The sequence below is a fragment of the Sphingomonas sp. IC-11 genome (assembly GCF_021043365.1).
Taxonomy (GTDB): domain Bacteria; phylum Pseudomonadota; class Alphaproteobacteria; order Sphingomonadales; family Sphingomonadaceae; genus Sphingomonas.
This window is the reverse complement of sequence record NZ_JAJNDU010000007.1, coordinates 1-57211: the sequence shown is the minus strand read 5'-3', so window position 1 is coordinate 57211 and position 57211 is coordinate 1. Positions and strand designations below refer to the sequence as shown.

Annotated in this window: 55 protein-coding genes; 32 read left to right on the top strand and 23 right to left on the bottom strand. The window is 62.0% G+C overall.

The features are described 5' to 3' along the window. Nucleotides 1-51: 51 nt before the first annotated feature. The gene (locus LQ954_RS15780) at nucleotides 52-219 is read left to right on the top strand and encodes a hypothetical protein (RefSeq protein ID WP_231024023.1); all 168 of its coding nucleotides are present in this window, start codon (nucleotides 52-54) and stop codon (nucleotides 217-219) included. 95 nt (nucleotides 220-314) lie between these two features. Then, on the top strand, nucleotides 315-1364 hold the full coding sequence (locus LQ954_RS15775) for a hypothetical protein (RefSeq protein ID WP_231024022.1): 1050 nt from the start codon (nucleotides 315-317) through the stop codon (nucleotides 1362-1364). A gap of 60 nt (nucleotides 1365-1424) precedes the next feature. On the opposite strand, the gene LQ954_RS15770 is transcribed toward LQ954_RS15775, so the two are convergent. Further along, nucleotides 1425-2435 (bottom strand): tyrosine-type recombinase/integrase, encoded by a 1011-nt coding sequence (locus LQ954_RS15770; RefSeq protein ID WP_231024021.1) that lies wholly within the window; start codon nucleotides 2433-2435, stop codon nucleotides 1425-1427. A 293-nt stretch (nucleotides 2436-2728) separates the two neighbouring features. Here LQ954_RS15770 and LQ954_RS15765 point away from each other — a divergent pair, with 293 nt between their 5' ends. Beyond that, nucleotides 2729-2992, top strand: a complete 264-nt coding sequence (locus LQ954_RS15765; RefSeq protein WP_231024018.1) for a hypothetical protein — start codon at nucleotides 2729-2731, stop codon at nucleotides 2990-2992. Nucleotides 2993-3319: 327 nt separating this feature from the next. On the opposite strand, the gene LQ954_RS15760 is transcribed toward LQ954_RS15765, so the two are convergent. Beyond that, nucleotides 3320-3820 (bottom strand): hypothetical protein, encoded by a 501-nt coding sequence (locus LQ954_RS15760; RefSeq protein ID WP_231024017.1) that lies wholly within the window; start codon nucleotides 3818-3820, stop codon nucleotides 3320-3322. A gap of 133 nt (nucleotides 3821-3953) precedes the next feature. Continuing rightward, complete coding sequence (locus tag LQ954_RS15755) at nucleotides 3954-4646, bottom strand: hypothetical protein (RefSeq protein WP_231024016.1); 693 nt, start codon at nucleotides 4644-4646, stop codon at nucleotides 3954-3956. A gap of 655 nt (nucleotides 4647-5301) precedes the next feature. On the opposite strand from LQ954_RS15755, the gene LQ954_RS15750 reads away from it, so the two are divergent. Beyond that, nucleotides 5302-5865: a recombinase family protein gene (locus LQ954_RS15750; RefSeq protein ID WP_231024014.1), complete on the top strand. Its 564-nt coding sequence runs from the start codon at nucleotides 5302-5304 to the stop codon at nucleotides 5863-5865. A gap of 595 nt (nucleotides 5866-6460) precedes the next feature. On the opposite strand, the gene LQ954_RS15745 is transcribed toward LQ954_RS15750, so the two are convergent. From LQ954_RS15745 to LQ954_RS15730, 4 genes are all read right to left on the bottom strand, one after another. Next, nucleotides 6461-7423 carry an Abi family protein gene (locus LQ954_RS15745; protein ID WP_231024012.1) on the bottom strand — a complete coding sequence of 321 codons (963 nt, stop codon included), beginning with the start codon at nucleotides 7421-7423 and terminating at the stop codon, nucleotides 6461-6463. 318 nt (nucleotides 7424-7741) lie between these two features. Beyond that, on the bottom strand, nucleotides 7742-10855 hold the full coding sequence (locus LQ954_RS15740) for a S41 family peptidase (RefSeq protein ID WP_231024009.1): 3114 nt from the start codon (nucleotides 10853-10855) through the stop codon (nucleotides 7742-7744). A gap of 97 nt (nucleotides 10856-10952) precedes the next feature. Next, nucleotides 10953-11204, bottom strand: a complete 252-nt coding sequence (locus tag LQ954_RS15735) for an Atu4866 domain-containing protein (RefSeq protein WP_231024008.1) — start codon at nucleotides 11202-11204, stop codon at nucleotides 10953-10955. Further along, a complete protein-coding gene (locus LQ954_RS15730) occupies nucleotides 11201-11923 on the bottom strand; it encodes an SDR family oxidoreductase (RefSeq protein ID WP_231024007.1) in 723 nt (240 codons plus the stop codon). The genes LQ954_RS15735 and LQ954_RS15730 overlap by 4 nt, the downstream gene beginning before the upstream one ends. A 126-nt stretch (nucleotides 11924-12049) precedes the next feature. On the opposite strand from LQ954_RS15730, the gene LQ954_RS15725 reads away from it, so the two are divergent. Continuing rightward, a complete protein-coding gene (locus LQ954_RS15725) occupies nucleotides 12050-12946 on the top strand; it encodes a LysR family transcriptional regulator (protein ID WP_231024006.1) in 897 nt (298 codons plus the stop codon). 154 nt (nucleotides 12947-13100) lie between these two features. Here LQ954_RS15725 and LQ954_RS15720 read toward each other — a convergent pair whose 3' ends face one another. Continuing rightward, nucleotides 13101-13469: a lysozyme inhibitor LprI family protein gene (locus LQ954_RS15720; protein ID WP_231024005.1), complete on the bottom strand. Its 369-nt coding sequence runs from the start codon at nucleotides 13467-13469 to the stop codon at nucleotides 13101-13103. Between the two features lie 349 nt (nucleotides 13470-13818). Further along, on the bottom strand, nucleotides 13819-14232 hold the full coding sequence (locus LQ954_RS15715) for a hypothetical protein (protein WP_231024004.1): 414 nt from the start codon (nucleotides 14230-14232) through the stop codon (nucleotides 13819-13821). A 380-nt stretch (nucleotides 14233-14612) separates the two neighbouring features. Between LQ954_RS15715 and LQ954_RS15710 the strand changes: the two genes are divergently transcribed. Together LQ954_RS15710 and LQ954_RS15705 are read left to right on the top strand one after the other, a co-directional pair. Beyond that, on the top strand, nucleotides 14613-16004 hold the full coding sequence (locus LQ954_RS15710; protein WP_231024003.1) for a DUF2254 domain-containing protein: 1392 nt from the start codon (nucleotides 14613-14615) through the stop codon (nucleotides 16002-16004). A gap of 87 nt (nucleotides 16005-16091) precedes the next feature. After that, a complete protein-coding gene (locus LQ954_RS15705) occupies nucleotides 16092-16586 on the top strand; it encodes a DUF421 domain-containing protein (RefSeq protein WP_231024000.1) in 495 nt (164 codons plus the stop codon). Between the two features lie 20 nt (nucleotides 16587-16606). Here LQ954_RS15705 and LQ954_RS15700 read toward each other — a convergent pair whose 3' ends face one another. Then, nucleotides 16607-17137 carry an MgtC/SapB family protein gene (locus tag LQ954_RS15700; RefSeq protein WP_231023998.1) on the bottom strand — a complete coding sequence of 177 codons (531 nt, stop codon included), beginning with the start codon at nucleotides 17135-17137 and terminating at the stop codon, nucleotides 16607-16609. 286 nt (nucleotides 17138-17423) lie between these two features. Here LQ954_RS15700 and LQ954_RS15695 point away from each other — a divergent pair, with 286 nt between their 5' ends. The 4 genes from LQ954_RS15695 (at nucleotide 17424) to LQ954_RS15680 (ending at nucleotide 20274) form a co-directional block, all read left to right on the top strand. After that, a complete protein-coding gene (locus LQ954_RS15695) occupies nucleotides 17424-18353 on the top strand; it encodes an NYN domain-containing protein (RefSeq protein ID WP_231023997.1) in 930 nt (309 codons plus the stop codon). A 124-nt stretch (nucleotides 18354-18477) separates the two neighbouring features. Beyond that, nucleotides 18478-19560: a ParA family protein gene (locus LQ954_RS15690; protein ID WP_231023995.1), complete on the top strand. Its 1083-nt coding sequence runs from the start codon at nucleotides 18478-18480 to the stop codon at nucleotides 19558-19560. Continuing rightward, nucleotides 19557-20027 (top strand): hypothetical protein, encoded by a 471-nt coding sequence (locus LQ954_RS15685; protein WP_231023993.1) that lies wholly within the window; start codon nucleotides 19557-19559, stop codon nucleotides 20025-20027. Before LQ954_RS15690 ends, LQ954_RS15685 begins: the two co-directional genes overlap by 4 nt. 34 nt (nucleotides 20028-20061) lie before the next feature. Then, on the top strand, nucleotides 20062-20274 hold the full coding sequence (locus LQ954_RS15680) for a hypothetical protein (RefSeq protein WP_231023992.1): 213 nt from the start codon (nucleotides 20062-20064) through the stop codon (nucleotides 20272-20274). A gap of 46 nt (nucleotides 20275-20320) precedes the next feature. On the opposite strand, the gene LQ954_RS15675 is transcribed toward LQ954_RS15680, so the two are convergent. Next, a complete protein-coding gene (locus LQ954_RS15675) occupies nucleotides 20321-20527 on the bottom strand; it encodes a hypothetical protein (RefSeq protein ID WP_231023991.1) in 207 nt (68 codons plus the stop codon). An 18-nt stretch (nucleotides 20528-20545) separates the two neighbouring features. Continuing rightward, on the bottom strand, nucleotides 20546-20860 hold the full coding sequence (locus LQ954_RS15670; protein ID WP_046407046.1) for a hypothetical protein: 315 nt from the start codon (nucleotides 20858-20860) through the stop codon (nucleotides 20546-20548). 445 nt (nucleotides 20861-21305) lie between these two features. Here LQ954_RS15670 and LQ954_RS15665 point away from each other — a divergent pair, with 445 nt between their 5' ends. Next, nucleotides 21306-23186, top strand: a complete 1881-nt coding sequence (locus tag LQ954_RS15665) for a CHASE3 domain-containing protein (RefSeq protein WP_231023990.1) — start codon at nucleotides 21306-21308, stop codon at nucleotides 23184-23186. A gap of 40 nt (nucleotides 23187-23226) precedes the next feature. On the opposite strand, the gene LQ954_RS15660 is transcribed toward LQ954_RS15665, so the two are convergent. The 3 genes from LQ954_RS15660 to traA form a co-directional block, all read right to left on the bottom strand. Next, nucleotides 23227-24231, bottom strand: coding sequence for a sensor domain-containing diguanylate cyclase (locus LQ954_RS15660; RefSeq protein WP_231023989.1), 1005 nt, complete (start codon nucleotides 24229-24231; stop codon nucleotides 23227-23229). 578 nt (nucleotides 24232-24809) lie between these two features. Next, on the bottom strand, nucleotides 24810-25508 hold the full coding sequence (locus LQ954_RS15655) for a DUF6118 family protein (RefSeq protein WP_231023988.1): 699 nt from the start codon (nucleotides 25506-25508) through the stop codon (nucleotides 24810-24812). Nucleotides 25509-25541: 33 nt separating this feature from the next. After that, nucleotides 25542-28457, bottom strand: coding sequence for a Ti-type conjugative transfer relaxase TraA (gene traA / locus LQ954_RS15650; protein ID WP_231024032.1), 2916 nt, complete (start codon nucleotides 28455-28457; stop codon nucleotides 25542-25544). Between the two features lie 170 nt (nucleotides 28458-28627). On the opposite strand from traA, the gene LQ954_RS15645 reads away from it, so the two are divergent. From LQ954_RS15645 to LQ954_RS15635, 3 genes are read left to right on the top strand one after another with little or no spacing between them, the layout of a single operon-like run. Beyond that, nucleotides 28628-28954: a conjugal transfer protein TraD gene (locus LQ954_RS15645; RefSeq protein WP_231023987.1), complete on the top strand. Its 327-nt coding sequence runs from the start codon at nucleotides 28628-28630 to the stop codon at nucleotides 28952-28954. A gap of 16 nt (nucleotides 28955-28970) precedes the next feature. Beyond that, nucleotides 28971-29213, top strand: coding sequence for a conjugal transfer protein TraD (locus LQ954_RS15640; protein WP_231023986.1), 243 nt, complete (start codon nucleotides 28971-28973; stop codon nucleotides 29211-29213). Continuing rightward, nucleotides 29194-29478: a hypothetical protein gene (locus LQ954_RS15635; RefSeq protein WP_231023984.1), complete on the top strand. Its 285-nt coding sequence runs from the start codon at nucleotides 29194-29196 to the stop codon at nucleotides 29476-29478. The genes LQ954_RS15640 and LQ954_RS15635 overlap by 20 nt, the downstream gene beginning before the upstream one ends. Before the next feature lie 847 nt (nucleotides 29479-30325). Here LQ954_RS15635 and LQ954_RS15630 read toward each other — a convergent pair. The 4 genes from LQ954_RS15630 to LQ954_RS15615 all read right to left on the bottom strand — a co-directional run bounded on the left by LQ954_RS15630 (nucleotide 30326) and on the right by LQ954_RS15615 (nucleotide 35959). After that, nucleotides 30326-31555: a hypothetical protein gene (locus LQ954_RS15630; RefSeq protein WP_231023983.1), complete on the bottom strand. Its 1230-nt coding sequence runs from the start codon at nucleotides 31553-31555 to the stop codon at nucleotides 30326-30328. A 5-nt stretch (nucleotides 31556-31560) separates the two neighbouring features. Further along, a complete protein-coding gene (locus LQ954_RS15625) occupies nucleotides 31561-33771 on the bottom strand; it encodes a GumC family protein (protein ID WP_231023982.1) in 2211 nt (736 codons plus the stop codon). A 15-nt stretch (nucleotides 33772-33786) separates the two neighbouring features. Next, on the bottom strand, nucleotides 33787-34407 hold the full coding sequence (locus LQ954_RS15620; protein ID WP_231023981.1) for a polysaccharide biosynthesis/export family protein: 621 nt from the start codon (nucleotides 34405-34407) through the stop codon (nucleotides 33787-33789). Nucleotides 34408-34543: 136 nt separating this feature from the next. After that, nucleotides 34544-35959, bottom strand: a complete 1416-nt coding sequence (locus LQ954_RS15615; protein WP_231023980.1) for an O-antigen ligase family protein — start codon at nucleotides 35957-35959, stop codon at nucleotides 34544-34546. Between the two features lie 210 nt (nucleotides 35960-36169). Here LQ954_RS15615 and LQ954_RS15610 point away from each other — a divergent pair, with 210 nt between their 5' ends. Genes LQ954_RS15610 through LQ954_RS15565 form a run of 10 tightly spaced genes read left to right on the top strand, consistent with a single transcriptional unit; the run spans nucleotide 36170 to nucleotide 46004 of the window. Further along, the gene (locus tag LQ954_RS15610) at nucleotides 36170-37438 is read left to right on the top strand and encodes a sugar transferase (protein WP_227772981.1); all 1269 of its coding nucleotides are present in this window, start codon (nucleotides 36170-36172) and stop codon (nucleotides 37436-37438) included. Next, nucleotides 37435-37932, top strand: coding sequence for an N-acetyltransferase (locus tag LQ954_RS16290; RefSeq protein ID WP_321576575.1), 498 nt, complete (start codon nucleotides 37435-37437; stop codon nucleotides 37930-37932). The genes LQ954_RS15610 and LQ954_RS16290 overlap by 4 nt, the downstream gene beginning before the upstream one ends. Beyond that, the gene (locus tag LQ954_RS15600; protein WP_227772980.1) at nucleotides 37929-38363 is read left to right on the top strand and encodes a sugar 3,4-ketoisomerase; all 435 of its coding nucleotides are present in this window, start codon (nucleotides 37929-37931) and stop codon (nucleotides 38361-38363) included. The genes LQ954_RS16290 and LQ954_RS15600 overlap by 4 nt, the downstream gene beginning before the upstream one ends. After that, nucleotides 38360-39457, top strand: a complete 1098-nt coding sequence (locus tag LQ954_RS15595; protein ID WP_231023979.1) for a DegT/DnrJ/EryC1/StrS family aminotransferase — start codon at nucleotides 38360-38362, stop codon at nucleotides 39455-39457. Before LQ954_RS15600 ends, LQ954_RS15595 begins: the two co-directional genes overlap by 4 nt. 10 nt (nucleotides 39458-39467) lie before the next feature. Further along, on the top strand, nucleotides 39468-40739 hold the full coding sequence (locus LQ954_RS15590; protein WP_231023977.1) for an O-antigen translocase: 1272 nt from the start codon (nucleotides 39468-39470) through the stop codon (nucleotides 40737-40739). Further along, complete coding sequence (locus LQ954_RS15585) at nucleotides 40739-41764, top strand: glycosyltransferase family 2 protein (protein ID WP_231023976.1); 1026 nt, start codon at nucleotides 40739-40741, stop codon at nucleotides 41762-41764. Before LQ954_RS15590 ends, LQ954_RS15585 begins: the two co-directional genes overlap by 1 nt. Then, nucleotides 41761-42774, top strand: coding sequence for an EpsG family protein (locus LQ954_RS15580; RefSeq protein WP_231023975.1), 1014 nt, complete (start codon nucleotides 41761-41763; stop codon nucleotides 42772-42774). The genes LQ954_RS15585 and LQ954_RS15580 overlap by 4 nt, the downstream gene beginning before the upstream one ends. Continuing rightward, nucleotides 42774-43706, top strand: coding sequence for a glycosyltransferase family 2 protein (locus LQ954_RS15575; protein WP_231023974.1), 933 nt, complete (start codon nucleotides 42774-42776; stop codon nucleotides 43704-43706). The genes LQ954_RS15580 and LQ954_RS15575 overlap by 1 nt, the downstream gene beginning before the upstream one ends. Nucleotides 43707-43752: 46 nt before the next feature. Next, nucleotides 43753-44838, top strand: a complete 1086-nt coding sequence (locus LQ954_RS15570; RefSeq protein ID WP_231023972.1) for a glycosyltransferase family 4 protein — start codon at nucleotides 43753-43755, stop codon at nucleotides 44836-44838. Further along, complete coding sequence (locus LQ954_RS15565; protein ID WP_231023970.1) at nucleotides 44835-46004, top strand: glycosyltransferase family 4 protein; 1170 nt, start codon at nucleotides 44835-44837, stop codon at nucleotides 46002-46004. Before LQ954_RS15570 ends, LQ954_RS15565 begins: the two co-directional genes overlap by 4 nt. A 22-nt stretch (nucleotides 46005-46026) precedes the next feature. Here the strand turns inward: LQ954_RS15565 and asnB are convergent, their stop codons facing one another. Continuing rightward, nucleotides 46027-47967, bottom strand: a complete 1941-nt coding sequence (gene asnB, locus LQ954_RS15560) for an asparagine synthase (glutamine-hydrolyzing) (protein WP_227772972.1) — start codon at nucleotides 47965-47967, stop codon at nucleotides 46027-46029. A gap of 106 nt (nucleotides 47968-48073) precedes the next feature. Here asnB and LQ954_RS15555 point away from each other — a divergent pair, with 106 nt between their 5' ends. From LQ954_RS15555 to rfbA, 7 genes are all read left to right on the top strand, one after another. Beyond that, nucleotides 48074-49456 (top strand): right-handed parallel beta-helix repeat-containing protein, encoded by a 1383-nt coding sequence (locus tag LQ954_RS15555; protein ID WP_231023968.1) that lies wholly within the window; start codon nucleotides 48074-48076, stop codon nucleotides 49454-49456. Nucleotides 49457-49534: 78 nt separating this feature from the next. Continuing rightward, entirely contained in the window at nucleotides 49535-50575 is a 1041-nt protein-coding gene (locus tag LQ954_RS15550; RefSeq protein ID WP_269142359.1) for an SDR family oxidoreductase, read from the top strand. Nucleotides 50576-50590: 15 nt separating this feature from the next. After that, entirely contained in the window at nucleotides 50591-51862 is a 1272-nt protein-coding gene (locus LQ954_RS15545) for a nucleotide sugar dehydrogenase (RefSeq protein WP_231023967.1), read from the top strand. A 32-nt stretch (nucleotides 51863-51894) separates the two neighbouring features. Beyond that, nucleotides 51895-52491, top strand: coding sequence for a dTDP-4-dehydrorhamnose 3,5-epimerase (gene rfbC / locus LQ954_RS15540; RefSeq protein ID WP_231023966.1), 597 nt, complete (start codon nucleotides 51895-51897; stop codon nucleotides 52489-52491). A 14-nt stretch (nucleotides 52492-52505) separates the two neighbouring features. Beyond that, entirely contained in the window at nucleotides 52506-53558 is a 1053-nt protein-coding gene (gene rfbB / locus LQ954_RS15535) for a dTDP-glucose 4,6-dehydratase (RefSeq protein ID WP_231023965.1), read from the top strand. Nucleotides 53559-53598: 40 nt separating this feature from the next. Beyond that, a complete protein-coding gene (gene rfbD / locus LQ954_RS15530; protein WP_231023964.1) occupies nucleotides 53599-54492 on the top strand; it encodes a dTDP-4-dehydrorhamnose reductase in 894 nt (297 codons plus the stop codon). Then, nucleotides 54489-55358: a glucose-1-phosphate thymidylyltransferase RfbA gene (gene rfbA / locus LQ954_RS15525; protein ID WP_231023963.1), complete on the top strand. Its 870-nt coding sequence runs from the start codon at nucleotides 54489-54491 to the stop codon at nucleotides 55356-55358. The genes rfbD and rfbA overlap by 4 nt, the downstream gene beginning before the upstream one ends. 350 nt (nucleotides 55359-55708) lie before the next feature. On the opposite strand, the gene LQ954_RS16175 is transcribed toward rfbA, so the two are convergent. The 3 genes from LQ954_RS16175 to parA are packed head-to-tail and all read right to left on the bottom strand — an operon-like array spanning nucleotide 55709 to nucleotide 56858. Beyond that, nucleotides 55709-55843 (bottom strand): hypothetical protein, encoded by a 135-nt coding sequence (locus LQ954_RS16175; RefSeq protein ID WP_265334295.1) that lies wholly within the window; start codon nucleotides 55841-55843, stop codon nucleotides 55709-55711. 56 nt (nucleotides 55844-55899) lie between these two features. Next, nucleotides 55900-56208 carry a ribbon-helix-helix domain-containing protein gene (locus LQ954_RS15520; RefSeq protein WP_125946482.1) on the bottom strand — a complete coding sequence of 103 codons (309 nt, stop codon included), beginning with the start codon at nucleotides 56206-56208 and terminating at the stop codon, nucleotides 55900-55902. Next, a complete protein-coding gene (parA, locus tag LQ954_RS15515; RefSeq protein ID WP_125946483.1) occupies nucleotides 56208-56858 on the bottom strand; it encodes a ParA family partition ATPase in 651 nt (216 codons plus the stop codon). The genes LQ954_RS15520 and parA overlap by 1 nt, the downstream gene beginning before the upstream one ends. Between the last annotated feature and the right edge of the window lie 353 nt (nucleotides 56859-57211).

Below are 57211 nucleotides of genomic sequence, written 5' to 3'. Positions count from 1 at the left end.
GATTTGTTCTTCCCGGTTCCTGGTGCTGGCGCTGCCGGATGGCCGTGCGCGGTGATTGATGGACTGCTTGCCCCCGGGCTGCGCCATACAACCGCCGCCCGCCACGACCTGCGCGACACCGCGCCCGTCAATGTCAGCCGCACTGCACCGGAGTTGCGCAATACGGCGATCAGACCCGAACTGGCGGCGCGGGTGCGCGCCCGCGAGTGGCCGCTGTAGGACGAATTCTACGCCGATCACGCCCGATCCGTCGATAATGCTTGATGCGGGCGCGAGGCACCGGAAGATACCGCGCATCATGTTGCGTTACTTCCATGGATGATCCCGGGCCCGCGCCGGGGGTGCGCCGACGAACGGCGATCCTGCACATCGGCATGGAAAAGACCGGCACCACGACGCTGCAACAGGCGCTCGCCCGCTCGACCGACGCGCTGACGCAGGGTGGCTTTCGCTATCCGCTGCTTGGCGCGGGGAACGCACATGCCGCACTGGTCGCGCGGGCCAAGACACGCGGGGACGAGGCGGATCTGCCGGCGCTTGCCGGCCGGCGTGCCGATGAAAACCGCCCGGCCTTCGATGCCCGGATCGACGCGGAACTGGCCCGCGAGGTCGCCGCCCATCCCGATGCCACGTTCATCCTTTCGTCCGAACACGCCTCGTCACGGCTGAACCATGCGCCCTGCATTCGCCAGCTGAAGGCTGTGCTGGACCGGCATTTCGACGACATCCGCATCTGCGTCTATCTGCGCCGCTGGGATCGCATGGCGCTCAGCGCCTATTCCACCTTCGTCCAGAACGGCCTCGCCAGTCTGGCGCCGTTCCAGCATTTCCGGGGCACCTCCTATCTCGATTATGCCGGCATGCTGGCGCGCTGGGCGGCGGTGTTCGGGCCCACACGGATGCATGTCGCGATCTTTGAACGCAGCGAGCTTGCCGGCGGCTCGATCCTGCCCGATTTCGCGGCGCGCTTCGGCCTGCCCACGCTCGACGAGCGGCGGGACGCGAATGCGTCGCTCGATTTCGACGATCTGCGCGCGCTGGCGCTGATCAACCGCTTGCTGGAAAACCGCAACCTGCCGAACGCGTCGGCCATCCGGGCCCACATCATCGCCGGCCTTCGCAAGAGCAGCGGACCGATCCCGATCGCACCGGACAAGGCACGGCATTTCAACGGGTATTATGCCGATCAGGCCGAGACGATCCGCGCGCTGTATTTCCCCGAACGCCCCTCGCTCTTCGACGATGATTATAGCGGATATCAGGTGTCCGACGGGCCCCCGGTGAACTGGCAGACGGCTGCCGGAAAGCTGGCCGAGGCATTGGATGGCGTGCTTGGCGGATCGCCGAGCCTGGATCCGAACTGATCATCACGCCCATACGACGCAAGGATTGTCGAAACGGAGACATGTCGACACACCGACACGTCAGATCATGACGCGCTCCACCTCGTCCAGCGTCACGTCGTCCGAACGACGGTCATAAAGCTGCGTCGTGCGGGTGGAGGCGTGGTTGGCCATCGCCGCGGCGCGTTCCAACGTACCGCCATTCTTCAGATAAGCGGTGATCCCGGTCGCACGGAACGAATGGTTGCCGATCGCCGTGTCGATCCCCGCCGCGGCCGCGCGCCGGCGCACCATCTGATAGGCGCTGGCCTGGGGCAGGGGGGTCTGGCTGAGCTGCCCGGTGCCGCGCCCGATGGTGCGGAACAGCGGCGCGCGCCGGTCAGCGGGGCGATCCCCCGCCAGCCCGCAGCCATCGATATAGGCGTGGAGATAGTCTTCGAGATTATGGTGGCAGGGCATTTCGTGCCGCTTGCCGCCCTTCTCATGCAGCCGCACCCACAGACGCCGGTTCTGCACAAAGACATCGTCCACCCGCATGGCCAGCGCCGCGCCGATCCGCGCAAAGGAATAGACCATGAGGCCGATCAGCGCGCGGTCGCGCAGCCCGATGGGGGTGGACACGTCGATCGCGTCGATCAGCTGGCGCGCCTCGGCAGGATCGAGCACCGGCGTCTTGCCGCGCCGCACGCTATACGCCGGGCCACGCACCGACACGGCCGGGTTCTGCGCCACCACCTGCGCGCGCACCAGCCAGTCGAACAGATGGCGGATCCCGGCGAGCCGCTGCTTCACCGTCGGCACCGAGACATGGCGGCCGAGCTCCTCGATCCAGGCAGCGACATGCAGCGGCTGGATCTGGGGAAGGGTGGTGCCCCCGCGCTGGGCGCACCAGCCGAGGAAATCGGCCACGCCGCGGGCATAAGCGCGGCGGGTGTGCGGATTGCGGATCGTGGCGGCGAAAAACTCCAGGAAGTGGCGCTGCGCCTCCGGCCCCGTCGCCACCACGATCGGCGGGAGCGCCAGGCCCGGAAGAAGCGAGGGGGCGGGGGAGCGTGCGCCAAGGGACGCGGCGGGAGAAAGGCTCGCGGGCATGATAGCGATCCTAGCAGGGCGGAACGGCACGTGAATCCCCCCGGATCAATAACAGGAGCAATTAACCCAGTAGGTTCGGGTTCGGATATGTCGATCTGTGCATGTGTCGACGTGCCGACATAATGGCAGCGGTCCCGAGAGAGCCGCGCAGGACCCGGCAGGCGCGCCGACCTGCTTGGCGCCAGCCGGAGGGTCAGCCCCGACCATGCAACCAACTCAGCAGTACGTGGTTGATGCCCTGCGCGTTTCGCTTGATGGCGAAGGATGCCGTGCGCCTGATGAGGAGGACATACATGATCACCAAGTTTCTGACAGCTGCTGCCGCAACTGCCATGGTCGCCGCCCCCGTGGCTGCGTCGGCAGCCCCCGCTGCGCCTACCAGCGCTGCCTCCAGCCTGTCGCTCGGCAACTCGACCCGCGCGTCCGCTCCGACGACCGGCGCCAACAAGGCAGCAGGCGGCAGCGGCATCGCAATCGCACTGGGCGCCCTGCTGGCCGGCGGTATCATCTATGCCATCGTTGACGGCGCCGACGACAACGATTCCGACAGCAACTAAGCTGTCTCCGGCGCTCCTGCAAAGGGGCGCCGGACCGATACAGCGACCGCGGTCGTCCGAGACAACTTCCACTTCGAATACGGGATCTCCGTTGGTCAGCTTGGTCGGGAGCGGTCCTTCCTCTTAGTTGAGGCGGATGCGAAAACCCGGTTGCTTCCCGATACGGCATCGTCGCTGAGCAAACTGAGCGTGTAAGGCCACCTCGTCTACAACGATCTCGATAACTCGACCCCTGCTGCAGCCTTCGTTTTGAAGCGGGCATGCACATGCGCTCGAAGTTCTCGCGTGCGCTGAGGATGGCCACGACATGATAGAATGTCGCCTACTTCAAGGTACCGACTCACCTTGCTGCCTAATTGCTTTATCCCCACCCTTCAAACGCCTAATCACGGTGATCTTCCCATCTACCAGATCATAGGCAACGGCATCGTGTGACCAGCAGCAGTGAGCAGGTATGCGCCCGCCCCAGCTTGCAGTCGAGTTGACATATTCGACAAACAGAAGTCGACCCGACGATGAAAAAGCGGGGCCGACTTTGAAAAAGACTCCTTCGGCCGCGAGCTTAGGGCCATAGGTGGTAAGCCACTCGGTCTTACTGCCTGCGACTTCTTTTCCATCCTCAAAAACCCGGAGGCCATCCGAAAGAAGTGCCGCATAGGCCGGCACATTCTTAGCTTCTATTGCGCCCACCAGCCGCTCGGCCAGCGCATCTTGGCCAGGAAGCGATGGCGGAGGGGGAACTTGCGCTCCACCGGCCCGCGGCAATAGTGAGAAGGCCACCAATGCGACTAAAATTCTAACTTTCATGGACTCGGCCTTCTCATCCAACAATTTGCGTTATGAAAACATAGCATATAATGTCCGCCGCAACACGTGCGGCGGACGCTTTAGGTTTGACGCCTACCGGGTCAGCCGCGACAGGTCGATTGGCGTCAGCATTGGTCGGTTTAGCAAAGCAGCATTAGCAGGTACCGTAACCGTTTGTTGGCGTGAAACCGTAATCCTTGCCGTCCGATAGCTTGTTGTAGATCGCCCGCGCGATCGTGTTGGCTCTTGCTTCCACCTCGATGAAGCCCGGGGTGTTGGCAAATGCGGCCTTCGCCTCGTCAAGACTTAGCCCTGCACCAGCGCCACTTCGAAATTCTGAGAACTTAGCAGCGTTGAAGTCGCGCATAGACTTGAAGGTATGCGCCATTTCATGAGTGATCAGGTAGCCTGCCCCGCCTTCACCGTAGGCCATGTAACTCTTGAAATCTGCGGCGTTGATGTCCACCGGGCTCGTACTTCCCCCTGAGGCATAATTGGCTCCCGCCCGACCAGGTCCGAACGTCTTGTTCGTTAGGTTGAAGCGCAACGCCAGCATTGGTCCACGCAGGTAGATGTTATCACCTAGGCAGGGAACTGAAATTCCGGAGTTTCTCACAAATGTTGTTGCAGTGGCTAATTTGAGCGCAGTGTCAATAAACCGCTTACCAACAACAACGATGTCGTCGCCAGTTACATCGCTTTCACTCTTCAGAACCTGCTGAATGAACTGAGCGTTCTGCCTTACGGCAGCGGTCGCAGGGTCGCCGGGGCCGGGATTAGGAACAGGTATCTCTGTCGCCGGGGGCGACTGCGGGTTAGCGATAACGACGATATCTCCGTCTGCCATAATGCGATCCTCTGTAATGATTTGGTGCGCGGAGGAATGAGCTGGTCTGACAAGCAGATTTGCAACTCTCCACTGAGCAACCCGTCTCAACACGAGAGCGGAACATAATGGGAACACATGATTTCCAACATCGCAAGAGCGATCTACCGAAGTTGAGTGTTTCTTGGAGCTCAGACATTGTCCAACTCCCCAAATCACCAATGATATCTTCAAACCTGCATTTGAGCAGGAGCTACCATCCAATGGCGGGAGAAGGGGAGAAGGCGTGATCAGCCACAGAATTAGCTTGTCTGAAAGCGATGCCACGACCGTTCGGAAGCAAGGTTGGCGGCGTCCTCTTCGCCGACGCGACCCTTTAATGACAGTGTGAAGCTAAAATGCGGACGGTCCGCTTATAGGAACCTGTAGCTCATGCGCGAACGACGGGTGTTTGGCGCTTATTAACAGTCCGCTTCGGAACGACCGATCACAGCTTTGTCCGGAGCAGAAGTTTCTGTTGGCTGACGTGAGCGACTGGGCCTGGTCGTAAGCGGCCACAATCTTGTCGCGAAAGTGCTAAGTTTCGCGACAGCAGCTGCGACGCTCTCGTTCTCTCCTACGCACGTGTCGCAAAAATCGGTTGCAGAACTCTTCCATTCTGATACAATTTTGCGACATGCTGATTGGCTACGCCCGTGTGTCCACCGATGACCAAGACCTTCGGCTGCAACGTGCCGCGCTAAAGGACGCTGGATGCAAGCGGATCTTCGAGGAGAAGGTCTCGGGCGCACGCCGCGACCGGCTCGAACTGGCAAAGATGATCGAGCAGCTGCGCGACGATGACACGGTGGTGGTGACCCGGCTCGACCGACTGGCGCGCTCCACCCGCGACCTTCTCGACATTGCCGAAAAGCTGGAAGATGCTGGCGCCGGCCTGCGTTCATTGGCGGAGCCTTGGGCGGATACGACCTCGCCAGCAGGTCGCATGGTGCTGACCGTGTTTGCCGGCATCGCCGAGTTTGAGCGCGAGTTGATCCATCAGCGCACCAGCAGCGGGCGGGTAGCGGCCAAGGCGCGAGGAGTGCGCTTCGGCCGTCCCCCCAAGCTTACCCCTGAGCAGGTTGCGCTAGGTGAGCGGTTGGTGAGCGAGGGCACATCGGTGCGCGAAGCCGCCAAGCTGCTCAAATGCCACCATGCTACGCTTTATCGCGCGCTGACCGCAGCGGCGACTATTGCATGATGCACGGCGTTCGCAAATCCGTCGCACTGGAAGGGGAGGCCTGATGCCGATCCGTCCCGAACACAGATACCTGTATCCGATCGACTGGCCGCAGCTCTCGTACCATGTGCGTTTCGTGCGGGCAGGGGGCTGCTGCGAACATTGCGGACGCCCCCATGGGCAAAAGGTATTCCATCTGCGGGATGGACGGTGGTGGGACCGGAAGCGGCGTTGCTGGCGTAACGGCCAAGGCCGGCGCGTACGGCGGCCCACGGAGAACATCCTGTTGCAAGGTGCTTGGACGCCAGTGGTGCTGGCCTGCGCGCACCTCAACCATGATCCCAGCGACAGCACGCTCCACCAGCTGGCGGCGTTGTGCCAGCGCTGCCACATGATCCACGACGCTCCCGAACATCGGCGTCGGCGGTGGATGAACGCGCATCACCGGCGTGCACTCGGTGACCTGTTCTACGGCCCATATCCTCTGCTGGGGGCTGAATGGATCACGCCCACCCCGCTTAGCATGCTCGATAGCGGCTCAGCATTCTCTGCTTCTCTTCGGTGAAGAGCGGTTAGATCATAGCCGCAGCCAGATTCACGTCCGCTTTTCTTCAGATCAGTTCCAGATAGCTTCGGCCTCCCACCCGGGTAGAAATCCCCCTTGGACGGGACCGGCGAACGGCATGCCGGGAAAGGCGTGCCAATGCGCCTTCATGCGGGCGGGCCAGGACGAGCCGGGATTGATCCGACGGACGAAATAGCTTGCGACGGCCGCAGCGCCATAGACGCGCGTCCGGCGCTCTAGGTCGCTCCCGATATGAACGAGGCTAGGGGCCTCGAAAGGCTTAGGCACGAGGGGCTGGTTGACGATGCCCGCGTTCCAAAGACGGGAATGGTGGGCACTGGTGTTGCGCACGAACGCGAGCGTCTTGATCCAGCTCACCAGCGTGTTGGGGAGAAGGCTGTAGCGCTTCGCGATGGCGGCACGGTCATTGGGATGCGCGATCTCGAGCAGCCAGGACAATGTGCCGAAATCCCATGCCTCGACCGCCATCCAGATCGGCACGGGTGGGCTGTAGGTGGCGTGGAACTCCTTGACCCAATCCTCCTTGGACCGGGCGAGCGCACGATCGGCGTTGGTGAGCCAATCGGCGTGACGGGTACCGCCACCCCGCTGCACCTGGTTCGCGCGGTGAGCGTCGAGGAACGCGGGCGAACGGTGCGCAAAGGGGTCACGCTTACCGAGCGCATGCGCGAGATCCACGCGCAGCGCGACTTCGACCCGCTCGACCGCATCGAGGAAAAGGAGACGAAGCTGCTTGTCGAATAGGTAGAGATCGACCGCGTGGCGGAACTCGGCGCCGGCCTGAAACTGCTCGGTGCGGATAGTCCGCGTCGCGTTATTGGGATCGGGGACGAGCTGCTGGAACGGCTGCCAATAGGGGGTAAGGCGCCCATAGCCGATGCGCTCGAGATGGAGAACCGCCTTGGCTTGATCTGTCACCACCAAGCCGCGCGCCATCAGAAGGGCAAGCTGGTCGGTGAAACTGAGGTGGGGCTTGGTATAAGGCGGAAGCATCCGGCCCAGATATGAAGAAGGCCGCCCCTTGATGCCAGCGGCAACAGAGGGGACGGCCATGTTGCAACCGATATATGCGTGGGCGCATGAGGATTCAATTAAAAGTTGAACGCTGGTCAACCGCGGCCTGACATCTGCCCGTTCGCGATCCGTACCAGCAGATCGCTGGCACTCGAGGGTCGCGGCTGCGGTGGGCTGTAGGGCGGCAGGACGTGCCAAAACCGTCCGGTTATGACACCAGTGGCTGCATGGTAGGTGACCCGAGCTGGTGTTGCTGGTCCCAAAGGTATTCGGCTTTCGTTCCTGCTCTTCCGCTCGTCAGTTGCCGGCAACAATCGCAACTGCCTGCTCCAGCTGACGGTCGCGGTCTGCCAAAATATCAGCTGGCGTATCGTCCACCAGGAGATCGGGCTCAGCGCCCCGGTTTTCGAGGATCTCCTCGCCGACCTGTGTCAGCAACGAGTCCTTGGGCACAGTCACGTAGGTGCCGTCGATGAGGTGCCACGGCCCCTTGATGCCACGCACACCGCCCCAAGTACGCTGGCCAACCACCGGCCCCATCTTCCATTGCCGGAAGAAGTAGGGGAACTGGTCGCCATCGGATGCCGAGAAAATGCTCGTCAGTGTCACCATTCGGGGCGGTGCCACGGCGCCGGGAAGCGTGATCACGCCGCCCTCGCGGTTACGAAAAACGCCAGCTTGGGGACGACGTAGGACATCAAGCACCCACTGGCTGGTGAAGCCGCCACGATTGTCACGAACGTCGATCACCAGTGCCGTCTTGTTCGTCTGCGAGTAATACTGCCGCAGGAAATCCTGCGAGCCCAGATCGTTGAAATCGGACAGGTAGAGGTACCCGGTCTTTCCGCCGCTCAACCGGTTCACCGTCGCGCGGTTGCGTTCGATCCAGGCGAGCTTCCTGATTTCGCCTTCGTTTGCGATAGCCTTGACGGTGATCACACGGCCGGGATCATCAGGATTGTGCGCAATCGTCAGTCGGACGGTGCCCTGGCGGCCCAAGAGCAGACGATAGGGGTCATCGGGGGCAAGCAACGGCTCTCCGTCAACGGCGAGCAGCAGGTCGCCGTCTCGAACACCGAGCGCAGGGTCGCCAAGCGGCGCACGAAACCGCTCGCGGCTGTTATCACCTCGGTAGATGTTCGCCATCCGGTAACGGCTCGAAGCCGCATCCAGCGCGAAGTCCACCCCGAGCAATGCGATCGTCTCGGTGCGCGGGTCGCCGGCGTCACCCCCGCCCAGGAACATGTGGCTGGTAGACAATTCGCCTTGCAGCTCACCGAGGACATAGATCATGTCCTCGTGCGAACGCGCCCGAGCGACCAACGGTGAGTAACGGTCGTGCATCGCCTGCCAGTCGACCCCGTTCATGGCAGGATCCCAGAACAGATCGCGGTCGAGGCGCCATGCTTGCTCGAACATCTCCCGGCGTTCCAGTGCCGGAGCAACGGTGACGCGTAGAGCGTTAAGCGACAGTGCTCGCCCCCCATGCGGCGGACGGGCGGCAATCACCTTGAAAGAACCCTGCTGCACGATCAGCGCGGAAGCCGAGTCCGGGGCGAGGGTGTAGCTGGTCGCGGCCTCACCGATGAGCGTGTCCTCCCCCGTAGCAAGGTCCACCGCGCGCAGGCCGCCCGTCTGGCCCGGCAGGTCGCCGTCGATCCCGGCAAGCGGGGTCTCACGATAGAACAGCGTCTGGCCACGGACGGCCAGGCCGGTGAAGCCACTAGTGCCGGATACGTCGAGCGGTCGCGTCGACGCATGAAACAGAGCAGGGTCACCATCGTCCGACAGTGTGGCGCGATAGACGCCATCGGAGCCGATCGTTGCGATCGTACCTTCGCGATCGCGATCCGAGACGAACGGATGTTCACGGCGGGCGGAGACGAAGAGCAGTTCCTTGTCGTCGGCCGTGAAGGCAGGGTCGTGGTCGCTCTCGTCCGGCGCGGTCAGTTCCACGTCGCGTCCGTTGGAGATGCTCCGCACGTGGAGAGCGCGCGTTTGATCGGCTCGGGTGACGCTGTAGGCGAGGCGGCGCCCGTCGTGCGAGAAAACCGCATCCTGGATTTCCGCGAACGGATCGGCGGCGATCCGCTCGACGCGACTGCCATCCGCTGCAATCAGCCACAGCTGCTTGTTGGCGTCAGCCACCGTTAGGTGTCGCCCGTCCGGAGACCAGCGGGGTGTATAGAGCACGCCGGACTTGAAGCGCGTGAGTTCGCGTGGCGCGCTGGTGCGGCCGAGCACGCGCACCGCCACCTGCTGCTCGCCACTCGCGTCGGTTACATAGGCGAGGCGTCCGCCGTCAGGCGACACGGCAGGGTGATCCTCCGCGCGCCCGGGCGTTTTGGTCAGATTCTCCCAGCCTCCATCGGAGCCGAGTGCGAACAAGTCACCGCGCGCAACAAGAAAGGCGGTCCCATCCGAACCCAGCGCATAATCGGCCTGGTTGACGATGTCCTCACGCGCAACGAAGCGCGCCGCAGGGAGGTCACGCGACTGCTCGTCTGGTTCGGCAGGCAGACGTACGGTCAGATCTCGTATCTGGCCGCTGACGGGATCGAGCAAGTGCAGCCGCCCCTGCTGGGCGAATGCGATGCCACCCGGTCCCGCGGAAGGCATATCGACATCGTAATCCGCGTAGTGGGTGAGCTGTCGCGCCCTCTTGGTGGCGAGATCGAGCACCCATAGGTTGAGCCGCTTTTCCGGCCCACGGTCCGACAGGAAGAACAGCCGGTCACCGGCCCACATCGGCGCGGTATCGATGCCCTCCCATGTGGTCAGGCGCTCCGTCTGCTGGGTCGCCATGTTCCAGGTGAACAGTTCTCCCGCCTGTCCTCCACGATAACGCTTCCAGTGGTTCCCGAGCGTGCGATAGCTCCGGTCGAAGGCGATCCGCGTGCCATCAGGCGACACGCTCGCCAGCCCTGCGTGCCCGAGCCCGAGCGCAGTGGCGAGACCGCCGCGCGCCGGGACCGAATAGATGTCGTAGCGGCCGAGCGGAGAGGCCCGGCGGGAAACGAACAGCACCGCCTTGCCATCGGGAGTCCATCCGGTGACCAGGTTATCATAGGGTGCGAGGCTCGGGCCATGGGTCAGGCGAACAGGCGTGCCGCCCGAAACGGGAAGGATGTAGACATCGTTCTTACCTGCACGACGCCAGGTGAAGGCGATTGCCTGGCCATCCGGCGAGAAATGGGGGGCGAGCACCTGCCCCGGGTCCTGGGTCAGCCTCCTTGCCGTGCCACCGGATCGCGGCATGATCCAGAGGTCGCCTGCCGCGACGAAAGCAATCTGTTCCGCGCTCGCTGTGGGAAAGCGCGCCAGCGGCTCGGTGCTGCGCACTGGACGCGCCCAGAGCGGTCCCGCCGCGAGAGCGAAGGAGGCGAGCAGAAACAGCGTGCGATAGATCATCAGGTCCCCTGCCAAAACCGGTCGGCTGATTCCAGTTGAGCGAAGACTTTAGCCACACGGCTGTCGCCGATCTGCGCGCATGACATGTTAAAAACCCTCATATCCGCTCGCGGTAGAAGATCATGCCAGCGTGGTGCAGCGTATCCCCTTGGAAGTCGCCATCCGCGGTGAAGCCGGTGTCGTCGACGTAGTCGATATGATCGCCAGTGATCCGGTATCGCCCCTGATAGGCGTGCGCCTTGCCGCTTCGCGCCTCATCGTAGCGGCCGTTTGGCAGAAGTTCGTGGCGGATGCGCCCATCGGCCGTCACCCACATGCCCCGGAATGAATGGTTTGCCGTGCCGCTCATGCCGGGTTCCCCACGGGACGGATGACGATTTCAGTCGTGTCGACATCTGCCGGCTGCGTGATGGCGTGAAGGATTGCCCGACCGATTGCATCGGGCTGAAGAGCAACCGCCCGGAACGCCGCCATTTCCTTGCGAGCGGCTTCATCCGAGATGCTGTCGGCCAGCTCCGACTCCACGACGCCCGGGCACACGCTGGTTACGCGGACCCGGTCATTCTCCTGGCGCAGGCCGTCCGAGATCGCCCGCACCGCGAACTTGGTGGCGCAGTAGACCGCGGCGGTAGGCGTCACGTGCAAGCCGCCGATCGACGCGATATTGATGATGTGCCCGGACCCTTGCGCGTTCATCGCCGGCAGCACCGCCGCGATGCCCCACAGCACGCCCTTCACGTTCACGTCGACCATGCGCTCCCATTCGTCGACCTTAAGTGACGCCATAGGTGACAGCGGCATGACGCCCGCATTGTTGACCAACACGTCGATGCGGCCGAACTCATCCAGCGCCGCCTGCGCAAAGGCGGCGACCTGAACGCGGTCGGTGACGTCCAGCGCGGCGACACGCGCCCGTCCCCCATCCTCCGCGATCTGCGCGGCTAGGCGTTCGAGCCGGTCGGTGCGACGCGCACCCAAGACGACAGTCATGCCGGCGGCGGCGAGGATACGCGCCGTCGCTTCCCCGATGCCGCTGCTGGCGCCGGTGACGAGAACGATCTTGCTCATGGTGTTCCTTTTCGAAGCCGCTTGTTTGCGGCTTCGTAGGTAAGCAAAAGGGATTAGATCGACTATTCCGTCGATTATGTACTCAATGGTAAGCGCTGCTTCACAATGCAGCTTGACCTCAACACCATGTCCATCTTCGTCGCCGTCGCGCAGGCGCGCAGCTTCCGGGCGGCGGCCGACCAACTCGGCATCACGCGTTCGGCGGTCAGCCAGGCAGTGCGCCGACTGGAAGATGCGCTCGGCACCGCGCTGCTGCACAGGACAACCCGCAGCGTGGGGCTGACCGAAGCCGGAGAGGCATTTCTCGCCCGCGTCAGTCCGGCGCTCGACGATCTCGACAGTGCAGCGCAAGCGGTGATCGATAGCCATGCACGGCCAAGCGGTCTCCTCCGCCTGGCAGTCTCTTCGATCGCCGAAAGCGTGCTGTCTGGCGACATGCTAACGACCTTTGCCGATGCCTATCCCGAGGTGCGGCTCGACATCCTGGTCACGGACGAGGAGTTCGATATCATCGCTCATGGCTTCGATGCCGGGGTCCGATTGGGCGAGGTCATCGAACAGGACATGATCGCTGTTCCGGTGTCAGGGCGGCAACGTCAGATGGTTGTAGCGGCACCGTCCTACCTGGAGCGCTGCGGCAGGCCGGCCCACCCGCGTGACCTTCCCGCCCATCGCTGCATCGGATGGCGACCCGCTCCGGGCATTTCCCCCTATCGCTGGGAGTTTGCCGAAGCAGGGCGCGAGTTCGCCGTCGCGGTCGATCCGGAAGTCACCACCAACGACATGTCCTTGATGATCCGCATGGCATGCGCCGGGGCGGGGCTCACTTTCGGCATGGCCGAAAGCTTTCGGTCGTGGATCGCGAAAGGGGAACTGCTCTCGGTGCTCGATGACTATTGCCCGGCGTTCCCCGGCTTCTTCCTCTTCTATCCGAGCCGGCGGAACCTTGCACCGAAACTGCATGCCCTGGTGGATCACGTTCGGACGTGGCGGCAGCTTGGTAATGTCAGCAGTTCACACTGAACCCACCATCTGATCGAGGACACCAGCTAACTGGCTGAAGGTGCGATCTATCGACAATAGGACGGTAATTGGTTGCGCCTCTCGGCGGATCGCTAGGCCGGCGCCACCGGTCGGGAGCATAAACAACCGATGGAAAGGGAGCTCATCTACGAACTTAGCCAGCCATCGGCTGCAACGCGATCCGACGCCGGATCGTCTCGTTCAGCAGGCAGCTTGGAATCTCGACAATGTCGATCGTCCCGCCCGTCCTGTGCTTCTCGCACTCGCCGTCTCGTCGCTTGATCCAGGCACGCTCCTCAACGCGCAGCTTTGCCTGCTCGGCCGGGCCTCGCTTGGCCATGGCGGACTTGTAGGCTCCGTTCAGCCGGTCGTCCTGCGCCCTCAACTCAGCCTGGACGCAGGCACCCATTGCCACCGACACGCCCTTGGCGGCGTCGCCCGAGTTCAAGCACGCCTTATAGTCCGGTGAATACTGCGCCTCGATCGTCTCCTGTGACGGTTCCGCACCCGTTGGCCGCGTCATGACCGGCAAAGTTTGAATGGACGGTCCGGCCATCGGGCTAGCTTGGACCTCCGGCGGTGCACTCGCGATCGCTGAGCGAGAAGGCTCCGACACGACGTTCTGCGAACCGGCCGATGCACCGTCACCACCCCCGTCGCAGCCGGCTGCCGTTAGGACCAGCGCCAGTCCGAGTAGGCGCGTTGCAGGGGGAACAAGAGCTTTCATCAACCTTCCTAACCAAAGCACGCCTGACACGCGAATGAACGATGTGATTCACAAACGCGGGATAGTGCCAATGCTGCGCCACAGAGACGATCAAGGCTTCCCACCGGGGCGCCATGCTGCAGCCTCATGTCTTGTTTCGTATCTGTCAGAGCCCGCCCATGAAGCGGAAGCCGAACCGGTAATCGGCGGGCGAGATCGGCCGCGCGTTCTCTCCGGCGATGCGGTCGGGCAAAACTTCCACCAGTTCCAGAGTTCCGTCGGCGAACGACGCCGGCTCTCCTTGCGTGAGCTCGCGAGTCTGACTGCCGCTTCCCAGGTCGATGCGGGCACGCACACGGACGCGACCGGCCCAGACGCAGCGCGCGTTCATCGGACAGCGGCTGTCCTCCAGAACCTCCAAGACTGTGACCTTGGGGCCGCCGACCGTGACGGTCTCACCGATCCGGGCGCGGGACAGGTCATCGTTTGGTACGGCGATCGTGGCAACGGCGCTGGGTTGGGCGGCGCATCCGGCGCAAGCTACAATCAAGGCAAAAGCAATTGGTCTCATGCGCGGCATAGAGGACGTTTCCATATGAACCGTTGCCGAACACCCGGCGAGCAGCTGTCACGCCGTTAAAGCGCCAATGGCGCACTGATGATAAGGCGGCCATGCGAAGAGTTGCGCTTATTCCATAGAAAGCCACTGCCAGTCTTTTGTGTCATGGCCCAGCATTCTGACACAACCTCGCCACCGCCCACCAATCCAAGGAAAGTAGACCTCTTTTCCTCGGATCGGATTCGAAGTGTCAAAATCGACCGGTTGTGACACTCAGCCGGAATGGCGGCCAGATTGCCGTCACGGCGTTGCCTCTCAAGGAGGCAAGGACCGCCCAGATTTACCGGTTCTGCGGCTGTCGACAGTTTTTCGGTGTGGAACCGGAAGGTGGATAGCCTGCTTTGCTGGTCGATGGTAAGCTGTGGCATTCTCTGATGGAAAGTCCCCGGATCACCTGGGACCGCCTGCGGACGAGCTTCTGGTTCGTGCCGAGCCTGATGGCGCTTGCGAGCGTCGGTCTTGTCACAGGCACTTTCGCGCTTGAGAGGCGGCTTACGCTAGCCGGCGCCAACTCTCCCTGGTTTCTGTACGTCGGCGATCCCGCCGACGCACAAAGCGTCCTCTCGACCCTCCTTGCGTCGATGATCACAATGGCGAGCCTGGTGTTTTCCATCACCATGGTCGTGCTCACCCTGGCAGCCAGCCAGTTCGGACCACGGCTGATCCGGAGCTTCATGGCGAACCTCCAGACGCAGGTCGTGCTGGGCGCTTTCGTGATGACGATCGTCTACTGCCTGCTCGCATTGCCCGCCATCGAGGCAAGGGAGGAAGCGGGGCGGCTTCCCTATGTCAGCGTGAGCGTCGCGCTTGCCTTGACCGTTATCAGCGTGGGACTGCTCGTGCTGTTTCTCGACACCTTAGCGAGGTCCATCGTCTCGGAGACGGTAATCGAACGGGTCGGGCACGACCTGGACCTGCTGCTGGACGAGTTCGTCCCCCTGGATATCGGATCACAAGAGGAGGCGCCGGCTCAGCAGGCGCCCGCCGATCTGGAGCACCGCGCAGCCTTCTTCGGACCGAAAACCGCAGGTTACGTGCAGGCGATCGAGTATGGCGAGCTCACTGCTCTAGCCACGAAGGCCGATGTCGTTGTCATCTTCTATTTCAGAGCCGGCCACTATGTCGTTCCCGGGGCCCCTGAGATCGCAGTCTACCCGAAAGAGCGCTTGACCGAAGAGCTTGCTAGCCAGGTTCGGAATACTATCCTCGTCGGAGTTCACCGGACGCCGATCCAGGATGCCGATTTCTCGATCCGTCACCTGGACGAAATCGCAGTTCGGGCCCTCTCGGCTGCCGTTAACGACCCTTATACGGCCGTCGCCGTGATCGATCGCCTTTCGGCGTCACTTTCAAAGCTGATGAGCCGGGCACTCCCGCCCGGGGTTTTTCGCGATGAGAGCGGCACCGTGCGGGTCCTCTCCACGGAGGCCAGCTATGAAGGGCTGATCGGGGCGGCGTTCAACCAAATCCGGCAACACGGCGCAGGAATCCCGATCATCGCCCTGCACCTTCTGGAAGCCATTGAGCGCATCGCCCAGCATGTCCTCCTTCCATCGCAGCACGCGGTCCTGTGCGCCCACGCCGCCGCGATCCACCAGATGGCTCACCGGCGCATCGAAGACGATTTGGACCGGCAAAGCATCGACGGTCGATATGCGGCCGTTCAGCGGACCCTTGCGGCTGCTACGACAAGGTGGACGGGGGACCTCGGCGGCAGCCCACCACCGCAGTGATTTACACTCTGGTCAGATCGCGCGAATAGCCAGGCCTTGTCAGAGTGTTAGTGTCTTGGCCCATCTTCTCGTAGCGAAAGGGTAACCGTGGAGTTGTTCCCTGCCGACTGGTTGGACGTATTCGGACCTGAAACGCCGCTATTCGAACTGCTCGCGCGAGGCTCGGCCCTCTATTTTGGCGTTCTAGCTCTCGTCCGTCTGATGCCAAGGCGGACCGGCGGCGAACTGGCCACCATGGATCTCATCTTCGTCCTGCTGATCGCTGAAGCCGCCGCTCATGCGCTCGGAGATTACAGCTCCGTGGCCGATGGTCTGGTTACTATCGCCACCCTGATGGCATGGAACTATGTCATCAACCTGCTCAGCTTCCGTTTTCCAGCGGTCGAGCGGTTGGTCTCATCGCCTCCGATACAGATCATACGGGACGGCGAGTTGCTCCGGCGCAACATGCGGCGCGAATACGTGACCGAAGAAGAGCTTACGGCCCATCTCCGAGAGGAAGGGCTTGAACGCTTCGATGAGGTCAAGTCGGCGCACGTCGAAGGGGACGGCAAGATCACTTTCATACCCAAGAAGAAGTGAACGGAGGATCCCGCGCCCGCTCATTCCTTGTCCGGTGGCTTCTCTTCTATCCGAATGGTGTATTGGTCGGTGAACGGGCGGCTCAGGACCAGGAGAGCCAGCAGCCCCATGGTCAGGAGACCAGATAGCCACAAAAAACCGAAGCCGCTGACGATGCCGATCGCGCCCGCTCCCCATAAGGAGGCAGCCGATCCGGCACCGTAGACCGTATGCTCCTCTCTGAACAACGCGCCAGCACCGATGAAACCGATGCCGGTCATGATGCCGCTCACCACCTTGGCCGGATCGATCGAAAACAAGCTCTCGTCCGCGCGATAGGCGAGCTCGCTGATTCCAAGAACGAGAGTGCAGGACGAGAGCGAAATGATGACGAAAGGCCTGAAGTCGATCGGCTTTTCTCGCAAGAAGCGCTCGAGCCCGAGGGCGAACGCGAACAACAGCGCGGCACCCATCCTCATAAGGGCGTCAAGCCAACTGACATGAACGGGACCGAAGGTGCCGGCTTCCATCATCGGCAAACTCCCACGAACACCAACGGTTTCGTCGGTCATTCGAAAGGCTTAGCTATGCCTCATCTACTGGCTGTGAGGACTGCATTGCCAGCCTCGGCGTAAGCGCCACCTTCTCCAGCATCGCCAGCTTGCCGGCACAGCGCGCGCCACAGCGTCAGCAAAACGGCAGCCACAGGATTATTCTAAGGACGTTGGTGTCAAAACCGTCCGGTTGTGACACCAACACCAGCTGGGCACGTCAAGCATATTCAAAAGGCTCGGAGCTTCGTCAGAATGCGCGTAATTTCTCGGCGGAAATTACGTCGCAGCTTAGGCATCACCTTCGATGCCGGCGATCAACACTGCCAAGGGGAAAAGCATGTATACCGGAAGCGCCATTTTCGTCGATTTCGACAACGTGTTCACGACGCTGTGGAGTATCGATGAGGGGATGGCGATCCGGTTCGCTTCCAGTCCAGCTGACTGGCTCGCTGGCTTGGCGGCGCTTAATACCGATAGGCCTTGCCGCTGGCTCGTGGCGCGCTGCTACCTCAATCCCATGGGCAAGGTGCACGCGCCCGGCGAAAGGAATGACCGTCTCTGGTTCTCCAGGTTCCGCGCTAACTTCGTGCAGGCGGGTTTCGAGGTAATCGACTGTCCTCCGCTGACGTGGGGAGCCAAGAATGCCGCTGATATCCGCATGGTCATCGACGTGCTCGATCTGCTGGGTCATCGCACCCGCTTTGAGGAGTTCGTGTTCGTCTCGGGCGATTCCGACTTCACTCCCCTGCTGCACCGATTGAGGACTGAGGACCGCCGGACCGCAATCGTGTCACCTGGCCATCTGGCAACAGCATACGCATCGGTCGCGGAACGCGTGCTGGGGTTTGACGCCCTCGAAACGCTGCTCGCTCCCGCCATTACTGCGGCACCCGATCAAGCGACAAAGGATGCGGCAGCAACCGACGCATCAGAAGACGAGCGAGCTTTTGAGCAGCTCATCCGACAACGCTACGAAAGCGCCGTTAAGCCATTAAACCTCTCAACCTTGTCTCATGAGGTGCTGCGCACCCTCCCTGATGCAAAGTCGGGGGACTGGTTTGGCAAGGGCACCTTCCGAAGGGCTCTCGATGGCTTGGCGCTGCCCAACGTCCGCTTCTCGAACCATCACCTATGGAACGCGGAGAAGCATGACCCGCCGGCGGCCTCGCAAACTGCTGCGACCGCACTTTGCGACGAAGATGACCTATCGCCCGATCTTGAAGAACAAAATTAACGGCGACAGGCTCGCAGGCGCGCCGCCCTTCTCAGATCGCCGACGGTACACCTTATTTACCGGCAAAAGGAAAAAGCACATTGGCCCTCTTGAATCACAGATGTGAACGCCGTACACAGTTATTGTGACCGTTGTTCACGAGGAAAGTTTGTCTAAAGATAGTGGTCACGAGCTGGTAGGGATCAACGAGGTCGCACAGATGGCCGGCGTGTCGAGGCAGGCCGTCGCCAACTGGCGGGTCCGTGCATCCGACTTTCCCCAACCAGTCACCGAGTTGGCTTCGGGGCCAATCTTCCTCCGAGCTAACATCCGCGCTTGGCTGCGCCGAAATAAGCGAAGTGGACCCCCAATGACCCATGTAATCTCGACCATTAATCTAAAGGGCGGCGTCGGTAAGACGACCACCACTGTCGCGCTCGCCGAGACGTTCTCGGCCTCAATGGGCAAGCGCGTCCTCGTTATCGACCTCGATCCGCAGACTAACGCCACGCTGATGCTTATCGGCGAAGATCGCTGGTTCGACCTCAACACCAAAGGACATACCCTTGCGCGCCTGTTCCAGGACGCGATGGACCCGGACAACCGGAAGTTTGACATCAATGCCACTCTTCAAAAGGGCGTGTCAGATGTTCGGGCTGCAACCACGATCGATCTGCTGCCTTCCAGTCTCGACCTGATTGACGTGCAGGACAAGCTGGCCTCTGCTCCCGCCGGCAAGTTCTTTTCGGCTAATCCCATCGAGCTTCTAAATCGCGCGGTGAAGTCGCGCATCGATGAATACGATATCGTGATCGTGGATTGCCCCCCCAACCTAGGGATCATCACCCTTAACGGGCTGCGAATTTCCCACCATTATATCATCCCGACCATTCCGGACTATATGTCCACCTACGGTATTCCTCAGATTGTCGGTCGAGTAGCTGGATTCTCGGAAGCGATCGGTGAGGATATTGAGCCTCTCGGCATCGTCGCGACGAAGTTCCAGGCGAACTCGACGGTCCACAACAACGTCATAAAGCAGCTGAAGAGCGACAAAAATCTGCCAGTCGTCATGGACACTGTTATCCGGCAGGGTAACGCAGTCGCTGCTGCAGCGGAGTTTCAGGCGCACTCCCGCACGATCAAGCAAAAATATCCCGGCGATCTCGGCGACGACTTCTATAACTTGGCGCAGGAAATATGGTCTGATCTGGAGAGCGGGCTGTGACGGTCAAGAGAAAGCTGAACGCGCTGCTACGCGAGGTAATCGCCGAAGCGGAAGCCAACCCTGCCTTTCAGGAACGTCTCGCAAAGGCTCTCGCCGCTGACGAGAAGCCGGTTAAAGCTCCCGTCGAGCGGAAGCGGCAGACCAAGCCGGCCGAACACAAGCGTCCGAGCAACCGGCGGACCCCTGCCGTGCTCGATCCAGTGCAACTCGCCCGAAACGGCGAGTCCGAACTGCGCGAGGCGCTAGCGAAATTGGATATCGAGCAGTTGCGCGATGTGGTGGCGGACTACGGTATGGACCCAGGCAAGCTGGTGATGAAGTGGCGCGATGCAGACCGCATTGTCGATCGCATAGTCGAGGTGGCACGCGGTCGTGCGCAGAAGGGCAGCGCGTTCCTGCCGCCGTCCGAAACCATAGAGACCAAAGCCAGCGAACCTACTCTCCCGTTGGAAGACGGGAACGAGTAGACGCCCTTTTTAACTGCCGGTTTTCGAACATGTCATGCTCAACGACCTAGAAGCACTCGCTGCCGATATTGCGAACCTGTCCAAGGCTTGCGCCGAGATGGAAGGTACGGAAGCCGCTATGCTACTGAGCCAGGTGATTGCGCACCTTGAGGTGGCATTGTCCGAGTTAGCGGAGCGCCCCGGTATGCTCGTCGGCGACATGCCGTGGTGGATCAGCCGCCAGAGTGAACGCAATAGCCTCCGCTAGAGCTTACCAAGGCACCTGCCACAAGGGCTCGAACGCTCTACCTAGGCTATTCGCCGCGTAGGGAAATCAGCGCGTTCTCGATGAGACGCAGTGCATCTGATCGACTAGGACCCTGCATGCCCTCCCCAGCAGCGCGCATGTAGGCTTCCTTGTCGTCTCGCCACGATTCAAGCAGTTCGATCTTCTCGCCGGTGCTCAGGTCCTTGTTAGCGAGAAGATCGGCCGGTGTGTCGTATTTGCCGAAATACCCCATCACATCCTCCTCCGGACCTTAACGCTGCATCTTGCGTCTGATCCAACGTCCAAACCGTCTCAGGGCCGAGACGATGATAAACCAGAAACTCAGCGTGGCGATGAACGAACCCGCGCGAAAATTGTCCTCAACTCCGACATTATGAATAACCGAGGTGTTCGGATTGTCAGCCAGATAGGGGGCAGGCCAGCCTGCCACTTCGCGAGGCAGCCAATTTTGCTCCACCGGGCCTTCATGGCCGTACATCGTTCGCTCGTCCGTGGGCGGATTGATCCAGGCGGTTGCGATCGTGATCGCCAGCGCCAGCAGTAGCGACAGAATACTTCTCAGCACTGCGGACTCCACTCACTGCCGATCAGCCGCTTCTCCAACTCCTCCAAGACACTTTCCGCGCATTTCATTGCCATCCCCGCAGAAGAGGCCGAACCCGAACTTGAATCCTGGTGATCCGAATGGGACACTCTCCACGTCCAGCGCCAATAGCCGCTATGCCGTACATCCAACTGCCAAATTCCACCTTCGGTTGCGGCGACGGTTCCCTGATGAGGCAGTTCCAAACACCATTGTACGGCAGGCATATTTTCTCCCGAGAGCCCGATATGAAGGCTGGAGAATCAACCTGCATCGAAATGGCTCCCGGATTCTCCGATGGAACGCCCAATTTGTGCGATTGCGCGAACTGATTTGTTCGTTCAACGCCGGAGGGATTTGGCCCTGAGAAGGGTCGGAACTAAACGCAAACATTGCAGCGCCTATCAGATTCGCCCATGAGCGAAAGATGCGCCTTGATCGTCCTTATCGCTCTCTTTTACCGTTAATTTTCGGGTTCTTCCTGCTTTCTCTCACTGTGCTTGGCACGCTGTGGTTGGTGGATCGCCAGGAGCGCTCGTTCGGAGCGGTTCGTCATACCCTTGAGGTTCAGAACCGGCTCAGCATGATCCTGTCCCGCTTGCAGGATGCAGAGACCGGACAGCGCGGATATATGCTGACCGGACGCACGGAGTACCTAGAGCCTTATGCCAAGGCCTTGAGCGGGCTCGGCACTGAGTTCGTGGCCCTTTCCGAAGCTGTGGCGGACAATCCGCGCCAGCTGACACGCGTCAAGGCTTTGAAACGCCTCTCCGATCAGCGTCAGGATCTCATCCGGCTCACCCTTGAACGGTTTCGTTCGGGAGAGACCGGCAGCGCGATCGAGCTTGTTCGGGAAGGCAGCGGCAAGCGCTTGATGGACCGGCTACGGGACGTAATCGAGGAGATGCGCGCCGAGGAACAGCGATTGCTCGCCTCCCGGGAGGCGATGGCGCAACGCCAAGCATTGCTGGTCAAACTGGGCTTGCTGGCCAGCGGCGGCGCCATCATCCTGCTCGCGCTGTTCGCCATTCACGATGCCCGTAAACGGCTTGCACAAGCACTCGCGGCAGCAGTTGACCTGGGGGAGACCAACGAAAAGCTGAAAAAGGAGATCGGCGAACGGCAGGCGGTCGAAGGCCAAGTGCGGCAGATGCAGAAGATGGAGAGCATCGGCCATCTCACTGGCGGCATCGCACACGATTTCAACAATATGCTGGCCATCGTCATAGGGTCATTGGACCTGGCGCAGCGCCGGTTCGAGACCGACCCGGACAAGGCGAAGGCTTGCATCGACAATGCCTCGGAAGGGGCCCATCGTGCAGCGCAGCTTACTGCCAGGCTGCTTGCATTTTCAAGGCAGCAACCTCTTGAACCGCGCCCGGTGGATGCCAACAAACTTGTCGGCGGCATGTCGGAATTGCTGCGCCGGACCCTTGGCGAACATATTTCTGTCGAAACGGTTTTGGCCGGTGGCCTGTGGCCGACGTACATCGACGCAGGACAGCTCGAAAATGCGATCCTCAATCTTTGCGTAAACGCACGCGATGCCATGCCCGATGGCGGCAAGCTGACGATCGAGACCAACAACACCCACCTCGATGAGCGTTATGCGGCTGAGCATGAGGAAGTGACGCCTGGACAATATGTGGTGCTGTGCGTGACTGATACGGGAACCGGCATGCCACCCCATGTGATCGAGCGCGCGTTCGACCCTTTCTACACCACGAAGGGCGTGGGCCGCGGCACGGGCCTGGGCCTCAGTCAGGTCTTCGGCTTCGTCAAACAATCAGGCGGACACATCAAGATCTACTCCGAGCCCGATCATGGCACGACGGTAAAGCTCTACCTCCCGCGTCATTTCGGGTCGGTGAGCATTCCGGCAAGCACGGATGCGCCAGGCCACCCTGTACCTCATGCCCAGGATGGGGAGATCATTCTCGTCGTTGAGGACGAGGAACGGGTCCGGCACATGTCTGTCGATGCGCTAAGAAGCTTGGGATATACCGTCGTTCAGGCAAGCGACGGCGAACAGGCATTGGCCGTGCTTGCGATACAGCCTCGTGTCGATCTGCTGTTCACCGATATCGTGATGCCAGGCATGAACGGCCGCCAGCTTGCCGATGCCGCGCGCGAGCAGCGCCCTGACCTGAAGGTCCTGTTTACGACCGGCTACACTCGCAATGCCGTGGTTCACAATGGCGTGCTTGATCCGGGCGTGGCGTTCATCTCCAAGCCTTTCGGTGTCGATCAGCTTGCATTGAAAGTACGCCAGGTTCTCGATGGCATGGGAGACAATCGAGCGGCTTGATTGCCTCCGCTTCCGCGCTTCAAGCTTCGCGACGAGACCGTCAGATCTGTTTGCGAAGCTCAGAGAAGGAAGCTGGCCAATAGCGGTTCCTGCCGTTCTTCTTCGCGCAATAAAGCCATGCGTCCGCAGCAGCGAGCCAGGCATCGACACTGGAGATGGACTGATCGAGCGGCGCCACGCCCAAACTGACAGTCACCCGCAAATTCCTTCCATCCGGAAGGTTGAACATATGCCCCGCAATAGCGGAGCGAAAGCGCTCAGCGGCAGCCAGCGCTTCGACAGGCTCAGTCTCAGGAAGCAGCAGCGCGAACTCCTCGCCCCCGAGCCGGCCGAAGGTATCGCTTGGCCGCATTGACGCGGTGCACAGCTGCGCGGTTTGCCGCAGGACCTCATCTCCCGCAGGATGCCCATATCCATCATTCACCGTCTTGAACCGATCAACATCGAACATGATGAGGCAACTGGGCCGGCCATGCCGGGTGAAGCGGGAGAGTTCCTTCTTCGCCTGCTCAATGAAGCCGCGCCGATTGAGTGCACCGGTCAGATGATCGTGCTGCGCGATCAGTCGCAGCTCCAGCTCGTTGCTGACAATGTGCGCAAAGTTTGTCAGGATCGCTATGTCGGCGGCGCTGAAGGTACGCGGTTCTGTATCGATGGCGCACAGCGCGCCGACATTGTAACCATCCGGCGTCTGTAACGGGATGCCCGCATAGCTGCGGATGTAAGGCGACTCCTGCACCAGTGGGCTACCGGCAAAACGGGGATCGAGATGGGCATCGGCAACGATGAGCGGCTCCCGCTGCTTAACCGTATGGGTGCAGAAGGAGATAGAACGCGGCGTCTCTTTGGCGTCAAGGCCGCTACGCGCCTTGAACCATTGTCGCTCCCGATCCACCAGCGTGACGGTAGCGATTGGAACCCCGAGCACAGTGCGAACGAGGCTGACGATCTTTTCGAACGGTTCTTCGGGCGCTGTGTCGAGTACATCCAACCGGTTGAGGGCAGCGATGCGGCCTTCCTCATCTCGCAGCATCGCATCAGACATGGGACTCTCCTCGCACGAGAGCCTGCATAGCGGCAGTCAACTCTATGCCATAGCTTTCAACGAGTTGCCGCACACTCGTCTCGACGACGGCTTCATCGACGCCCGCGGCCCGGAGGCTGGCGACCAGAGCGGCCAAATGGTTCTGGTGTCGCCTCACGCTCGCTTGCAGTTCAGGCGGCAGTTCGGATTCATCCGGTACTAAAGGGAAAGGAGTTGCATCAGCCTGATCCGTCACACTCAACTCCAAACTCGACACTTCGGACCTTCTTGCAAACGCCTGCTCTGACCCGATTCACTTCTCCTGCACCTTTACGGATGTTGGTTAATTAAATGCTGCCAATACGCCAAGCTCGCGTAGGCTGCTGCGCGAAGAGCGGATTGCGGGCGGGAATGAATATGGATCGCATAGGTATCCCCCAACCCGATTTGTTTGCCTTCCGGATCTCGGGAATGCCATCACAAGCCGTCAATAGAGCGAAGGAGAGTAGTAGCAGGGTTCTCATGCTCCTTCACCGTAGGAGCAATTTCGATGGATTGTCGAACAACTCTAATATGATGGGCGATAGCTGCTATCGCTCTTACCTTCGATCCGCTTCCACGTTGACGGTACATCGCACCTCCTCATGGGTCCGGTTTGCGCGCTTTCGGCACGCCTCCAGCGCCTCTCGATTGGCGGCAACGATCCGATCCCCCGCCGCCAGCGCAGCGAACGCGCCAGGCGAGGCGGCCTGCATCATGCGCTGTCCGCCTCCCCACATGGGCATGTCGAGCGCGCGCGCCGCCATCTTCTCCGGCCATCGCCAGCTATCGGGGGTCGCGCGCACGATCATGCCGCCAAGCGCCGCCCACAGGATCATGCCGGCGACCGTCCCGCCGATCGCCGTCCGCATCAACCAGCGGTTCTGCTCGTCGGCGCGCCGCGCCGATACAGCAACGCCCTGAAGCACCCGGGTCGCATCCTTCAGCTCGGCGGCGGCCGTCGCGATCGTCCGCCGGTCCTCGGCGCGGGCATCGCCCCCCGCCGCCACGATCCGGTCAACGACATGGCGCGGGGTCGCCCCATCGCGGGCCGCCGCCACCAGCGCGTCGGCGCGCTGCAAGGTGGCGTCGATCTTCTGCACCATGCCCGCCAGCGTCTCGCTGTAATCGGGCTGCTCGGGGAGTTCGGCGCGCTCGACCGCCATCCGCTCGACGGCGCGGCGCAGCAGCGCCAGTTCGCCCTCCACCCGCGCAAAGGCTTCATGGGCTGTCTCGGGTTCGTGCTCGTCCTCGTTCATCCTGTCTCCCTCACGCACCCGAAAGCACGCACTCTATCGGCTCAGTCCCCGGTCACGCTCGCGATCCGGTCCCAGCGATCTCGCCAGCGCGTCACCGACCGCGCGGTCCTTCTCCAGTTTCAGCGCCAGCTCGGGCGCGCGGCGGCGCAGCGCGGATTCCAGCTGCGGATCGCGCCCGATCGCGCCCGCGACCTTCGCCATGTTGCCGCGCAGCCGCTCCGCGCCGGCGCGGTCGCCGGCCCGCTCCAAGGCGGCACGATCGCGCTGCATCGCCTTCCACGCTTCCACGAAACGGCCCGCCCGCGCCTCCGGGTCGAGCCGCACGCGCTGCTCCTCGGCCATCGCGCGCGCCGCTCCGCCGGTGTTGCCGCCGGCCGCCTGCTCGATGAGCTTCGGATCGCGCCGGAGCGCGGAAGCGAGGTCGCGCGCGGCATGGGGCCGGCTCGCGTCCAGCCCCTCGCCGGCCTTGCGCAACGCGCTCTCCTGATGGGGCAGCACGGGCAGGCCCTTGGCGCGCATCCGGCCTATATCGGCCGTGGCCCGCGCATAGCGTTCGATCGCCTTGTCCTGGTCGGGCCTGCCGGCGGTCGCGGGCTCCCGTTCCAGCGCGGACGCATTCTCCGGCGCTGGCCTGGGCCGGAAGCCATCGAACATGCCCCGCGCCTTGTCGCGAACCTTGGCGGCGATCTCCCGAGCGCGCTCGGGCCAGCGTATCTCCCGCCGCTCGGCGAAGTTACGCGCCCGGTCCTCGTCGGACGGCACGGCATAGTCGCCAGCCATGTCCTTGGCGCGGTCACGTGACAGAATGCGGGCGAGCTGGCGCTGATCCGTGAAGTCGTCGCGGCCATAGTGGAGCTGCATGCCCTCACGATGCCGCGACAAGGCGACATAGGCTCCGTGCCGGTCCATCCCCGGCGTCGCCAGCACATGCGCCCGATCGACCGTCACGCCCTGCGATTTATGGATGGTCGCGGCATAGCCATGATCGACATAGGCATAGTCCTTGAGGTCGAACGCGACGCGATTGCCGCTATCGAGTCGCACCGCCATCCGGCTCTCGCTGACCTGCTCCAGCGTGCCCAGCGTGCCGTTCTTCACGCCCAACGAACGCTCGTTGCGCAGGAACATGATCCGGTCGCCCGATGCGAACTCGCGCGCGCCCCGATCGACGGTGACGCCCACGTCCTCACCCAGCCCGCCCGATGCGCGCATCCGTCCGCGCGCCTCCTCGTTGAGCGCGCGCACCTCGGCATTGGTGTGGGTGAGGATGATCCGGCTCTTGTCCGGCTCGCGTGCACGCTGGCGATCCCACCCATCGACCAGCTCGCCTCGCGCCGCCTCACGCGTGTCAGCCGCCTGCACCATGCCCCGGCTCTCATAGGCGTGCAGCGCCCCGGCGGTCCTGCCGGTCGCCAGCGCCCGCGTTGCCTCCTTCTGCCAGTCGTCCCGCTGCCGGCGAACCTCGGCGATCTCGGCCGCGCCGTGCCGCTCGGCGAGCGACCGGAACGCCGCGCCTGCCTCGATCGCCTGAAGCTGCTCGGGGTCACCCACCAGCACCACCTTGGCGCCAGCGTCACGAGCATGGGACAGCACCCGCTCCATTTGGCGGGTGCCGATCATGCCCGCCTCGTCCACCACCAGCACGTCGTTGCGGGAAAGCTGGTCGCGGCCCTGCGCCCAGGCATGTTCAAGGCTGGCGATGGTGCGGGACTGGATGCCCGATCCGCCCTCAAGGTTCTCAGCCGCGATACCGGACAAGGCCGCACCGCGCACCTGATAGCCCTCGCGCTCCCACGCCTCGCGCGCCACGCCTAGCATCGCTGACTTGCCGGTGCCGGCATAGCCGATGACCGACGCCAGCCCTTGCCCCTCGGTGATATGGTTGAAGGCGTCGCGCTGCTCGCTCGACAGCACCAGGCCGCGCCCTTCCGCCGCCTCCAGCGCCCTGGCGCGATGGGACACGGACACGCCGTGCCCGGCACCACGCGCCAGCTCGTCACCGGCGCGCTCAAGCCGCGCTTCGGTCGCGATCATCTCGCGGGAGGTAAACCGCTCCTGGTCGCGTCCGTCCTTGCCCAGCGCCACCAGCTCGGGACTGGCGCGCACCGCCGCCATCACCCGGTCGAACTGCTCCTTGCCGTCCGAATGGCGGAACGCGAACACGGCCAGGTCGCGGGTGGTGAAGGTGGCCTGCTGCCGCGTGATCGCATCGAGCGCGACGTTCGGGTCCGCGACGATCTTATCGCCGTTCTCGCGCGCGATCCGGAGATGATCGTCGGCGCGCCGGTGCGGCTCGTTTTCCTCCAGACGCCGCGTTCCCATCGGCCCGATCTTGTGCTGCGGCTCAAGCTGAATGCCCTGGTCGGCATAGGAGCGATGATCGATCCGTCCCTCCAGTCCCAACTCCGACATGCGCTCGTTGACGTGGGCCGCCCACGCCTCGCGCCAGCCCTGCAACAGCTCGGTCGAGTTCCAGTCCCGGACCTTCTTGCCGAACCCCTCCGGCCCCACTTCGCGCATCGCCAGCATGACATGCGCGTGCGGCTTCGGACTACCGTCCTTCCCCTTGTCCCAATGCACGTTGAGGTCCGCGACCATCCCGCGCTTCACGAACTCCTTCTCCACGAAATCACGAGCGAGGCTTACGCCCTGCTTCTCGTTCATCTCGCGCGGGATTGAGAACTCCACCTCACGCGCCAGTTGCGCGTCCTTGCGCTTCTCGCCTGCCTCCACCTCGTTCCACAGCGTCGTTCGATCCAACAGCCGCTCCGGTGCGTCCTTCGGCAACAGCACTTCGGAGTGGATGACGCCCGCCTTGTTCGAGAAGTCGTGGCTGCGTCCAAGCCGTGCGTCGTACAGCTCGGATGCCGAGCGATAGGCGGCGGACGCGACGGCGCAGGAGCCCTTCGCGCGGCTGATGACCTTGGCGCTGAAATGATAGATCGCCATCGCGACCGCCATGATGCACTTTTTAGCGCACGTCGGCAACGACGTATAAGCGCGCACTCATCATTCGCTCTGCTTCTTCTGATTGACTGCCGCACGTTTCCATTATCGGTTGCCTGCCTGCTCCTGTTTGCTAGTCTGCAGTGAACCTGACGCGGAAAGGAAAGAGCACCATGCGCAAGGTGCGCGACTATGACGCGGAGCTGAAGGCACTGGAGAGCCGCGCCAAGGCGATCAAGGCGCGCCGCATTGAACAGCTCGGCCAGCTCGTCACAGCCACCGGCGCCGACACGCTCGACATGGAAACGCTCGCCGGCGTGCTGCTCGATGCCGTTACATCGAAGGATGCGGAAGCGAAGGAGGCGTGGCGCGCGCAGGGCTCCGTTTTCTTTCAGAGGCGCGGGCGCAAAGGTGGCCGGACTGCTGGCGTCAACAGCGACGGCGGGAACGCGCAACCGGGCACTGATCCAGCGTCTGGAAGCGGCTCGGCGTCGAGCTGATACGCGGGCCTGGGTCGTGCAACGCCGCGAACGCACCCGCCACCTGATCGAGCTGGGCGGCCTCGTCCAGAAAGCCGGCCTGGTCGAACTCGCCGACGACGATCGCGCCACGATCTTCGGCGCGCTGCTGGAGCTGGTCGGCCGCGCTCGCGGTGACGACGCCGGCGACACGCTCGCGCTCTGGAAGCGACGCGGCAAACGTGCGTTCGACACGGAAAGCGAAGCGATGGAGAAAGGCGATGGCGGTCCTGGATATTGAGGCAATCCGCCGGGAAGTCCGCTCGCTGGATTTCGAACGCGGCACGTTGGCTGACGTGGCGGAGTGGCGCGAAGCCGATGCTGAATCGCGCGCCAACCTCGCGATCGAGGGCATGGCGCTAAGCGCGGAGGACGAGGCGCTGTTCGATATGCTGCGCGACGAGGCAGTACCGCCAACCCTCGCCACACAAATCATCCTCAAGCTGCTTGACCATCCCGATGCCGATCTGGCGCTCGCGATTACGCCGCTGGAACAGGCCTGCTGATGGCTGGTCCGTTCATCAACGGCCCGCGGCCGATCAGTTAGCGGCTCGCGATCGTCATCGCGGCCTATGCGACGGGGCGATCGGGGACATGAAGGTGGAATACGATACCGTCAGCACGTCTCGTAGCACTGGTTGAGGCGGTAATCGCACCGGCCCCTCGGAAAGCGTCAGTCCCCATGTCCCGCTACGGCGGCTCGCCACGCCCGACGAAATCATGCGCATGCCGCCGGACACGCTCTCAGTTCCGAATTAGATCGAGGGCGGCCCTGTAGCTGTAGAAAGGCCACTACTGCTCGCGGACAGCCGACAGGCCCACGAACCGTTTGTTCGATAAAGGACATTATCATACTAACGAGCTTGAGTGGTGATCCTAGCTGTAGCTACTTCTGCAGTCATACCATACAGCTGCCGCGGATGGCGGTGTTCCGTTCTCATCAGTGTTTTTTGCAGGTCCGGCGGAAAGCGAAATCGCCACATCGGACGCCCGCTGATGCATCGGCCGGTACATCAAGGCTTGGCAATCAAAACGATCAGCGGCCGCCTCGCGGCGTCTTACGTACTTGGTCACCAGCCACTTCAAACGGTGAGGCGGCATTGGTGGATGGATCGTAATAACGGTCGATCCGACTTCGAATGCGGCTCTGCACGCGATTCGAAACACGGTTATTGATCCGTGCTATCGGATCAATATTGGCTTTACTGCTCTCGCGCGTCTGTCGTTGCCCCACCGTGCCGGCCCCTGCATCCGGATTATCGCCACGCGTGCTATTTTGATCTTGGGCAGCGCTAGGCACCGAAGAGGTAATGAACGCCACAGCCAAGAGGACAGGCTGCCAAACACTCCCGCTCACTTTATTGGCTCCAGACGAGCCTGCACGATTTGCCCGGACAATCCCGTGATCTCATCCGAAGGCCGGGCGATCAACGCCAGCGTCTGTACCGGACAATTCGGCGGCACGGTAAACTGCCCGGTGAACACCCCCCCCTTATCGGCCGAATTAGGCACCGCGACCCGGCCGAGTTCGGCACCGTTCCGACAATTCAGCACCCAGTAGGGCAGCGATTGTTGCGGCTGTTCAATCTCGCTTCCCTTGCCGTGCAGCCGGTATGTTCCCGACGGCAGCATTTGCGTCTGCTGGACCAGTACGCCGCCTGCACCCGGCGCAACCGAGAAGGTCAACGCGCCACCTTCGGGTGACGATTGCAGTGATGCCGAAATGTTATTTTCGTTCACCGCCGTCCAATCAAAGGCCGTAGGGCGTTCGAAAACGGCGGCAAAGTTGGGATCGCGCGACACCTCACGCTTCGCTCCAGGACGGATCGCCGTATAATAGCGCCACGCTGCGTCTGCCGCATCGGCATGGATCAGCCGGTTAATGATCACTGCGCTCGGTTCATCCGGCACGCGCACACCGCGCCGGGCGGTACGTAACAGCAGATCCGCAACGGCAAGCGGATTATCGCCGCTGTTCGCCACAAAGACAATAAAGGGCGCTCCCCAGATCGGCTTGCGTGCCAACGTGGCAACCGTGCTGGTGCGCACCGCCGGATCGGCTATGGCACTTGCCAAGGTAGGAAACAGCACATCAGGCGCGCTCTTTGATGTGCGCAGTGCGATATCATATTGGTGCAGCGCCCCAGGCACGTTGTTGCGCGAAGCCTCGTCCACGATCAGCCACAACTGGGTCTGCAACTCGCGCCGCGAAAGCCGCTGTGCATAGGCGAACAAGCGGCGCGCTTGTGCTGTATCGTTGCGCGATTGTGCCTGAAGGCCAAGGGTGATCACCGCTTTAACCGCAGTGGCGTCCTGCCGCAGCGCCTTTAGTGCAAGCTGTCGTGCCGCGCCTTGCGTGGGCGAGGCCGAATGATCGGCAAGCTCCTTTGCCGCGGCGGCGGCTGTGATCCGACCATCCTGCGGCGCGAGTTGGTGGCCCCTCGCCTGCGCACCGTTTCTTACCGCCAGAGCCATGCTATGCGTCAGGCTGAAATAGCCCAGCAATGCCGCCACCGTTACAAGAACAACCCTGACAGCCCATTCAACCGGCGTGCGCCGCGCCAGCAAGACACGCCCCATCATCAACGTCAGGCCGCATCCGCGCGGCGATCACGCCCATAGCCATAGCCATATTCATAGCCATAACCATAGTTCGCCTTACGCGGCTCGAATTTCGTTAACACGCCCCCGACGATCCGGGCATTGGCGCTGGCAAGACGGCCAAGTGCGGTCTTGACCAGCGTTGCTCGAATCCCATGCGATTCCACGGCATAGATCACACCTTCGACGCGGCTCGCAATCAGCGGCGCATCGGCAAGCCCCATGACCGGGGGAGAGTCGATCACGACATGGTCATAGGTTTCAAGCAAGCGCTCGATCAGGAGCGACAAACGATTGCCCGTGAGCAATTCGGCCGCGTTAGGCGGGATCGGTCCAGCTGACATCGCAGTCAGCCCAAGCTCGCGCATCTCGAACGTCAGCGATGAGATGTCGTCTTGTCCCGACAAGAAGTTGCTAAGCCCCCGATCGTGATCAACGCCACCCAGATGATGCACCGAGGGCGACCGCATATCGCCATCGACCAGGATGACCCGGCGATGCGCACGGGCCAATGTCGTGGCCAATGCCAGCGCAGTGGTGGACTTACCCTCTGCCGGTCGTGTGGATGTCACGGCAAACGAGCGGGGCACACCGTGCTGCGTGGTGAAAGCAAGGTTGGTCTGCACCGCCAGATAGGCATCGACCAGCTCTGACTTGCGATCCAGCAACGCTTCCTTGGGCGTTGCTCCCTCCACCTTGGGCACCGACCCGAGCAGCGGCAGGCCAAGCCGGCGCTCGACTTCTGCCGGATCGGCAATCGCTTCGTCGATCTGCTCCAGAGCAAGCGCAATAGCTGCGCCTAGTACCAAGCCTGCCAGGATCGAGGCGGCAAGGTTGATGAGCAGGCGTGGGCTGGACGGCCGTTGAGGTACATCCGCAGGGTCGACAACCGCAACGTTGTTTACTCCCACGCCACCTGCCACACCGATTTCCTTGAACCGCTGGAGCAGCCCGTCATACAGGGCGCGATTGGTGTCCACCTCCTGCTGGTAGATGTTATACTGGATCGAGCGCCGGCGCAGATCAAGGAAGCTCGACTTGAGCTGATTCACTTTCGCCTGAAGCGCGCGCTCCCGCTCCACGGCCTCGCGGTAATCCGCCTGGAGTGAATTCGTGACGCGCCCTTCCTCGCGCGCGATCGAGCGATCGAGTTGATTGATTTGCGACTGGATCGCCTGGGCTGCGGGATAGCCTGGCTCGAAGCGGGTCATCAGCTGCTGATATTCCGCCGCCAACTCAGCTCGACGCTGCCGCAGGTTGTTGATTGCCACATTACGCAGCGCCTCGGTGGAGGCACCGGAGCGACCGACCTGCTGATAGCGGGCTTCGGCTTGAATCCGGTCCGCTGTCGCCTGTGAGAGCGCAGCGTTCAATGCCGCCAGATCATCGGCAACGATCGACCTTTCCGAGGTCGCACGATTGTCCCCGCTGGTTTGCGAAGGCAAGTTGATGATCTGTTGCGCCGAGGCGTAGGCGACAAGCTGACGCTGTGACTGGTCTAGCCGGTTCTTGTATTCGGCGAGCTGACGCTGAAGCAGATCGCGGCCATACGACGTCGCCTGGATCTTGCGCTCCAAATTGGTCTTGATGAAATTCTCTGCCCAGGCGTTGGCAACGCGGGCGGAGAAGTCCGCGTCCGGGCTGGTGAAGCGGATATCCACAAGACGCGACAGACGTGTCGGATCAATACTCAAATTTTTCAGCAGCACCTCGCCAGCCACTCGCTGACGCGCAGCCCGTCCGCTGGCGGGATAGCGGCCGTTGGTCTGCTGGAATGCTGGTTTGTCCTGCGAAACACCGAACAATTCGAAGAACTCGGGATCGTCGATCAGCCGCAGTTGCGCGGCCACACGCTCCGAAAGCGAGCGTGATTGCAACAGGCCATATTGCGTCTGGTAGAATTCCTGGTCGGCGACACTCGCTTCGCGTTCAACGCCTTGAAAATTAGTGACCTTGTCAGATTCTCTCGAAATTTCGATGGTTGAAGTCGCAGTGTACTTGGGGGTCATCAGCAAGGTGATGATCAACCCCAGCAGCACGCACCCGACGACGGCAGCGATGATCGCATAGCGGCGCCGCATCGCAATACGCAGATACTGCCGCAGCAGTGGCATCGTCTCGTCGGTCAACGTGGCTGGTCCAGCCACCGGACTCGCTGAGACATTCCCGCCGAGCGTCTGAGAGGAAAGCATCTTCATTATCGACGACGAACCTTATTGCACGATCGCGATAAGCGGCGCGGCAAGCAGCGGCGCGAGCGACACGAAATCACGGAAGAGACGACGCTGTGGTGAATCACCGACCACTACCACGTCATTGGCAAAGATAGCCGGATCGTCATAAACTCCGCGGCGGATCGCATCGATATTGTAAAGCCCGGCCATCTTACGACCATTAACAGTTCGTAGGATCACCACGTCATCCTGCTTGGCGAATTCCGCCAATCCCTTCGCCGACGCGATGGCACGCAGCAGAGTCATTTGGTTCGTCACCGGGTATAATCCCGGTTCAATCACCTGTCCGTCGATCGCCACAACCTGGCTGACCGAACTCTTGATATTGACTGTAACATCGGGGTTGCGAACGTAGCGGCCCCGCAAGGCGCTTTCCACAGCCTCAGCCAACTCACCTGCTGTTTTGCCGCGCGCATCGATCGTTCCGATAAGCGGCATGGAGATCCGCCCGCTCGCATCAACCTGCATTTCGCGGCTTAATTCGGGAACGTTAAACACGTCCACCTGGATCGTATCCAACGGCCCGATCAGCGATGGGCGATCCCCGGCGGTCAGATCATTGCGGTCCGGAGGAGGCAGCGTTGCTTCATTCTCTATCACCGTTAGCTGGGACGACGATCGTAACGGCTCCCGCCCTGCGCAGGCGGACAAAGCTACGGCCAGCAACAGGACGGCACAAAGATTACGCATGCGTTTGAATGGATCCCGACCAGAATGGGTTTGTGCGCTATAGGTGTTACCTTTTGCGCGGTAAAGCCGACCTCCTTGACGGATAATCGGCCGCGTTTCCTATGCGGTCGCGCTCCTCGTCTGGACCTGTTGCCAGCCAGACGGCGGCCATCGCCAAAACTGCCATGATCATCGGCGTACGCGCGGGGTAATCCACGACACTCGCGACCAGCACAAGGAAGATCATGGCAGATCCCAGTCGTGCCAGACCGCCCGCACGCCTGGCAGGGCCGCGCCAGGCACGCAAGCTAGCCCAGCCCCACCATCCTACGGCCGCGAGCAGCAGCAGCAAGCCTGGCACACCGGCATCAAGCAGGATTTCCAGGAAGTCATTGTGCGCGTGATTGAAATAGGTCGGCTTCAAAAGACCAAACGGCTCATGCATGCGGAACAATGGGTCAAAGCCGCCCAATCCCGATCCGACCGGAAAATACGTTCCGATCATCTCGATCACCGTCGGCAAGCCGCGGCTGCGCATGTCTTGCCCGGGATCCATTTCCACAATCCGGCTGATCGCAATCGCGCGATCAGCCACGATGCTCAGCAACACCAGCACCGCCAGCATGGCGACAACCCCGGCGATGATGGCCGGCAATACCCACCGTGCCGCCTTGTCGAACAGGGCCTTTAGCCCATCCCGTGCGAGCAGCAGGCCAATTCCCAGAGCACTGACACCCAGCAACAGTCCCGCGCGCGAGCCGGTCGCCAATATCGTCAGAACAAACAAGGGGACGAGGCCACAGGCAACCGCAATCCGCCAGTTCCAGCCATGCCCGTGGGAAAATGCCCAGATTGGTGCGATGAGACAACCGAACGCCATGAACAAAGCGAAATGGTTGCGATTGGCGAAGCTGCCACTAACCTCACCAGCAGTATCGTTGATGAACGGGTTGTTCAACACCACGCCTGAAAATTGCAGTAGTCCGACCAGCATGGACGCGCCGATCAGGCTCAGCAGCACCGGCATCAACCAGCGGCGCTCTGTCCTGTTCAATGCTGTTGCCAGATACAAGGTTGTTACCGGCACGATCAGGGACTCAGCAGCATTGCGCGCGCCACCCGGGACGATCGCCCAAGGCCGCCAAGGCTGAGCCTGCCCCGTGATGTCCATGGCTTCCACAAACGGTTCGCGGCCTGGGAGCGCCTGCCACACATCCGGCGGCAAGGGCACGAGCTGAAGCAGCGCCAGTGCAACCATGCTGCCCAGCAACAGCCAGACCGGACGCGCCGCGGAAAAGGCCGGGCGACACAACAACAGACCCATGATCAACGCGGCCCAGGCGGCGCCACGCACAATGACCTGCCCCGCTGCGCTGTCCCTGGACGCGCCCCCTGCAAGCCACAAGATGACCAGCAACCCGGCAAGCAGCACAAGGGGCAGACTTGGCCGGGAAAGCGGACGAGAGTGAGATTGCGTGCTCATGATCGCCCTCGCGCTTAGGCGATCAGCGGCGCCAACGAAACTGCGTTCATCCGCGAACAACGGCATCGCGGCCGACGAGGCAGGTCAGCTTGTTGCAATGAGAAAGGCCGGCGTCTATCGGCCACGGCGGACTTCACAAGGCCGACAGAGCAGACGCGGAAGATATCCAGCCTCTTGCACAGACACTGAAACCGGATCGAGAGCGCCTTAGTGGGTAATCTGCAACTTCGTCATGCCTCGCACTGGGAAAGTTTCTGGTTCCAAGTGGGCGGTGGCATCCTTATCGCCGGTGTTCTTCCTTACCTGACACGCATGGCGCTGGGCCTGCCGCCGAACGATTACGCTATACATCTTTACACGCTCATTGGCGTTGTCGCCGCCACAGTGGTGGCCATCTGGCTGACCCGGCATATCGCCACCTATCCCGGGCAAGAAGCGGCGTCCTCCCTGCTGCCGTCGTTTGGCCTGGCTTACGGTACCTTGCTTGGCATCTTCATTTTGTCCCGGATCCAGTACAATCGCGTTAGCCTGGTAGCGGGATTGGTATTCGGCTTCATCTGGATGCTGTTCGTCCTGACGACCTCCCAACGGCGGCGGCTACGGATCGGGTTGATCCCGATCGGCAATATCCAGACGTTGATGGAAATCGAGAACGTCGACTGGCACCTGCTTCACTCTCCCGATGAGCCCATTGACGGCATTGATGCGGTAGCAGTGGACCTGCGCGGTGACTTGCCGGATGCATGGGAAACCAGGCTTGCCGATTATGCCCTCGCCCAGCTCCCGGTTCTGCACAGCAAGCACCTGATGGAATCCCTGACCGGCAGGGTGGAGCTGGAGCATCTGTCCGAAAACAGTTTTGGATCGTTGACGCCGCGGCCGGCCTATCGGGTAGTGAAGCACGCCATCGATTGGATAGCGGCGGCGGTTCTTGGCATTTTGCTGCTGCCTCTGATGCTGTTGATTGCCCTTCTGGTGAAGGTCACATCGGCCGGGCCCGCGCTGTTCGTACAGGAACGCATCGGCTCGCGGGGGCAACCGTTCCGGGTTTACAAGTTTCGCACCATGACGGCGGCGGTTGATCCAACGCGCGATGTACGTGAAGCGGCGATCACGCAAAGCGGGGACAGCCGGATCACCCCCTTGGGCAGATTTTTGCGCAAGAGCCGATTGGATGAATTGCCGCAGCTCTTCAACGTCCTGAAGGGCGAGATGAGCTTCATTGGCCCGCGTCCGGAGGCAGCCGTCCTGTCACGCTGGTACGAGCAGGAAATCCCCTTCTATCGGTATCGTCACATCATCCGGCCGGGCATCGCGGGCTGGGCACAGGTCTGCCAGGGCCATGTCGCCGAGGTGGATGAAGTGCGCAACAAGCTCCACTACGACTTCTATTACATCAAACATTATTCTCCCTGGATCGACATGCTGATCGTCGTGAAGACTATCCGCACCATGATCACTGGACACGGATCGAAATGACCAGTCTGCCCGGGCCCTTCATTCACCCCATGTCCGACATCCAGACCAGCAGGATTGGGGATGGCACCAGGATCTGGCAGTTTTGCGTCATACTCGACGGCGCGGAGATCGGCGCCGGCTGCAACATCTGCTCGCATTGCCTGATCGAGGGCGGCGTTAGGATCGGTAACGACGTGACGGTGAAATCCGGCGTCCAGTTGTGGAGCGGGATCACGATCGAGGACGGGGTCTTCATCGGTCCCAACGCGACGTTCACCAACGATCTGCGTCCGCGGTCGAAAGATTATTCGACCCCCTTTCTGGACACGGTCGTGCGGGCGGGCGCATCGGTCGGCGCCAATGCCACAATCCTTCCGGGGATCGAAATCGGCGCCGGGGCGATGGTCGGGGCGGGGGCGGTAGTAACGCGCAGCGTTCCGCCAGGCGCAACGGTGGTCGGCAATCCGGCGACCATTGTCTCCTCCAGCAAACGGCGGGACGAAACCACCATATGACCCCATTGCTTGACCTGTGTCGGATCACCGATCTGCCCAAGATCCAGGATATCCGCGGCAACCTGACGTTCGTGGAAGGCGGGCGTCACGTTCCGTTCGGCATTCAGCGCATCTATTATCTGTACGATGTACCGGGCGGTGCGGAGCGCGGCTCTCACGCCCATAAGGCGCTGCACCAGTTCATCATTTCGGTGTCAGGCAGTTTTGACGTGGTCCTCGACGACGGCATCACACGCAAAACCTTCCACCTGAACCGGCCCTATCAGGCATTGTATGTGTGCCCGATGATCTGGCGCGATCTAGAAAATTTTTCCTCTGGCTCCGTCTGCCTTGTCCTTGCCTCGAACACCTATGAGGAAGACGATTATTTTCGCGATTACGACGCCTATCTCGCCGCGCGTCGGGCATCCCTCCATTATGATGGTCAATGATGGTCGAGTTTCTTGATCTGGGCGCTGGCGCACGGGCCCGGCGGGACGATTTGCTGGCCGCAGCGGCGCGGGTCATCGACAGCGGCTGGTTCATTCTGGGCGAGGAGGTCGCCAGCTTCGAACGCGAATTCGCCGCTTATTGCGATGCGCCGGCCGCAGTCGGCGTCGCCAACGGCCTGGATGCCATTTCACTGGCGTTGCGCGCGCTCGGCATCGGGCCGGGGGACGAGGTCATCGTTCCCAGCAACACCTATATTGCGACCTGGCTGGCCGTCAGCCATGTCGGCGCGGTGCCGATCGGCGTGGAGCCTGATCCGGCCACCTGCAACATCGATCCCGACTTGGTGGAAGCGGCCATCACGCCGCGCACACGGGCCATCATCGCCGTCCATCTGTACGGTCAGCCGGCCGATCTCGATCCGTTGCGCGCCATTGCCACACGCCACGATCTGGCGCTGATCGAGGATGCGGCGCAGGCGCATGGCGCCCGGTACAAGGGCCGACGCATCGGCAGCGACGAAGGCGCGATCGTCACCTGGAGCTTCTATCCGGGCAAGAACCTGGGCGCGCTTGGCGATGGCGGTGCGGTGACTGCCGATACGGCAATGGCCGACGCAATCGGCCGGCTGCGCAATTATGGCTCCAGCCGCAAATATCATCATGAGGTGATCGGCTATAACAGCCGCCTCGATGAGATGCAGGCCGCGTTTCTGCGCGCCAAGCTGCCGCATCTAGATACGGAGAACGAACGGCGCCGCGCGATCGCGGTCCGCTACAGCGCCGGGCTGCAGGGGCTGGATCTGATCCTACCGTCGGTGCCGGAATGGGCCGAGCCGGTGTGGCACCTGTATGTCGTGCAGCATCCGGCGCGCGATGCGTTGGCGGCGCATCTGCGCGAACAGGGGATCGCAACCATGATCCATTATCCGGTCGCGCCGCACCTGCAGCCCGCTTATGCCGCGCTTGGCCTTGGCGAAGGCACCTTCCCGATCAGCGAGCGGCTGCATCGTGAGGTGTTGAGCCTGCCCATCGGCCCCATGCTGACCGACGATGAGGTCGATCAGGTCATCGACGCGATCCGACGTTTCTTCTGAGGCGCTTCGTTTGAGCCTTATTCGGACCAGCTTCTGGAACGGCATCGCCGTGGCCGTGCGCATGGGCACAGCGCTGCTGCTGAACAAGATCCTGGCGATCTACGTCGGTCCGTCCGGCTATGCGATCATCGGGCAGTTCCAGAACCTGGTTGGCATGATCGTCACCTTCGCGACCGGGGCGACCAATACCGGCGTTGTCAAATATACTGCCGAACTTTTCGACGACGAAGCATCGCAGCGGCGATTATGGCAGACGGCCGGCACCGTAACGCTGATCGCCTCACTCATCAGTGCGGTCGCCATCGTGCTGGCGCGCGACTTCCTGGCGCGCGAACTGCTGCACGATCCGGCCTTGGCCAGCATCTTCCTGTGGCTGGCGGCCGGCCTTGTCTTCATCAGCCTGAATGCCCTTCTGCTGGCGCTGCTGAACGGCAAGAAGGAAGTGAAACGCTACGTCGTCAGCAATATCGCGGGCTCATTCATCGGGCTCGCCGTGACGGGAGCGCTGGCTTATTGGTATGGCCTGTACGGTACGCTGGTGGCGCTCAGCATCAATCAGGCGCTGGTGTTTTTCGTCACGTTCCATCAGGTGGCGCGCACGGCGTGGTTCCGGCTGCGCTATTTGGTCGGCCGGATCGATCGCCGGCATCTGCGCGCGCTGGGAGGGTTCGTCGCCATGGCGGCCGCCAGCGCGATCGCCGCCCCGCTTAGCCAGGTGGCGGTGCGTAACGATCTCGCCGCCCAGTTCGGCTGGGATTACGCCGGTTACTGGGATGCGATGTGGCGTATCAGCACCATCTATCTCACCTTCGTCACGGTAACGCTGTCGCTATATTATCTGCCGCGCCTGTCGGAAATCCGGGATCCTGCCGAGCTGCGTCGCGAGATTCTGGGCACCTATCGCATCGTGGTGCCGGCGGTGACGGTGGTTTCGCTGACTTTATACCTGTTGCGTGATCTGGTCATCGCCATTCTGTTCACCGGCGATTTCGCCCCGATGGAGGTTCTGTTCAGCTGGCAGATGGCCGGGGACGTGGTGAAGATTTCCAGCTGGGTTTTGTCATTCGTGATGCTGGGCCGCGGCATGACCCGCCTGTTCATCGTCACCGAGCTGCTGTTCGCCGTGTCCTTCTGGGCCAGCGCGGCGCTGCTAACACGGCTTTTCGGCTTTGAAGGTGTGGCGATGGCGCATCTGGCGAACTATGCCGTGTACATGGTGGCAATGTGGTATCTGATCCTAGTCCGCTCTCCCGAGACGCGGCCAGTGCCCGGCCGCGCCTGATGGTGGGTCAGGTTCCTTTGCCGGCAGGGGCCGCTCCGCTCGAACTGCTGCGCGAAACGGGCACGGCAGGTGATGATCGCCTGCTGACGATCGTGATCGGATCGTACAATCATTGCCGCTATCTGCCGGAGGCATTCGCCGCGATCGAGGCATCGCAGGCGTGCGATCGCCTGGCCGTGATCTTCATCGACGATGGATCGCCGGACGGGACGATGGATTTCGTCGCCTCCTATCCGTTCGATCCGGCGCTGCACGTGCGCATTTATGCCAAGCGCAACGCCGGGCTGCGGGATTCCCTGGCCAGCGGCCTGGCGCTGACGGACACCCGCTTCGTCGCGTTCATCGCTTCCGACGATTATTACGAGCCGCAGGGCCTAGCCGCGGTGGTTGCGCGGCTGGAGGTGCAGGGTAACGACGACATATGCTGGATCTGCCAGGCCACCTATCTCGAGGGGCGCGACGGCGAACCGGTATATGGCGATGCACATTCCCGCTTGATTGCAGCGAACCCAGGAGACCGCCTGCGCCAGCTCAGCATTTCCTATCCCAAGCCGCTGCTGCTTCAATCAACCGTGTTTGCAACCGACATGTTGCGTGATGCGCACCCGTGGACAGCAAACGTGCGGCTCGATGACTGGCCTACCTTCATTCAGGTTGCAGCGCTTGCGCTACGACAGAATGTCTCCATGATCTTCGTTCCTGACATCTCCTTGTGCCGCTACCGGCTCCACCCGGGTGGAGCACACAATGATGCCGATCGACAATTGTCGCTGTGTCTTGAGGTCGCGGACCGGGTGATCGAACCGCGTTACCGCGCCGATGCCATAGCCAGGATTTACGCCGATATCGGATTGGTGCATCTCTTTGAGCGCCGGCTACTAAAAGCGGCAGCCCACATCACGCGCGCGATCGTCGCCAAGCCCAGTTGGGAGGTTGCGACTCTGGTTCCTCGCCGCGTTGCGCGTTCTGCATGGTCGCGAACCAGCCGGCTGACCAATCGCTTCAGGACCGTGAAAACCAGATGATCGCCGCCCATGCCCCCATCGAAGCGGAGGTTCAGCGCGCACAAACGCCTCTAGTCCGCATCGTCTTTCTAGCCATAATTTGCCTGGTCGCGAGTATTGCTGCGGGCAATCGTTGGCTGGGCTGGGGAAAGGATTACGAGCATTATATTGTCGCCTACAATATAATATCGCCTACCTTCCTTTTCGGTAATACGCGATTTGAAATCGGCTATGAGCTGACGGCATGGTTCTTTGCCGTTCCCCTCGGTTTGAGCTTCGCGACATTCTACACATTCTTGTCGTTTGTAGCTCTGTCCGTAAAGTTTTATTTATTTGAAAGGTATCTTGAGAATCCACCTCTTGCGGCGGTTGCTTATCTTCTTCTTTTCTATTCAATTCATGAATATACTCAGATTCGGGCTGCTGTTGCGATAAGTTTTGGATTCCTCGCTCTTCATCTCTTGATGGAGCGAAAATGGGTTTATGCAGCCCTGCTGGCCCTGCTTTCGGTATCATTTCACTCCAGTGCCATCGCATTGATATCGCTTGGCGCGGCGGTGGTCTTAATGCCAAGGAAGATCACGTTGGCAGCGGTGCCAGCAAGCGCGCTGATCCTGATCGTCCTTTCAACAGCAGCGGGAAGCTGGATCAGCAGCACTTTCTCCGAAATAAATCCGCTTATCTATAACTATATAGATAACATTGCCGCCAGCGAAGCATTAAACATATTTTCGGTAGCAAATATACTTTTTGCTTTTTCATTGATAGCAATGATGCTTTTCAATTTTCAAAACAGGGACGAATACACATTTCCCTTCATGCTTCTGACCCTGTTTGGCTTTGCCTTTCTGATAGCTTTTCGGGAATCTCCGGTCGTTGCGCTCAGGACGAGTGAAATAATGATGCTATCGGTAGTATTTGCCGGTTTCAGATTGCCTGTTGATACCCAGGTGTTGGTGGTTCGCGGCGTTCTACTATTGAACGGCGCATGGATTACCTATCGCGCCGTTTCGGAAGGAACGCTCGGGTGATGCCGACTGCTGACATTGTAATTGTGAACTGGAATTCCGGCTCAATGCTTCGTGAGTGTATCCAGTCGATCCTCGATCATCGCGATGGCGTTGGAAAGGTTGTCGTGGTCGACAATGGATCCTCCGACAATTCGGCTCAACTTCCGCAGCACCTCGCAGCAGCATGCGACATCGTGTTGGCTAATGAAAATCTGGGCTTTGCCAAAGCGTGCAATGTGGGTGCCTCGCGCTGCCAATCTCCCTATATCTTGTTCCTTAATCCAGATGCACGGTTGATCGAGAATTCCGTTGCGAAGGCTATCTCCTTCATGGAGTCATCAGAAGGCCAGCAATACGGCATCTGTGGAATCAAGTTGATCGGCAAGCACGGTAATATCGAACGTCATTGCGCGAACTTTACCGATCCTTCAACTTATCTGGGGCAGGCCCTTGGTCTGGGCGGGCGTTTTCCGCGCGTGTTCACGCCGCATTTCATGCGGGACTTCGACCACACGCACAGCCGCCCCGTGGATCAGGTTATCGGCGCTTTCTTCTTCGTACGGCGAAGCCTCTTCAATGAGCTTTCGGGCTTTGATGAGCGATATTTCGTCTATTTCGAGGAGGTCGATTTCGCCCTGCGGGCACGTAAGCGCGGCGCGGCTACGTATTACATCGCCGACACAACGGCATATCATTACGGCGGGGGAACGTCTGAGAACGTGAAGGCGAAGCGGCTTTTCTATTCGCTACGTAGCCGGCTGCAGTATGCGCGCGAGCATTTCTCGACACCCGGGTTCTTGATGACTGCGGCAATAACTTTGGGGCTGGAGCCATTTACCCGGCTCGCTCAGGCAGGTCTGCGGGGCTCGCTGGCTGACGCCGGAAATGTACTGCATGCCTATGTGATGTTGGCTAAATCCGCGGTGGCCGGCGGGCAGAACACCAGCCGCTGACAAGGGAACAGCTCCCTCCCCCCATCCGAACAATGATCGAGTAGCGATGCGCGTCCTTGGACTTGCCAAATATGGAACCCGGGCGGCCAGCACGCGCCAGCGGTTGCTGCAATATGCGCCCCACCTCGCCCGGCACGGGGTGGAGCTGGAAATCCGTCCGCTGCTTGATGACGATTATGTCGCCCGCCTCGCGCGGGGTGAGCCGCAGCGGCGCGGGGATGTGGCGCGTGGCTATGCCCGCCGCCTTGCCGATCTGTTCGCCGCGCGCCGGTTCGACGTGCTGTGGGTGCAATATGAGGCATTCCCCTATCTGCCCGGCATCGCGGAACGCGCGCTGGGACTGACGGGGACGCCGATCGTCTACGATATCGATGATGCGATCTTTCACATGTACGATCAGCATCGCGTGCCGCTGGTACGGCGGGTGCTGGGCAACAAGCTGGCGCCGCTGCTGCGCCAGGCGTCGGCGTGCCTGTGCGGCAACGCCTATCTTCAGGCCTATGTCGGGCAATATTGCTCCAACAGCCTGATCGTGCCGACCGTCGTCGATACCGATGCCTATCAGCCGTCGTGGCGGATCAGCCCCGATGCCCCGCCCCGCGCGACGCCGGTTGTCGGCTGGATCGGATCGCCATCGACCTGGGGCTATGTCGAACCGATGCTGCCAGTGCTGCTGCCGGTATTGGCGCGGCACGGGGCCACGCTGCGCGTCGTGGGGGCTGGCCCGCGTGCCCGTGGCATTGCCGGTATCGAGGCGGTCGAATGGGCCGAGGATCGCGAGATCAGCGATATCCAGGCGATGGATATCGGCATCATGCCCTTGCCCGACGAACCATGGGCGCGCGGCAAATGCGGGTATAAACTGATCCAGTACATGGCGTGCGGCCTGCCGGTCATCGCCTCGCCCGTCGGGGTGAATGCGCAGATCGTTTCGCACGGCGTGGACGGCTTTCTCGCCACGGACACGGCAGGCTGGGCGCAGGCGCTCGAACGGTTGCTGACCGACCCTGCCCTTCGCCACGATTTCGGCCGCCATGCGCATGAGGTGGCGGAACAACGCTATTCGCTGCGCTCGCAACAGGATCGCGTCCTGTCCGTGTTGCGAGCAGCAGCCGGGAAACGCCCTTCATGACTGACCATGCCATGACCGCGCCGGGCGAAGGCGCCGTGCGATCGATCGCGATGCTGACGAGCGGCGCGGCGACCCTCGCCAATTTTCGCGGACCATTGATCCGCGAATTCGTGTCACGCGGGATCACCGTCTATGCGCTGGCGCCCGATCATGATGCGGATACCCGCGCCGCGATGGAGCAATTGGGCGCGATCCCGGTCGATGTATCGCTGGAACGCACCGGCATGCATCCGCTGCGCGACCTGCGCGACATGTTCGGCCTGGTCCGCACCTTCCGCCGGCTGAAGCCCGATGCGGTGTTCGGTTATTTCATCAAGCCGGTCACCTACGGCACGATCGCCGCCCGCCTCGCCGGCGTGCAGCGCCGGTTCGCGATGGTGGCGGGGCTTGGCTATGTCTTCACGCCGGGGGCCGGGCCGGACACGCTGAAACGGCGCGTGCTGCGCGGGGTCGCCTCGTCGCTATACTGGCTGGCCTTTCGCCTGTGCCGGGTCGTGTTCGTGCAGAACGAGGACGATCGCAGCTTCTTCATCGACAATGGCATCGCGCCGGCCGGCCGGATCGAACTGCTCGCCGGATCGGGGGTGGATTTCGATCGCCTGTCGCCCGCGCCCGCGGTCACGGCGCCGGTCACGTTTCTGTTGATGGCCCGGCTGCTGCGGGAAAAGGGGATTGCCGAATTCGTCGAGGCCGCGCGCCTGCTGCGGGCGGATTATCCCGATGCGCGGTTCGTCCTCTTGGGCGGGTGGGATCCCAATCCCGGTGGTTTCACGCTGGAGGAAGTGCGCGCCTGGGTCGATGACGGGTTGATCGAGTGGCCGGGCCACCAGAATGATGTACGCCCGATTATCGCGCAATCCAGCGTGTTCGTCCTGCCATCCTATCGCGAAGGAAAACCGCGAAGCACGCAGGAGGCGATGGCCATGGCTCGCCCGATCGTCACCACCGATGCGCCGGGGTGCCGCGATACGGTGGTGGAGGGCTATAATGGCTTCCTCGTGCCCGCTCGCGATCCCGTGCCGCTGGCGCAGGCCATGAAACGCTTCCTCGATCAGCCCGAACTGATCGAGCCGATGGGCGCGGCCAGCCGTCAGCTGGCGGAGGAGCGGTTCGATGTGCGGCGGATCAATGCCCATATGCTGCGCGCCATGGGCATTACCGGCTGATCCGGGGGAGTTGAGGCTGACGTCAGGCAGCTGCCTTTACGTTGGCCATCGGCTGTTCACGCAGCCACGCCTGGAACATCAGGATGCACCACAGCCGTGTATCCAGCTGCACCTCGCCACTCAGGAACCGCCGCCAGATATCGGCCACGATCACCGGATCAAGATAGCCTTCCTCGCGCATCCGGCGCGGGTCGATCAGATCCTCCACCCAAGGGCGGAGCGGCCCGGCCAGCCATTGCCCGATCGGAATAGCGAAACCGGATTTGGGCCGGTCGATCAGATCACGCGGGACGTAACGATCCAGGATTTCACGCAGGATCATCTTGCCCCGGCCGTCGCGGATCTTGGCCTCGATCGGCACCTGCCAGGCGAATTCGACCAGGCGATGATCCAGCAACGGGACGCGCCCTTCCAGGCTGGACGCCATGCCCGCCCGGTCAACCTTCACCAGAATGTCGTCGACCATATAGGTGGTCATGTCGAGGAACATCATCGTGTTCCGGAAATCGTCGAACGCCGGCGGTTCGCTCAGGACGATGCGGCTGTCCGCGCCCAGCACCACCGGCTCTTCCTGCCATTGGGAAATAAGGCGGGTGTAAAAATCCATCGGGGATGCCGCCCCCACCACAGCCCCCACCTTGGGCAGGCGCGCGGCGAGCCCGGCGATCCGCTGACCCGGAATCATGGCCGAAACCTTTTCCGCCACGCTGCCAACCGTCTTGTGCGACAGGGCCTGGGCGGCAAGCTGGCGCAATCCGCCCGGCATCGCCTGCACCCGGTTCCAGATGCCCGCCCCGGTCACGTGCCGGTTATATCCGCCGAACAATTCGTCGCCTCCGTCGCCGGAAAGCGCCACGGTCACATGCTGGCTGGCCAGCCGGCTGACCAGAAATGTCGGGATCTGCGATGAATCCGCGAACGGCTCGTCCCAGATGTGCGGCAAGGCCGGCAACAGATCGCGGGCCTCGTCCATGCCGACATAGAATTCGGTATGCTGCGTGCCCAGATGCGTGGCGACAGCCTTTGCGTGATGTGCCTCGTTGAACGCGGGATCGTGGAATCCAATCGAGAAGGTCCGCACCGGCGTTGCGCTGCGCGATTGCATCAATCCGGCGACCAGCGAGGAATCGATCCCGCCCGACAGAAACGCGCCCAGCGGCACGTCGGCTTCCATCCGCAATCCCACCGCGTCCGCCAGCAGCGCCTCCAGCTCGTTCGCCAGTTCCGGCCCGTTCTGCCGCGGCGATGCCACCCCCGCGCGAGCGACCTCGGCAATATCCCAATACGGCCGCGCCACCATCTGCGTGATGTCGTTCCGCGCGATCGTCATCCAATGCGCCGCGGGCAGTTTTCGAATGCCTTGCCAGATCGATGCCGGCGCCGGAACATAGCCAAGCCGCATGAACGCGGCCAATGCCTGCCGGTCGATCCGAGGGCGGAACGCAGGGTGCTCGACCAGCGCCTTCAGTTCCGATCCGAACAGCAACGTGCCATCGTGCACGCCATAATATAGCGGCTTTTCCCCCATCCGGTCGCGCGCTAGGATCAGCGATCGGTCGGCCTTGTCCCACAAGGCGAAGGCGAACATGCCGTTCAACCGCTGCAGTGTCGCCTCGACACCCCAATGATCGAACCCTGCCAGCATCACCTCGGTATCGGAATGGCCCCGCCATTCGGGGGCCGCACCGGCTTCTTCCAGGGCGGTGCGCAACGCCCCGTGATTGTAGATCTCACCGTTGTAGATCAGCACGTATCGGCCGCTAACCGACTGCATCGGCTGATGGCCGCCCGGCGACAGATCCAGGATCGCCAAACGGCGATGTCCCAGGGCTATGCCGTTCTCTGTATCGGTCCAGCTGCCTTCGTCATCGGGCCCGCGGTGCTGTATCACCCCGGTCATCGCCCGGATTGTGGCGGCAAGGTCGATGCTGTTTCCTGTAACGAAACCGGCAATGCCGCACATCTGGTCTGTTCCTAAAGCTGTTACCGACGGCATTAGGGAGCGGTCTGTAGGATCGCAATGAAGCCATCGCTGGTTCAGTCCGAAACCACGCTACACGGAACAAGAAATGACCTCTGCGGCACGCCGCCAGCTTCTGTTGATGTTCACGGCCTTGCCATTGGTCGCTTTCCCCGCCTGTCGGGGCGCGCAGGCTGCCGAACCCCTTCCCGCGCCCGCGCTGCGGCGACGAGGTGATGCCGGTGATACGCCAGCGATCGCCCGTGCACTGGCCACAGGGCAGCCGGTGCATCTGCCTGGTGGTGGCGGCTCCGGCCCCGGCGGCGTGTATCTGGTCGACATGCTCAATCTGCCCGAGGGCGCCACCATTTCCGGTGACGGAGACACAACAGTTGTGCGCAGCACAGGTCGCAGGGTGCCCAACGTCTTTCGCGTCGACGGCTCACGCGTGACCACCCGCGGCATCACGTTGCGCGACATGGTCATCGAGGGCCATGTCCTGAATGGCGGGTTTGTTGAGCATCACAATCTGGTCAATCTGTCAGGCGTCAGCGACTGCCTGATCGAAAACGTGACATTCCGTGGCTTCGCCGGCGATGGCCTGTATCTCGGTGCGGAACGTGAGGGGATCGAACGTGTGCCGCGGCAGAATGCCCGCATCACCGTGCGCGGCTGCGTTTTCGACGGGATCAACAACGACAACCGCAACGGCATCTCCGTCATCGGGGGAAGCGATATCGTTGTCGACCGCTGCCGTTTCGTGCGGTGCACCAGGCCCGACATGCCTGGCCCGGTGGATTTTGAGGCGGACGGCTTTGCCTTCTACGTGTTCGAACGGATTTCGGTCACCAACTGCGTCTTCGAAGGGTGCGGCGGCAATGTCGGCCAAGTCAGCCTGATCACGCCGGAACAGGTACGCCGCCTGCCGCGCGGGGTGACCATTTCGGGCAACCGCTTCTCGCGCTATCGCGGCAGTGGCAGCGACGTGGCGATCATCGTCCATCGTCGCCCCACACCGTCGACACCGTCCATGGAAGTAGTAATCGAAAACAACATGGGCAGCGACGGCCGGGCGGGCGTGCGGCTATATTCGGGCAAGGGCATCATTGTCCGGAACAACCACTGGCAGCGATATCTGGGGCAAAGCTTCATCGGCTATACTGGACACACCGATGGATGTCTTGATGTCCGGATATCCGACCACTTCGAAGAATGCGGCACGGTCGATGGTACGGCGCTGGGGATATACAATGCCGGAAGTGTAACGATCTCGGCCAGCCGGTTCACGCGATGCGGCAATGGAAAGCCCGGCACATCCTGCATTCTCCTAGCCCCTGGCCGATCCGATGGTATCACATTAGCGAACAATGACTTTCGGGATAATCTAACGGCAGTTGCGCCCATTCGCCGTAATCCGGAGCATGTTCTGCTGCGTCGGCCCGATATACGATCGAACAATCTTGCTCGATCGGGGTCAATCCTCGCTCCCTGATACCGTACGGTTTTCTGTTGGATGCCTGCCGGGCATCGGTTAGGCGACGGCCCGTCGTCATCTCCTAAAGGCAGCAACTTGCATCAACCATCCTGGCTTGCGGCTGATGAGGCCGTCCGCGACGTGCTTCGCCAAAATTCTGCTTCCTGGGTCGTGACGGGAGCAGCGGGTTTCATTGGTTCCAATCTGGTCGAAACGCTGCTGGCGAATGGCCAGCATGTCCGCGGCCTCGACAATTTCGCGACAGGACATCGGCACAATCTCGATGAAGTGCGCGCCAATGTGGGTGAGGAAAATTGGCGACGATTCGACTTCGTCGAGGCGGATATCCGGGATCGGGCGGCATGTGCCGCAATCGTGGCCGATGCCGATCACGTCCTGCATCAGGCCGCCTTGGGCTCCGTCCCCCGCTCCCTGGCAGATCCGCTGACCACGAACGAAGTGAATATCTCGGGCTTCCTGAACATGCTCGATGCAGCGCGACGCGCGGGCGTGCGCAGCTTCACCTATGCAGCATCCAGTTCGACCTATGGCGACGAACCGCACCTGCCCAAGATCGAGGATCGCATCGGCAATCCGCTGTCGCCTTATGCCGTGACCAAAGCGGTCAACGAACAATATGCCAGCGTCTATACGCGCGCTTATGATTTCCGCGCGACGGGGCTGCGCTATTTCAATGTCTTTGGTCGGCGCCAGGATCCGAACGGCGCCTATGCCGCAGTGATCCCGAAATGGATCGCAGCCATGCTTAAGGGCGATGCGGTCCAGATCAACGGCGATGGCGAGACGAGCCGCGATTTCTGCTACATCGACAATGTCGTTCAGGCGAATATCCGCGCTGCCCTGGCAGCACAGGATGCCCGCGGACAAATCTATAATGTCGCGCTTGGCGATCGCAATTCGCTCAACGACCTGTTTCGCCTGCTCCAGTCCATTCTGGCCGAAAATGGCAAGGATCATACGGGCGCGCCGGTGTACGGCCCCGAACGGCCCGGCGACGTTCGCCATTCGCAGGCGGATATCTCCAAGGCACGTCGCCTGCTTGGATACGCCCCCACCCACACGCTGGGCGACGGCCTGCGTGAGGCGATGGGCTGGTACATTCGCCATCATAGCTGAAATAAAAGGGTGATCATGCGTAACGACGAGAAGATCGCGGTGATCGGGCTTGGCTATGTCGGCCTGCCAGTCGCTGTCGCCTTGGCCGAGGCATTCGAGGATGTCGTCGGCTTCGACGTATCCGAACGGCGCGTCGCTGCGCTTCAGGCCGGTTCGGACTGGACGCATGAGATCGACGATGAACGGCTTGCCGCCAGCGGGCTGCGGATCAGCGGCGATGCCGAGAATCTGCGGGGCTGCTCCTTCTATATCGTCACCGTTCCCACGCCGATTGACGATGCGCTGCAGCCTGATTTGTCGCCGGTGGAGTCCGCCTGTCGCCAACTCGGCGAGGTCATCTCGCCTGGCTGCGCGATCGTCTTTGAATCGACCGTTTATCCTGGTGTGACCGAAGACGTGTGCGGGCCGCTGATCGAACAGGTATCCGGCTTGAAGCGCGGCGTGGATTTCTGGCTCGGCTATTCCCCTGAGCGCATCAATCCGGGCGACAAGGAACACCGCTTGGAGACGATCACCAAGATTATCGCGGCGGAAGACGAGAAGACGCTTGCGCGCCTGCGCACCGTTTATGGCAGCATCGTACAGGCCGGCCTGCACGAAGCACCGTCGATCAAGGTCGCAGAAGCCGCCAAGGTGCTCGAAAACACTCAGCGCGATCTGAACATCGCCCTGATGAACGAACTTGCCCTGATCCTTGACCGGATGAATGTGCGCACCCGCGATGTGCTGGATGCGGCGGGCACGAAATGGAATTTCCTCAAATTCTCGCCCGGTCTGGTCGGTGGACACTGCATTGGGGTCGATCCTTATTATCTGACCCATGCCAGCGAGAAGATGGGATATCATCCCGAAGTCATTCTTGCCGGTCGCCGGGTAAACAATGGCATGGGAGCGTTCATCGCTTCCAAGGCGCTGACGCTGGTGGACAAGGCACCCGCGACGGTGCGCATCGGCGTGCTCGGCCTCACCTTCAAGGAAGACGTGCCGGATCTGCGCAATTCCAAGGTTCCGGATATCATCACCGCGCTTCACGGCGCGGGCGCAACCGTTTTCGTGCATGATCCAATGGCCGATGCCGCAGAGGCAAAGCACGAATATGGCCTTGATCTCAGCAACCCCGGAGAGTGGCACGACATCGACGTACTGGTCTTTGCGGTTCCCCATGGGTCGTTGAAGGAAAAGGCTCAGGAACTCATCGCCGAGCTTCGGCCTGCACTTGTCATGGACGTGCGGTCATTCCTCGCGCCTTCATCTGTTCCGGTCGGAATTTCCTACTGGTCGCTTTGACAAATGCTGCGCGTCACGGTGAGACAGGGCTTATGACAGACGAGATGGCACCCGCTGCTCTTACGGCTATCAGCCCCGTCCAGCTCATCCGCCCGAAGCGCCATGGCGATGCCCGTGGCTGGTTCACCGAGGTCTATTCCGAGCCCGTATTTGCCGCGCTTGGCATCACCTGCCGGTTCGTGCAGGACAATCACTCGCTGTCCGTCCCTGCCTTCACGCTTCGCGGCCTGCATTTCCAGACCCCGCCGCGCGGGCAGGACAAGCTGGTGCGCTGCATCCGCGGGCGGATCTGGGACGTGGCGGTGGACGTGCGGCGCGGCTCGCCAACCTATGGCCAGTGGGTGGGCGCGGAGCTCAGCGCCGAGAACGGGCATCAGCTGTTCATCCCGATCGGCTTTGCGCACGGCTTCGTGACGCTCGAAGCCGATTGCGAAGTGACCTACAAATGCTCGGACACCTATGCGCCCGAGACGGATGGCGGGATCCGCTGGGACTCCGTGGGCATTGACTGGCCGATCCCTGCCGGCGTGATGCCCGAGCTGTCGGAGAAAGATCGGAAGCTGCCCGGTCTCGATGAGTTCGACAGCCCCTTCCCCTATGACGGCAACCCGCTGACCCCGCTCGCCTGAAGGATCATCCAGACATGCGTATCTTCGTCACCGGCGGGGCCGGTTTCATCGGCTCGGCCCTCGTTCGGCACCTCATCGAGAACACCGATTACGAGGTGCTCAATTTCGACAAGCTGACCTATGCCGGCACGCTGTCGACGGTCGAGCGGGTAGCGAACAGCAACCGCTATCGCTTCGTGCAGGGCGACATCTGCGACGCCGACGCGGTCCGCGCCGCCATCGCCGAGTTCAAGCCGGACGTGATCACCCACCTCGCCGCGGAAAGCCATGTCGACCGCTCGATCGATGGCCCTGGCGCGTTCATCCAGACCAATGTCGTCGGCACCTATACGATGCTGGCCGAGGCGCGCAGCTATTGGCAGGGCCTGGAGGGCGACGCCAAGGCGCGGTTCCGCTTCCACCACATCTCGACCGACGAGGTGTACGGCTCGCTGGGTGAGGAGGGCCTGTTCACCGAGGATACGCCCTATGACCCGCGCTCGCCTTATTCCGCGAGCAAGGCGGGTAGCGACCATCTGGTCAGCGCCTGGGGCCACACCTTTGGCCTGCCGGTGCTGATCACCAATTGCTCGAACAATTACGGCCCCTATCACTTCCCCGAGAAGCTGGTGCCGCTGATGATCGCCAAGGCATTGGATGGTGAGCCACTGCCGGTTTACGGCAAGGGCGATCAGGTGCGCGACTGGCTGTTCGTCGAAGATCACGTCCGCGCGCTGCAGGCGGTGTTCGAGCGTGGACAGCTTGGCCGAACCTACAATGTCGGCGGGTTCAACGAGAAGCAGAACATCGAGGTCGTCCACACGATCTGCGGCATCCTCGATCGCCTGCGCCCGCGCGCCGATGGCAAGCCCTATGCGGAGCAGATCACCTCGGTCGCCGACCGTCCGGGGCATGACAAGCGCTATGCGATCGATGCGACGCGGATCGAGCAGGAGCTCGGCTGGCGGCCGCAGGAAACGTTCGAGACCGGGATCGAGAAGACGGTGCGCTGGTATCTCGACAACGAGGCCTGGTGGCGCCCGATCGTCGAAAAGGGCGCGGCGCAGCGGCGTGGGGTGGCGGCGTGATCCTGTCTAGCCGTATGATTGTCGACACGGCGACATGCCAATGAGCCGCGCGATCCTTGTCACCGGCGGGAACGGCCAGCTCGGCACCGAGCTGCAGCGTTGCGCCTGGCCGGCGGGCTATGAAGTGGTCGCGATCGACGTCGCCGATCTCGACCTCACCGATACCGCCGCGATCGCCGCCAAGGTGGCGGAACGCCCATGGGCCGCGGTGATCAACGGCGCGGCCTATACCGCGGTCGACAAGGCGGAGAGCGACGTCGTCACCGCCTGGGCGGTCAACGCCATGGCCCCGGCCGCGTTCGGCGAGGCCTGCGCCAAGGCAGGTATCCCGCTGGTGCAGGTGTCGACTGATTACGTCTTTGCCGGCGACAAACAGGGCGCGTGGGAGGTCGACGATCCCGTCGCGCCGCTCGGCGTCTATGGCGCCTCGAAGCTGGGCGGCGAGCTGGCAGTGCGCACCTCAGGTGCGCGGCATGTCATCGTGCGCACGGCCTGGGTCGTCTCGGCGCATGGCAACAATTTCGTGAAGACGATGCTTCGCGTCGGCGCCGAGCGCGACACGCTGACGGTGGTCGAGGACCAGCATGGCACGCCGACCAGCGCGGCGGATCTGGCCAAGGCGCTGGCGACGATCACCGTCCGGCTGGTCGAAGACGAGGCCGCGCCGACCGGCACGTTCCACTTCTCCAATGCCGGGCCCACCACCTGGGCGGGCTTCGCGCGCGAGATCTTTGCGCAGAGCGCTGCCCGCGGCGGGGCATCGGCCGCGTTGAAGGGCATCCCCACCAGCGACTATCCGACGCCTGCCAGGCGCCCGGCCAATTCGCTGCTCAGCCATGCCGCGATCGCCGCGGCTTACGGCATCCAGCCGCGTCCGTGGCAGGACGCACTCAGCGATATCCTCGACGAACTGATCGGAGCCACCAAGGCATGAAGGGCATCATTCTCGCGGGCGGTTCGGGCACGCGGCTTCACCCGGCGACGCTGGCGGTGAACAAGCAGCTGCTGCCGGTCTATGACAAGCCGATGATCTATTACCCGCTGTCGGTGCTGATGCTCGCCGGCATTCGCGACGTGCTGATCATCTCCAGCCCGGAATATCTCGACAATTACAAGCGCTTGTTCGCCGATGGCTCGGCGTTCGGCCTGCAGATGTCCTATGCCGAGCAGCCCAGTCCTGACGGCCTGGCGCAGGCGTTCACGATCGGCGCGGACTTCATCGGTGATGACAACGTCGCGCTGGTACTGGGCGACAACATCTTCTTCGGCGCGCATCTGACTGACCTGCTGGCGAGCGCGGTCAACCGCACCCATGGCGCGACGGTGTTCAGCTACCGCGTCGAGGATCCGGAGCGCTATGGCGTGGTGGAGCTGGCCGAGGACGGCCGTGCGCTCAGCCTCGAGGAAAAGCCCGCACAGCCCAAGTCGAACTGCGCGGTTACCGGCTTGTATTTCTACGACAATCGCGTCGTGGAATACGCCCGCAACCTGAAGCCCTCCGCGCGCGGCGAGCTGGAAATCACTGACCTCAACCGCCTCTACATGGAAGCCGGCGACCTCTACGTCGAGCAGATGGGCCGCGGCTATGCCTGGCTCGATACCGGCACCCACGACAGCCTGCTCGAGGCCAGCGAGTTCGTTCGTACGCTCCAGCACCGCCAAGGCATCCAGATCGCGTGTCTGGAGGAAATCGCTTATCTTCAGGGGTGGATCAGCAAGGACGAAGCCCGCGCAGCCGGCGAGAAGTTCAAGAAGACCAATTACGGCCGCGCGATCCTGAATGCCGTCGAGGGCCACTGATCGCTGAAGCCGGCCTTATCAGCGACTTAGGGCGCGAGGCCCCTGCCCTCGCGCCGTCTACTTCATGGATCGGCCGGCTCTACGCATATGCAACTTCGCGCGTCCGCGGTCGTTGAATAGAGGAGCGGCCAGCAAGTCGGCGACAAGCTTGCGGCGCTTGATGTTGGCGTGTTTTTTTCAGGATGGGAGACAGCGCCTGGGGGTCGACAGGAGACGACCCAATGTACGGCACTTCACGCAGGCCACCTCTCTACGGCCTCATCATCGCGTTGCCGCCATCACTGGCGTTATGGGCGGCGATACTCATTCTTCTGCTTGACTAAAAGCTACCCGCAGCCGCGCCTTGTTTATCAATGACCGTAGCGCTTGATGCCCTGGCGACGCAGTTTCTGGCGACGACGCTTTTCCCAGGACCAGGCGCCTAACGGCAAGCCGATAACCACCACCAGGATGATAAGCCCGTAGGCGATAACTTCGCGGTCCATTACTCAATCATACCTTTCACCATCCACGCCACCATTGTTTCATGGTTCATTGTGGATCACTCTCCAATCGGGCTTTCCCCGTACTTGCGTAAGACATCGTTGAACGCTTCCGCCATCAACGCCTGCAAACTGCGGTCCTGACGCCGGGCGAGCATGTGCATGGCAAAGCTCATCTCCGGCGTGAAAAAACCGGCGATCTGCTTGCGGCCGACCCGGCTTTCCGGGCGTGGTGTGGCGGGCGCTTTTGGCCTGTCTTCGGCCTCGTCCGATACAGCTGCGGCCTGTTGGCGGGGAAGATCGGCCAGCGGCGTTTTGGGCGCTGGGGCGGCGGTGCGCAGATTGGCGAAGCTCGGCTTGCGGCTCATCAGACGGCCTTTCGAAAACGCGGTGCCGGCATGTCTAGCTGTCGACATGTCCATTTGTATAGATCACGGATCTCGGCCGCGGCGCGGCCCTCGGGTTCCAACTCGGTCACGGTGCGCCCTTCGGCACTGGCATGGCGATAAGCGGCGCGATCGGGGAGGATCACGGGGGCTGGCGGCGTGCCGTAGCTGTCAACCAGCTCGCCTGCCTCGGCATAGACGCGGGCTGCGTTCGGAGGCCCCGCGGTGAAGACGACGAAGGCGGGCTTGCGCAGCAGTTGCACGAGCTTCGCCGTGGTCTGGATCGCGGCGAGATCGAAGGCGCTCGGGCGGCACGGGATCAGCACGAGATCGGCGACCTCGACCGCGGCACGCGCGGCGCTGTCGGCATGGGGCGGCGTATCGATGACGATGAGCTCGGCCCCCTGCCCTTCCGCCGCGGCGACCTTGGCGGCGAGCCGCGGCGGGGGGCTGTCGATCACCTCGGGCGGCTGATCCTGGCGCCAGGCGGCCCATTGGCTGGCGGTCGCTTGCGGATCGGTATCGATGATGAGCGCGACGCGCCCCGCCTCCTGCGCGATCGCGGCGAGGTGAAGCGCCAGCGTCGTCTTCCCCGCCCCGCCCTTCTGGCTGATGATCGCGATTGTCGGCATGGCGACGCTGCTACATGTCGACATGATGGCTTGTCGAGAAGCATTTTGGCCGGTGCCAGCGGTTTGGCCGCATCCCGTGGCGAGCGAGGCCGTGACGACCGTGCGATGCGAAACCCGGTTGTTCATCCCCTCCCCTGGCGCGCGCGTGGGGCGGCGGTTCGGGAGCAGGCAAGGCGCATGGTCTGGCGGGATGTCGGGTGTCGGGTGTCGGGTGTCGGGTGTCGGGTGTCGGGTGTCGGGTGTCGGGTGTCGGGTGTCGGGCAGGGACTATCCTGCCTGTCGATGTGTCGACAGGCCGACAAGTAGATGTCCGCTATCCCGCTGTCCCGCCCAGAAGTGGACCGGCAGGAAGC

Bases quoted from the DNA above. Each gene is read 5' to 3' on its own strand.
- LQ954_RS15775 (WP_231024022.1), top strand. From the start codon at position 315: ATGGATGATCCCGGGCCCGCGCCGGGGGTGCGCCGACGAACGGCGATC.
- LQ954_RS15770 (WP_231024021.1), bottom strand. From the start codon at position 2,435: ATGCCCGCGAGCCTTTCTCCCGCCGCGTCCCTTGGCGCACGCTCCCCC.
- LQ954_RS15765 (WP_231024018.1), top strand. From the start codon at position 2,729: ATGATCACCAAGTTTCTGACAGCTGCTGCCGCAACTGCCATGGTCGCC.
- LQ954_RS15755 (WP_231024016.1), bottom strand. From the start codon at position 4,646: ATGGCAGACGGAGATATCGTCGTTATCGCTAACCCGCAGTCGCCCCCG.
- LQ954_RS15750 (WP_231024014.1), top strand. From the start codon at position 5,302: ATGCTGATTGGCTACGCCCGTGTGTCCACCGATGACCAAGACCTTCGG.
- LQ954_RS15745 (WP_231024012.1), bottom strand. From the start codon at position 7,423: ATGCTTCCGCCTTATACCAAGCCCCACCTCAGTTTCACCGACCAGCTT.
- LQ954_RS15740 (WP_231024009.1), bottom strand. From the start codon at position 10,855: ATGATCTATCGCACGCTGTTTCTGCTCGCCTCCTTCGCTCTCGCGGCG.
- LQ954_RS15735 (WP_231024008.1), bottom strand. From the start codon at position 11,204: ATGAGCGGCACGGCAAACCATTCATTCCGGGGCATGTGGGTGACGGCC.
- LQ954_RS15730 (WP_231024007.1), bottom strand. From the start codon at position 11,923: ATGAGCAAGATCGTTCTCGTCACCGGCGCCAGCAGCGGCATCGGGGAA.
- LQ954_RS15725 (WP_231024006.1), top strand. From the start codon at position 12,050: ATGTCCATCTTCGTCGCCGTCGCGCAGGCGCGCAGCTTCCGGGCGGCG.
- LQ954_RS15720 (WP_231024005.1), bottom strand. From the start codon at position 13,469: ATGACGCGGCCAACGGGTGCGGAACCGTCACAGGAGACGATCGAGGCG.
- LQ954_RS15715 (WP_231024004.1), bottom strand. From the start codon at position 14,232: ATGCCGCGCATGAGACCAATTGCTTTTGCCTTGATTGTAGCTTGCGCC.
- LQ954_RS15700 (WP_231023998.1), bottom strand. From the start codon at position 17,137: ATGACCGACGAAACCGTTGGTGTTCGTGGGAGTTTGCCGATGATGGAA.
- LQ954_RS15695 (WP_231023997.1), top strand. From the start codon at position 17,424: ATGCCGGCGATCAACACTGCCAAGGGGAAAAGCATGTATACCGGAAGC.
- LQ954_RS15680 (WP_231023992.1), top strand. From the start codon at position 20,062: ATGCTCAACGACCTAGAAGCACTCGCTGCCGATATTGCGAACCTGTCC.
- LQ954_RS15675 (WP_231023991.1), bottom strand. From the start codon at position 20,527: ATGGGGTATTTCGGCAAATACGACACACCGGCCGATCTTCTCGCTAAC.
- LQ954_RS15665 (WP_231023990.1), top strand. From the start codon at position 21,306: ATGCGCCTTGATCGTCCTTATCGCTCTCTTTTACCGTTAATTTTCGGG.
- LQ954_RS15660 (WP_231023989.1), bottom strand. From the start codon at position 24,231: ATGTCTGATGCGATGCTGCGAGATGAGGAAGGCCGCATCGCTGCCCTC.
- LQ954_RS15655 (WP_231023988.1), bottom strand. From the start codon at position 25,508: ATGAACGAGGACGAGCACGAACCCGAGACAGCCCATGAAGCCTTTGCG.
- traA (WP_231024032.1), bottom strand. From the start codon at position 28,457: ATGGCGATCTATCATTTCAGCGCCAAGGTCATCAGCCGCGCGAAGGGC.
- LQ954_RS15645 (WP_231023987.1), top strand. From the start codon at position 28,628: ATGCGCAAGGTGCGCGACTATGACGCGGAGCTGAAGGCACTGGAGAGC.
- LQ954_RS15635 (WP_231023984.1), top strand. From the start codon at position 29,194: ATGGCGGTCCTGGATATTGAGGCAATCCGCCGGGAAGTCCGCTCGCTG.
- LQ954_RS15630 (WP_231023983.1), bottom strand. From the start codon at position 31,555: ATGATGGGGCGTGTCTTGCTGGCGCGGCGCACGCCGGTTGAATGGGCT.
- LQ954_RS15625 (WP_231023982.1), bottom strand. From the start codon at position 33,771: ATGAAGATGCTTTCCTCTCAGACGCTCGGCGGGAATGTCTCAGCGAGT.
- LQ954_RS15615 (WP_231023980.1), bottom strand. From the start codon at position 35,959: ATGAGCACGCAATCTCACTCTCGTCCGCTTTCCCGGCCAAGTCTGCCC.
- LQ954_RS16290 (WP_321576575.1), top strand. From the start codon at position 37,435: ATGACCAGTCTGCCCGGGCCCTTCATTCACCCCATGTCCGACATCCAG.
- LQ954_RS15600 (WP_227772980.1), top strand. From the start codon at position 37,929: ATGACCCCATTGCTTGACCTGTGTCGGATCACCGATCTGCCCAAGATC.
- LQ954_RS15595 (WP_231023979.1), top strand. From the start codon at position 38,360: ATGATGGTCGAGTTTCTTGATCTGGGCGCTGGCGCACGGGCCCGGCGG.
- LQ954_RS15585 (WP_231023976.1), top strand. From the start codon at position 40,739: ATGGTGGGTCAGGTTCCTTTGCCGGCAGGGGCCGCTCCGCTCGAACTG.
- LQ954_RS15580 (WP_231023975.1), top strand. From the start codon at position 41,761: ATGATCGCCGCCCATGCCCCCATCGAAGCGGAGGTTCAGCGCGCACAA.
- LQ954_RS15575 (WP_231023974.1), top strand. From the start codon at position 42,774: ATGCCGACTGCTGACATTGTAATTGTGAACTGGAATTCCGGCTCAATG.
- LQ954_RS15570 (WP_231023972.1), top strand. From the start codon at position 43,753: ATGCGCGTCCTTGGACTTGCCAAATATGGAACCCGGGCGGCCAGCACG.
- LQ954_RS15565 (WP_231023970.1), top strand. From the start codon at position 44,835: ATGACTGACCATGCCATGACCGCGCCGGGCGAAGGCGCCGTGCGATCG.
- asnB (WP_227772972.1), bottom strand. From the start codon at position 47,967: ATGTGCGGCATTGCCGGTTTCGTTACAGGAAACAGCATCGACCTTGCC.
- LQ954_RS15555 (WP_231023968.1), top strand. From the start codon at position 48,074: ATGACCTCTGCGGCACGCCGCCAGCTTCTGTTGATGTTCACGGCCTTG.
- LQ954_RS15545 (WP_231023967.1), top strand. From the start codon at position 50,591: ATGCGTAACGACGAGAAGATCGCGGTGATCGGGCTTGGCTATGTCGGC.
- rfbC (WP_231023966.1), top strand. From the start codon at position 51,895: ATGACAGACGAGATGGCACCCGCTGCTCTTACGGCTATCAGCCCCGTC.
- rfbB (WP_231023965.1), top strand. From the start codon at position 52,506: ATGCGTATCTTCGTCACCGGCGGGGCCGGTTTCATCGGCTCGGCCCTC.
- rfbD (WP_231023964.1), top strand. From the start codon at position 53,599: ATGAGCCGCGCGATCCTTGTCACCGGCGGGAACGGCCAGCTCGGCACC.
- rfbA (WP_231023963.1), top strand. From the start codon at position 54,489: ATGAAGGGCATCATTCTCGCGGGCGGTTCGGGCACGCGGCTTCACCCG.
- LQ954_RS16175 (WP_265334295.1), bottom strand. From the start codon at position 55,843: ATGGACCGCGAAGTTATCGCCTACGGGCTTATCATCCTGGTGGTGGTT.
- LQ954_RS15520 (WP_125946482.1), bottom strand. From the start codon at position 56,208: ATGAGCCGCAAGCCGAGCTTCGCCAATCTGCGCACCGCCGCCCCAGCG.
- parA (WP_125946483.1), bottom strand. From the start codon at position 56,858: ATGCCGACAATCGCGATCATCAGCCAGAAGGGCGGGGCGGGGAAGACG.